The sequence below is a fragment of the Collinsella sp. AM33-4BH genome, from assembly GCF_003469205.1.
GTDB lineage: Bacteria > Actinomycetota > Coriobacteriia > Coriobacteriales > Coriobacteriaceae > Collinsella.
The window spans coordinates 61,635-118,341 of sequence record NZ_QSIN01000006.1; the positions used below are offsets into that span (position 1 = coordinate 61,635).

The window sequence follows — 56,707 nt, forward strand, 5'->3', positions numbered from 1 at the left end:
TTGATTCGGGCAAGGGGTCCGCGCTTGCCGATTATGGTTGTGCGCTGGGGATCTCACCTAACGAAATGATGGCGTTTGGCGATAACGAAAACGATCGCGACATGCTCAACGTGGTGGGCCATCCCTATCTGATGGAGAGCTGCAATCCCAGCATGCGCGGTGTCAATGACCGTGTCCGCTACGTGCGCACGGTCGAAGAAGAGCTGCGTTGTCTACTTGCTGAGTAGACATTTGGGACATGCCTAGAAATCTACTTTTTGCCGCCATCGGTGGAAAGGGAGATTTTAAGGCATGTCCCAAACATCTACCGACAGTCGGGGCAGAGACCCTCGAAGATGGTGTAGTGCGATGTGACGTGCCAGCCGATTTGCTCGGATGCCTTGGCGTCGAGCTGGGCATCGAAGGGGAGCGGTACGTCGATGACGCGACTGCACGAGGTGCAGATGATATGCGCATGCGGCTCGATCGTGCGATCGAAGCGGCTGCCGCCCGGCGTCTTGATGGAGAGGATCTCGCCGGCGTCGGCCAAGAGATTGAGATTGCGGTAGACCGTACCGCGGCTGATTTTGTCATCCTGCGCGCGCACGACGTTGTAGATTTCGTCGGCGGTGGGATGGTTATAGCTTTGGCGCACAGCGTCAAGAACCAGCTTTCGCTGCCTGGTATTCCTTCTTTGCACCGCCATGCGCCTTGCCTCTTTTCTATCAACGGTCGTAGGTAAATGATACCGTATTTAGCACACAATACTAATAACGAGGAATGAAACTGTCTTCATTGGCAAGTGGGGCTCGGCTCTGGGCGTCTACGAGGCGAAAACGCGTTCCCATGCGCTCGTAGGAGGCATGAAGCGCTTCGAGATGAGATAGGATATTTGCCGGAGCCCCCTGTATCTCCATCTCGACTGAGCCGTCTTCCATGTTACGCACCCAGCCGGTGAGTGCGCGTGCCTGCGCGAGGTTGGTATTGGTAAAGCGAAAACCAACGCCCTGGACTTGCCCCGCCCAGCGCAGGAAGTAGCGCAGGGGAGTGTCTTGAGTGGCCTCGTCGCTTGCGAGCACAGTAAGCCTGCGGCGCAGCTCGAGCTCGACGTTTGATGGTTTTTGAGGCTCTCGACTGCTGCCGGTGACGCTGGAGAAGAATGTATCGAAGAGGCCCATCGCTAGGCCTGCTTGCCTGCGTCGGCCGGGAAGGAAATGCCGGCCTGCTGGCGTACGGCATCCATGATGCGCAGTGAGACGAGCGTGACATCGCGGTAGTGTCCGAGCTCGTGGCGTCCCGCCGGGGTCTCCCAAATCTCTTCCTTTACGTCATCGATACCGCCGATGGCGCTGATAAAGTCTGTGAGTTCGTATTCCATAGTGTTGCTCGATTTGGGAAGGTCGAGCACGCGGCCGTTGTCGCCCTGTTCGCGCGGTGCCTCGGTCGCCGAGCCACGTACGACGTTGCCGCGATAGTCGATGCGGACGTTGCGGGGCGTGGACAGATGGTCGATCTGGATAGTGCCACGCTCGCCTTCGATCTGAGAGGGCAGCAGATCATTCGTAATTTTGGAGTGCGCAAGCTCGACGGAGATACGGCCACCGCCGTAGCTGGCGAGGATGGAACCGCAGCCGTCGATGGGGCCGTGCGTGAGCTGTCGCGTGGTGGGGTCGAGCAGAGTAGTCATGCTCGTAAGGCCAGAGGGCATACCGAAGATCTCGACCATGGGCTCGACGGTGTAGACGCCAATGTCCATGAGGGAACCCGATGCCATATTGCAGTCGAAGATATTGGTGGCGCGTCCCGCGAGAATCTCGTTGTAGCGCGAGGAATATTTGCCAAAGCGCAATGAGGCGCGGCGGATGGGGGCGATCTCGCCCAGGGCGTCCTCGATGGCGTGGAAGGCGGGGTCGTGGAGGGGACGCATGGCCTCGAGGGCCACGACACCTGCTGCCTCGGCAGCGCGGAAGACTTCCAGCGCCTGCGCTTCGGTGGCGCAGAAGGGCTTCTCGACGATGACGTGCTTGCCACCGGCGATGCAGACAAGGGCCTGCTCGTAGTGAAGTGCGTTAGGGCTGCCGATATAGACGGCGTCGACATCGGCAGCTGCCGCGAGCTCATCGAGTGAAGTAAAGTTTCGCTCGCCACCGCGCTCGGCGGTAAAGGCGGCACCGCGATTGGCATCGCGTGAAAGCGTGCCCACAAACGCGGCTTGGTCGTTGGCGTTGACGACTTGGATAAAGTCGTCGGTAATCATAGATGTGCCGATGGTCGCTATACGCAGCATGTATCCCCCTCGTGCCGTTCGGTTTACAGGATGAGTGTAGCGCGAGGGGGCAGGAAATAGCGTGCGAAAACGCCGTTACAGGTCGCTCTCGTTAAAGCCGGTATCGATATCGAGGTTGCTGCCGTCGGCCGCCGTGGTGGCGAGCTCATCGCAGCGCTCGTTGAGCTCATGGCCGGCGTGACCCTTAACCCAGATGAACTCAACCTTGTGCTTGCTTTTGGCGGCGAGTAGGCGCTCCCACAGGTCGCGGTTCTTGACGGGCTGCTTGTTGGCGGTTTTCCATCCGCGCTTTTTCCAGCCGTCAATCCAGTGCTTGTTGAAGGCGTTGACGACGTACTGCGAATCGGAATGGGCCTCGACCTCGCAGGGGCGGTTAAGTGCCTCGAGCGCCACGATAACGGCCATGAGTTCCATGCGGTTGTTGGTGGTCTTGGCGTAGCCGCGCGAAAGCTCGGAGGTAAAGGTCTTGCCGGCGGGGTTGGTGTATTTGAGCACGGCGCCGTAGCCGCCGCGTCCCGGATTTGATCGGGCCGAGCCGTCGGTATAGATGATGACCTTCACGGGCTTCCTTTCGTTGGGTACGTTTCGTGTGAGTGACCATTGTAGCGCCATGCCCGCCGGGGGCCAGCAATCTACGATTTCTACCCCGTCTTCGGACTGTTAGTTGGCATGGATGATGCGGTTGAGCTCGTCGAGGTATTGCTGCAAGAGGAGAGAGGGCTTGCGCTCGTCGTGCATGATGTAGCCAACGTGCATCGTTGGGGCGTCTGCTAGCGGGATCGATGCCATGCCCCATTGCATTTCATTGGAGAGGACACCGGTCGACAGGGTGTAACCGTTCGACGTGATAAGTAAGTTGGTAAGTGTTCCGCGGTCCGAGATTCGTATGTTGCGGTCGCAAGGGATATAGCTAAAAGGTTCCTCGGCGTAATAGAAGGAATTTGAGGTTCCCTGCTCAAAGCTGTAGCGCGTATAGGGCGTGAGGTCGGCAAGGGACAGCTGCGGGCGGCGTGCGAGCGGGTGGCGCTCGCTAACGAAGACGTGGACCGTCGCGTCGAAGAGGGGATGGAAGCTTGCGCGGGCATCGGCGAAGGCCTTCTGCAGAACGCGGGCGTTAAAGTCATCCAGATACAGAATGCCGATATCGCTGCGAAACGCACGGACGTCATCGATGATCTGCGATGTGGTGGTCTCGCGCATGATGAACTCGAACTTGCTGTCGCGGCAGCGCTCGACTACGTTGACAAAGGCCTCGACCGAAAAGGCGTAGTGCTGGGCGGAAATGGCGAGGCGGGCTTGCGGGGTGCCACCGTCCTCATAGCGTGCCTCGAGCATGTCGGCCTGCTCTACGACCTGGCGCGCATAGCCCAAAAGCTCGGTGCCGTCGTTGGTGAGCGTGACGCCGCGGCTGGAGCGCGTAAAGATCTCCAGATGGAGTTCTTGTTCTAGGCTTTTGACGGCGTTTGAGATGTTGGACTGAGCGGTATAGAGGCGCTGAGCTGCGGCGTTGATTGAGCCGGACTCTGCCACGGCGATAAGAAAACGAAGCTGCTGGAGGGTCATCGGTGCCCGTCCTTTCGATAGCTATCTAAAAAACCGATAACAGGTTAGCGCTTTTAAGTGATTGACCGAGCGAAACAATGCTCGTACTATTCAAAACACACAAAGGCGGTAGGTAATTAAGTCGACCACGGAACCGGGATGTCAAAAGGAGGACCGCATATGAACTGCTTACCAAGACGAATGCCGGGCTCCTGTTTGCGCCCGTCGGCGTGATCAGGAGACAGCGACTTACTTCTCTCTTATTTATTTACTTTCGTTCGATCAAGGAGATCATCATGAGCCAGTTCATCAACAACCCCGAGCACACCTTTGGTTTCGATACCCTGCAGCTTCATGTTGGCCAGGAGAGCGCCGACCCCGCATCCGACTCCCGCGCCGTGCCTATCTACCAGACCACGAGCTATGTGTTCCGCAACTCCCAGCACGCCGCCGATCGCTTTGGTCTTGCCGACACCGGTAACATCTACGGCCGTCTGACCAACTCCACCCAGGGCGTCTTTGAGGACCGTATCGCCGCGCTCGAGGGTGGCGTGGCCGGTCTTGCCGTCGCCTCCGGTGCCGCCGCCATCACCTATACCCTGCAGGCTCTTGCCCAGGCTGGTGACCACGTGGTGGCTCAGAAGACCATCTACGGCGGTTCCTACAACCTGCTCGAGCATACGCTCTCCCAGTTTGGCGTCGAGACCACGTTTGTCGATGCTCATAACCTGGAAGAGGTTGAGGGTGCCATCAAGGACAACACCACGGTCATCTACCTCGAGACGCTCGGCAACCCCAACTCCGACATCCCCAACATCGACGCCATCTCCGAGATCGCCAAGAAGCACGGTCTGCCGGTTGTCGTCGACAACACCTTCGGCACCCCGTATCTGTTCCGTCCGCTGGAGCATGGTGCCAACATCGTCGTCCACTCCGCAACCAAGTTCATCGGCGGCCACGGCACCTCGCTGGGCGGTGTGATTGTCGACGGCGGTAACTTCGATTGGAAGGCGAGTGGCAAGTACGCCCAGATCGCCGAGCCCAACCCCTCCTACCATGGTGTCTCGTTTGCCGAGGCTGCCGGCCCCGCCGCCTTCGCGACCTATGTCCGCGCTATCCTGCTGCGTGATGAGGGCGCCTGCATCAGCCCGTTCAACGCCTGGGTCCTGCTCCAGGGCACCGAGACTCTGTCGCTGCGCGTTGACCGTCATGTCGAGAACACCAAGAAGGTCGTTGAGTTCCTGACCGGTGACAGCCACGTCGCCAAGGTGAACCACCCGAGCCTGCCTGAGCACCCCGATCACGAGCTCTATCAGAAGTACTTCCCCAACGGCGGTGCCTCGATCTTTACCTTTGAGATTAAGGGTGGCCAGGAGGCAGCTTGGAAGTTCATCGATCATCTGCAGGTGTTCTCGCTGCTCGCCAACGTGGCCGACGTCAAGTCGCTCGTCGTGCACCCGGCTACTACCACGCACTCCCAGCTCTCTGCCGAGGAGCTCGCCGAGCAGAACATCACGCCCTCCACGATCCGTCTTTCCATCGGTACCGAGAACGCCGAGGATATCATTTGGGATCTGAAGCAGGCCTTCGCCGCGCTGGACGAGTAAGGCGACTTGTGCAAGGACCCCTTGCGACTCGATAGGTATAACTGCATAAATGCCTGCTCAAGGCGCCTGCGCAAGCAATGGTTGCGCAGGCGTCTTTTTTGCATAGGAAGGGCGCTATTACAGGGTTTTTGGCATGCTTTATGCATTTGAGTTGTGGAAAACTCCTGTTGAGAGGATGTGAGTTTTACGCAATTGACGTGCGCCTTTTGAGTAAAACCGCAGGTCGCGATTTGCTCGAGGTACTATGCAGCGCGATCGAATCACACGCAGCTCAAACGCAGCAAAAACGCACTACGGAGGTTTCCAGCTACATGAGGATCGATTCACGAAAACCGAAAGCCGCTGCCCTTTCTGCCGCTCTGACCGTGGCACTTTTGGCAGGCGCCGGCGCAACTGATGCCCACGCGGCAACACTGTCCGATACGGTTGGATCTACGCCGTCCGAGGCGACGCTGGTACAGCCCGTTGATTATCGCGGCGATGGTTATGGTTCCATGCAGGAGTGGAACGCCTCGATGGAGGCCAAGCGCGATTCCCTTGAGATGCGCGCTCAGATCATTATGAATATGTATGGCGACTATGCTACCGATGACGAGCGCGCTGTGCTGCAGGGTTGTATCGACGGTGCGGGTAGTCTGTTGACGATGGGGGAGGTCGACACGAAGTCGACCGAGCTCGATGAGCTGCGCACTGCGCTTGAGAATGCCAAGCGCGAAGCGCTCGAGGCCGCCGCAGCCGAGGCCGAGGCCGCCGAGGCCGCCCAGGCTTCGTATTACAACGCCGGCTCCGGCTTGTCTTACACGTCTGCTGCGTATTACGCGAACGGCTCGGGTCTGACGCGCTCGAGCGGCGTCAATAACTATAACGGCCGCCGCGAGACTTATTACAGCAGCAACGTGTTGTATCACCACCGCACGGGCGAATGGACGCAGGATTCCGAGGGCTTTTGGCGCGATTCCGATGGCTACTACGTCGTTGCCGCGGGCGATAAGGCCCAAGGCTCCACGTTTACCGGTTCCAAGGGCGAGTGCAAGGTCTATGACTCCGGCTGTGCTGCCGGAACCACCGACTACTATACCGGTTGGTAATCTGCCATCAGAGCAAAATAGGCACATGATGGGCGGGCGTCTTTACTGAGCTTTTAGGCAACGTAAAGCCGCCCTTTCTTTATGTGCGTTTGAGTTAACAGAGCCCTTACCGTGGCGGTACGCTGGGCGTATGCATGCGGGGCACACTGGTTCATGAGAAATAAGGTCTTTCTCGTGGAGGAAGTGGTCTCATGAACGCTCGAGATATCGCTATCGCCGCCGTCGCATTGGTACTTGGCTGTCTTGGCCCTACAGCTGCGTTTGTCGCAGGCATGCAGGGCTCGTGCGGGGCTGCTCCTATTGTGGTCGGCGCGCTCATCGCAGCAGCGCTGCTGGGAAGTGCGGGCGTGACCCTTTGCCGCGATGACGAGGACGAGACGCCGCAGGTGCGGCGCTAACCGTTGTGAAGCTGGTTTTGCCCATAGATGAAGAAGGAAGCCGCCGCAAGGGGAGTGCCCTTTGCGGCGGTTTTTGCTATTGAGACTGTTGGATGCGGTGCGGCGGCGTTACCAGCTGGCCTCGATTTCGCGGATGCGCGAATAGAGCCATTCGTTTTGCGGCACCTGGATACCGTGCTTGGCCGCGAGGCGGCAGATGGTACCCGCAAATTCCTCGACCTCGGTTCTGCGTTGAGCGATGCGGTCTTGCGCCATCGAGGGCATGCCGGCGGGATCGAGCCCTTTTATGAGACGCACCATCTGCGTTAGGTCTGCCTCGGTGAGCTCGATACCCTCGGCATTGGCGACTGCAAGCGTCTCGCGCATGGCGGAGACAAAACTGCGGAGCTGCTCGGAGCCCTGCTCCGTAGCGCTTCCGTAGGTGCCGCCGTAGGCCATACAGGTCTGGTTGATGCCGTCGTTGAGCATGAGTTTGGCCCACATGCGATGTGCGATGTCGTGCTCGACGGTATGGGCGATGCCGCAACGCGTGTAGAGCTCGTCGATGGCGATAACGGTTGCGGGGTCGGTGCCCGCTGCCGCACCAAAGCGGATCTCGCCGGCATTGGTATAGGTGAGCTCCCCGTTGAGGAATACGGCGTCCATGCCCTGGCAGATACCAAGGACGGTGTGCTCCCAGCCAAAGCGCTCGGCAATCTTCTGCTCGCTCGTGATGCCGTTGCACAGCGATGCGATCAGCGTGTCGGGTCCCACGACGCTTTCCAGGGTTTTGAGCGCCACATCGAGCCCGGTTGTCTTGACCGTGAGGATGACCAGGTCGACGGGCGTCGCCTCGCTCGCGCGGACGGACTTGAGCGCGCAGGGCTTGCCGTTGACGGTGAGCGCATCGTTCGCATGGCGCTCAAAGCGCGCGTCGTCCATAACGTATTCGACGGCGTCGTTGCCGAGCGCTTGGGCGATCATGCTGCCGTAGAGCAGGCCCACGCCGCCCTTGCCGATGAAGGCGACCTTGTTGATCTGCATGTGAATCATCTCCCCATAAAAAGGCGCCCGCGTATGGGGCGCCTGATGGATTGTATGCCGCCGGGCCATGTCGCGTGCACCGGATGGCCGTATTTAGAAGAACAAACGCATGGGAACTTATGACGCGGGGCAGACCGCAAAGACACGTGCGGGATATCCGACGCCATCACGCACCTTGGGGAAGGTGCAGAAGATGACGGCGCCCGTGGCGGGAAGCTCGTCTAGATGGTCCATGACCTCGATCTGATAGCGGTCGACCGAGAGGATGTACTGTTCGCCGGGGTAGGGGTAGGCGTCCTCACGCGTGGTCACGCTCGCCGGGTCGGTGTCAGCCGGCTCGTGGCCGATGGCGCCGATGTCGCGCTCTTCAACGAGCCACTTGATGGCGTCGAGGTCCCAGCCGGGGTAGTGGGGCTGGCCGTCCTCGTCCTTGTTCTCGAGGTCGGCGAGCTTGGACCAGTCGGAGCGGAAGGCGACGAAAGCGTCCTCGGGAATGCGACCGTGCTCATCCTCCCAGGCTTTGAGGTCCTCGATGGTCAGGATAAAGTCGGGATTCGCGGCGCACTCCTCGTGCTTGTCGATCACGCAGAGCGGATGCATAAACTCGATGGGTTCAATCTCTCCAAGGGAACGACCCTCGACATGGAAGTGGCGCGGCGCGTCGACGTGGGTGCCGTACTGCGAGGCGACCGAATACTGGAAGCAACGCATGGGGGCGAGCATGTCCTCGCGCGTGCCGGGCAGGTAGTCGAAGAGCTTGGTGGACTCAAATGGCTTAAAGCCAAACCAGTGCGGGGTGTCGCATGAGAGCGTGTGGGTGAGGTCGACCCAGCGATAATCGTTGCTTTTGAGCTGGGAGGCGAGGTTCCAAAGGTCGAGCGCGGGCATGGGCGGCTCCTTTCATCGGGCTTTTTGCTGATGTTAAAGCGGTGCCGTGACAGCTCGATTTCTGCTGCGTTACGATACGTTCTCGATTGCGATTCCACGATGTTTCGGCCGCGTGACCATTGTGTTTCGCCTTGCCGCGGCGCTGATGGCGAAGGGAGGGGCCGTGCAATACCGCGTTGACCCCAAAAGTGGTAACCGAATATCTGCTCTGGGTCTGGGCTGCATGAGATTTCCCGGTGCGCCGGGACGTCCGGATGCGAAGACAGCCGATGCCATCATTTCCCGTGCGGTGGAGCAGGGGATTAATTATCTGGATACCGCGTATCTCTATCCCGGTAACGAGGTGTGCGTGGGCGCCTCACTTGAGCGCCTGGGTCTGCGCGACCGCGTGTTGCTCGCGACTAAGTTGCCGCACGCTTCGTGCAAGTGCGCGGAGGATTTCGACCGGTTCTTCGACGAGCAACTGCGCCGCCTGCGGACCGACCATATCGACTATTACCTTATGCACAACATCACTTCGCCCGCCCAGTGGGAGCGCGTGGTGGCGTTGGGCATCGAAGACTGGATTGCGCACCAAAAGGCTGCGGGGCGTATTCGCCAGATAGGTTTTTCGTATCACGGCAGTGCGACGGACTTCCTGACGATGCTCGACGCGTATGACTGGGATTTTTGCCAGATTCAGTACAACTACGCTGGAGAGCGCTACCAAGCGGGAACGGCGGGACTTATAGCAGCCGCCGAGCGCGGGCTCGCGGTGTTTGTGATGGAACCGCTTTTGGGCGGACGCTTGGCGGGCAAGCTGCCTCCGCGGGCCCGCGCCGTGCTCGATGACGTACGCGATCCGTACCTGAAGACGCCGGCTGCTTGGGGCCTTTCGTGGGTGTGGAACCATCCTCAAGTCACGATGCTGCTTTCGGGCATGACCGATACCGCGCAGGTGGACGAGAACGCGGTGCTGGCCGATCGGGCCCTGCCGGATTCGATGACAGCCGCTCAGCTCGATACCATCGCACGCGTGCTGGCGGAGTTTGAAAAATCGAATCGCGTGCCCTGCACGGGATGCGGCTACTGCATGCCATGCCCCAAGGGTATTAACATTCCCGGCTGCTTTGCCGCTTACAACGCGAGCTATGCGCACAGCTGGTTTACGGGGCTGTCGCAATACTTTACGGCGAGCGCGGTGCGCACGAGCGAGCCCAAGCTCGTGAGCAATTGCGTCAAGTGCGGCAAATGTGCGCGTCACTGCCCGCAACACATCGATATCCCCGAGCGTCTCGACGACGCGCGCCGACGTTTCCAGCCTGGCCCCGTAACGGCCGCGCTTAAAGTCTTCAGCAAAACTCGCTCCTCATGACCCTTTTATATCTTGTGATGGAATAGTTCCTGTTTGCGGCAGAATAGGGCGATAGCAGGAACTATTTCGTCGCAACTGAAGGGGGCTGTCGTGGGCCATCGGGATTCATGTGATGATTTGCGTGAGGTTCGTTGGGGCGTTTTGGGCGCTGGGCACATTTCGCATCGATTTGCATCATCGCTCAAGAAGGTCGACGGGGCACGGCTGGTGGCTGCGGCCGGCCGCACCCCTTCGCATGTTGAGGGGTTTTGCAGGGCGTTTTCGATTGATGCCGCGCACAGTTATGCCACGGCTGACGGTAGCGGCGATGCGGCTTATGATGCGCTGATTGCCGATCCCGATGTCGACGCAATCTACTTGGCTCTTCCACATGGCATGCATGCGCATTGGGTCTGTCGGGCACTGCGCGCGGGAAAGGCCGTGCTGTGCGAAAAACCGGCCGTTTTGAGTGAGGAAGAGGCTCTATCGATTGCCTCCACCTCTCGCGAGTGCGGTGTGCCGTTTATGGAGGCGATGAAAAATCGGTTTTGTCCGATGCATACTCGCGTGAAGGGTTTGCTTGCGTCGGGCGAGCTCGGCTGTATCGTCTCGATCGAAAGCGTGCAAAAACTCGATTATGGTGAGTCCCCTTCGAGTTATCTGCTCGATCCGTTGCAGGGCGGCTGTCTATATGACATGGGCTGCTATGCGGTCGGGTGGTTTGAGGATCTGCTTGCGGGTGCGTGCGATGTTTCGTCTCGTGAAGTTCGCTGGCGTGACGTATTAGGCGGCCGCGTGGATTGGGCCGATGAGATCCATATGAGTGTCGGCGGTATACCCATTCATATGGTGTGCGACGGCAAAGCAGCATATGAAAGCCGCTTAACGATTGCCTGCGAACGGGGTTCGGTGGAAATCGAGCGCCTCCATCGCCCCGAGCTCGCCCATGTGAAGTACTCCGACGGACGAATGCTCGAAATTAATGCCCCGTTTGAGGTCGATGATTTCTACGGCGAAATTCAGCATGCGACGCAGCTCGTCCAGACGGGAGAGCTTGAAAGCCCCGTTATGCCTCTTGCCGCCACGCAGCGCTGCGCGCAGATTATCGATGCGATTCGCTTGACGCTCTAGGCTGCGGTGCTGGTGCTCAAGGGGGGGGGCTCGGCGGACCTTGCCCCTGATGCCCCTTTTATATCTTGCGGTGGAATACGGTCTGTTTGCGCCAAAATAAGGCACCAATAGACCGTATTTCACCGCAACTGATGAGGGGGAGCTGGAGATGCTGACGATTGGGTGCCATCTTTCGACGACGAAGGGCTATCGGGCAATGGGGGAGACGGCGTTGTCCATTGGTGCCAATACCTTTGCGTTCTTTACGCGCAACCCGCGCGGTGGCAAGGCAAAAGACCTTGACATGGATGACGTGGCGGCTCTGCGCGAGCTTATGGCGCAAAACGACTTTGGACCGCTGGTGGCGCATGCCCCGTATACCTATAACCCCTGCTCCGCTAAGGAGCGAGCGCGCGAGTTTGCCTTGGAGGCTATGGCGGAAGATTTGCAGCGTCTGGAAGCACTGCCCGGCAACTACTACAACTTCCATCCCGGTGCGCATGTGGGACAGGGGGCAGACGCCGGCATTCAGATGATTGTCGACACGCTGTGCCAGGTGATGTTTGAGGGACAGCAGACGACGGTATTGCTTGAGACCATGGCGGGCAAGGGCACCGAGGTGGGCCGTAGCTTTGAAGAGCTGGCGCGCATTATCGAGGGCGTTGCCGCCAAGTGTCCGGAGCTGTCCGATAAGCTGGGCGTTTGTTTGGACACCTGCCATGTGAGCGATGCTGGCTACGACATCATCCATGACCTGGACGGCGTACTCGACGAGTTCGACCGCGTGGTGGGTATCGAGCGCCTGCGCGCCGTGCACATCAATGACTCCAAGAATCCCTGCGGCGCCCATAAGGATCGCCACGAGTGCATCGGCAAGGGCTACCTGGGTAGTGAAGAGTTTGGCGGCGGTATGCAGGTTATACAGAATATTGTATCGAATGGCCGCTTGCGCGCATTGCCATTCATCTTGGAGACACCGAACGAACTTGCAGGTTATGCGGCTGAAATCAAACTGTTAAGGTCGTTGCAGCAGTAAAGGCTGCCATAAAGTGGAGTGCTCCATTCACGTTATGGGTTTGTTTCAATCAGTTTTCTAATTGCAGATTCTTCCAAGCGGGTGCATAATAACCCTCAGTTTTTGCAGACCTCTGAATCACGTGGGGTCATTGGAAGGAGACTGATTATGAAGCTGAAGAAGCTTGGCGCATTTGCCGCCACGGGTGCTATGGCGCTCGCCCTCGCTCTGACGGGCTGCGGCTCGTCCAACGCCACCTCTGGTTCTGATGCCGGTTCCAGCAGCTCTGACGACGCTAAGGTCGAGAAGGTCGACGGCTCCAAGGAGTACGCGCTCGTCAAGGACGGTACGCTGACCGTTGGCACCTCTGCCGAGTACGCTCCGTTTGAGTACAAGGATGACAACGGCGATTATCAGGGCTTTGACCTTGAGCTCATCAAGGCTATCGGCGACAAGCTGGGCCTGGATGTCGAGTATGTCAACAATGACTTTGACACGCTGGTTCCGGGCGTCGCTTCGGGCGCCAAATATGACGTTTCCATCGCGGCTATCACCGACACGCCCGAGCGTGAGAAGGAAGTCACTTTCTCCGATTCCTACTACATGGACGATCAGGCTATCGTGACCAAGGTCGATAACACCGACATCACGGCCGACAACTACAGCGAGAAGCTCAACAACGCCGATGCTACCATCATCGTCCAGTCTGGCTCGACCGCCGAGTCCTTTGCCCAGGAGAACTTCCCCAAGGCCAAGATTGTCCCCTACAAGGACGCCACCGAGTGCTTCAGCGCTCTGCAGTCCGATAAGGGCGACGCCGTAGTCACCAACCGCTCCGTTGCCAGCCAGCTGACCGCCGAGCAGTTCAACACCTGCCAGACCATTAAGCAGATTAGCACCGGCGAGGAGTACGCCATCGCCATCAACCAGGGCAACACCAAGCTCAAGGACGACATCAACCAGGCCATCAAGGACCTGACCGACGACGGTACCGTTGATGCCCTCATGGCTAAGTACAACATCAAGTAAAATAGCTACTTGATTGCTCGCGGGCCCTTTCCGCTTTGGCGGAGAGGGCCTTTGCGCTTCTCTTGACGGAGAGCATTTCCGTCTCGTTTTGCCGGCAACTTCTACGATAGGAGCCACCTTGTCTCGACTGAACAAAGGGGCCGCGGAGCAGCGTTTTCCACTGCCCGCCTTGCTCAAAAAGCTAGCCTGCGTCATGGCCGTGGCGCTCGCGCTGGTGTGCGCGGGGGCATATGCGCCCACGACCGCCCAGGCGCTTGAGACCGCAAAGATCACCGCCCGACCCAACACCGGTTCGGGCAGCGCTGTGGTCGGCGGCACCGAGACGCGAATTACCTGGGAAGTTCAGGCCGATGCCGACGAGGAGCTGAGCGGTCTTTCGCTGACGTTTGTCGACGGCACGACGTTTGGTGCCGATGACACGCGATTGACGATGCTCTCGGGCGATGACCTCATGGACCGTACGCCCATGAAGCCTACGTGCAAGGTCGACGGCCAGACGCTCAAGATCGATTTTGGCGAGACGGCTCCGGCCGGCGGCTATTTCCGTGTCGAGGTCTACGGCGTGACCTTCCCCGTCGAGGGCGGCGACGAGGCTTTTAGCGGCACCTACACGTTGGCTGACGGTTCAACCAAGAAGATCTCCAAGATTCCTTCCGTCGAGATTAAGGGCGTGACGGCATTCGATAACTTCCTGGCCGACCTTAAGGAGCAGCCGTGGGTCGAGGCATGGAATTCCAACATGTTCCTTCGCCTGTTCCTGAACCCGGTCATTTTGGTTCAGAGCCTGCCGATCGTCTTCAAAGGCTTCCTCATGTCGCTCTCGATCGTGCTCGTGGCATTTCCGTTGGCCATTCCCTTTGGCTTTGCCTTGTCACTCATGCGCATCTCCAAGTCGCGCATCCTGCGTTGCCTTGCCGGCATCTATGTGAATATCATCCGCGGTACGCCGGCGTTCCTGCAGATCTACATCGCGTTCTTTGGCCTGCCGCTGGCCGGCGTCAAGGTTGACGATTATGTGCTGGGCGTCATCGTCATGGCCATGAACTCGTCCGCCTACCTGTGCGAGATCTTCCGCGCCGGTATTCAGTCGATCCCCAAGGGCCAGAACGAGGCCGCGCGCTCGCTGGGCATGAACGCCTTCCAGACGCTGCTCTACGTTATGATTCCGCAGACGTTCCGCAATGTCCTGCCTACGCTGACCAGCGAGTTTATCCTGCTTTACAAGGATACGTCGCTGCTCGCGGCCGTGGGCGTGGTCGAGATCGTCATGAACGCCCGTACCATTGTGGCCACGACGGGTTCCATTACGCCATATGTGGTTGCCGCGCTGTTCTACCTGGTCATCACCCTGCCGCTTGCTCGCTTGGTGAGCGGTCTTGAGGCGAGGCTTCTGGGGACGGCCGAAACCAAGAAGAAGCGTCCCGCCAAGAGCGCTGGACAGGTCGTCGCGACGCCCGCCGACCACATCGCCGGTCTGTAAGGAGGTCCTATCATGAGCGAAACCAATAACTCGAACGAGGTCGTCGTCAGCATCAAGAACCTCCAGAAGGCCTTCGGCGATAACGTGGTCCTGCGCGACATCGATCTGGATGTGCACAAGGGCGAGGTCGTCGTAGTCCTGGGTCCTTCGGGCTCGGGCAAGTCGACGATGCTTCGCTGCATCAATCGTCTGGAGCATCCCACGAGCGGCTCGATCGTCGTTGAGGGCGTGGACGTTTGCGCCAAGGGCGTCGACCTTAACAAGGTACGTACGCATCTGGGTATGGTGTTCCAGCAGTTCAATTTGTTCCCGCACCTGTCAGTCAAAAAGAACGTCATGCTCGCACAGCAAAAGGTACTCAAGCGCAGCAAGGAAGAGGCCGAGAAAATCGCTATCGAGGAGCTGACCAAGGTCGGTCTTGCCGAGCGCATCGACTTTATGCCGAGCCAGCTCTCGGGTGGCCAGCAGCAGCGCGTTGCCATCGCCCGCGCCCTGTCGATGAACCCTCACGTCATGCTCTTTGACGAGGCCACGTCGGCGCTCGACCCCGAGCTGGTTCGCGACGTTCTTGGCGTTATGCGCGATCTTGCACGTGACGGTATGACCATGATCGTCGTGACGCATGAGATGGGCTTTGCCCGCGACGTCGCCGACCGCGTCGTCTTTATGGACGGCGGCGTTATCGTGGAAGAGGGTACGCCGAGCGAGGTCTTCGACCACCCCAAGAGCGAGCGCACCAAGGCGTTCTTGGGAAATATCTCGTAGCCGCTTTATATGACTGACATAACAGAAAACGGGAGCCGGATGTGATCCGGCTCCCGTTTTTGTTGGGATGCGAATGTGTTTTGGTGCAGAGCTCGTTATGGGCGGAGCTCATTGCCGCTAGGCGAGCTCGGCTCCAAGGGCGCGGCAGGCCGCCTCGCCCTCATCGTCGGGAGCGTCGTAGCAGATGACGGAATCGACGACGTTGACGCCCGCCTCGTCGGCGTCGGCCTTCCAGTTGTCCATCCACTCGCCCTCGGCCCACGAATAGGAGCCAAAGAGGACGACCTTCTTGTCGCCGAGAACCTCCTTGACCTCGTCCCACATCGGCTGGAACTCATCGTACTCGAGTTCCTCGGAGCCCATGGCGGGGCAGCCGAAGGCGAAGGCGTCGTAGTCGGCGGCCCTGTCGGCAGAGAAGTCGGCGCAGGGGATGACCTCAGTCTCGGCACCCGCGGACGTGGCGCCTTCGGCGACGAGGTTTGCCATGGCCTCGGTATTGCCCGTGCCACTCCAATAGACGACGGCGATCTTGCTCATATGTTTTCCTTTCGGTTGTGCGGCGTGCGGCCGCGTTTTGTATGCTCTATCGGGTTGCCTGGACAAGTTGTCCCAGGGTGCAGCCCTGTTGATAGATGTACGTAAGGTATTGCGTGCATGCGCGATAGGAATCGAAGGTCGTGAGCGCCTGCTCAACGTTTGTGTATACCTTCCATGCGCCAAAGACCTTATAGTTTTCGCCGTGCTGGACGATAAACTGATGGACATCTTCGTAGGGATAGCCCAAAAAATAGCCAATTTCGTGGGGGAACTCGCACATGCACCCCGTATCGCAGTGCCTATTTCGCGCGAGTGCGCAGACGCTGCTGTCATAGGCGCTTTCTGCGGCATTGCTGCTTGCCAGCGTGATGCGCGCGGCGAGATGCACCAGGGATGCGGGCAGGTTGTGGACATCGTAACCTTCGGCGGTAAGCGCCGTCGTGGCGCGGGGGTCGGAGAGGTATCGCATGAGGTCCGCAGGGCGGTACACATAGATGAGCGCTCCGCAGGGGCGCCAGACCAAAACGCTCATATGGATCCCGAGTGGCTGGAGCTCGCGGTTGCATTGGGCAATGACCGCGAGCAGGCGAGAGCGTCGCTCTTCGATATGGGCGGCGCCGGGTTTTCCGCCTTGGTTGGCGTAAACGCCGGGATAGGTAAAGAGCGAGGCCGGCTTGATACCTGCGAGCGTAGGGGAGCAGTTGCGCACGACAGCCGTTTGGTATGTTGGGATGTCAATGGTTCGAGTCACGATGCTCCTTTCGGGTCCTCAGTTGTTAGCCTAGGAAAACTTATACACGAAAGTAAGCCAAGGTCAACAAAAAAGTTTGAAGCGGGAAACTAATTGACCGAACCGACACGAGTTTGGAGTAAGATGGGAACACCCCATGGGGGTATAGGTATAAGAGTTTGGAGAAAGGGGATCGCATGGAAGACTTGCTAAACCCTGCAAATATCATCGTGCTTGCCGCGATTGTCGTCGGCATGTTCTTTGGCCTGCGGCGTATTGTCGCTTCGACACACGGAAAGAGCTGCTGCAGCGATGGCACGAGCGGTAAGAAGGCCAAGAAGGTAGTGGTTGCGGATACCGATCCGTCCCACTACCCCTATAGCGATGAGCTGCTCATCGGCGGCATGAGCTGCGATGGCTGCGCTCAGAATGTGGCCAATGCCCTCAATGCGCTGAATGGTGTGTGGGCAACGGTAACGTACGCGGACCACACGGCGCGCGTGCGCTCCAAGCGGCCAATCGATCGCGGTGCTCTCGTGGCGGCCGTGAAGGATGCGGGTTACTACGTCATGACGCTGTAAGCGCCGCCTTGGATGCACTTCCTTGTCTAGGCTCGTCCGCGCAGTTCGATGTCAAGAATGTCATCGAAATCGATGGCGATGTCTTTGAGCTTGAGGAGCTTGAAGGCAGGGAGTATCTCGTCGAGGATGCCGGTGCGGGAGCGATAGCCGTACGCATCGTAATAGGTGACGCGGACTAGGTCGCCACGTTTGAGGCCCTCGAGCTTTTTCGAAAGCTCGAGGGCTTTTTCTTCCGTGAGTTCACATTTTGGTTCGGCGGTGATCTCTTGCTTGCGCACGAGTTCGTAATATCCCGTGAGGGCGGCAAAGGGCATAAACTGCGCGGCACGGCCGGCACGGACGGCGCCGTTAGCGGTGAGCTTGGGGTCGGCGGAGCGACGTCTTCCCTCGGGGTCCGCTAGGCGTTCAAAAGGTGTCGGTGGCCGCATCGGCTGCTGTTGGGGCTTAGGCACGGTGCCCTCCTACCTGATCGTTGCGTTCGCGTGCGGTGGCACCGGCGGTAAAGCTCAGTCCCTTAACCAGCGCGTTCTTGCCGTATTTGCCTTTTACAGCCAGCACGGCACGGGCCAGCTCGCGCTCGCGCTCATCGGCCTCGACATCGCTAAATAGATCGATGGTGGCAAACTCCTCCGGCATGAGGTTGCCAAATCCCAGGTTGACGCGCTTGACTGGTCGTTTGGGATCGACAGTCTGCGCCCAGAGCTCATCGAAATAGCCCATGATCTTCTTAAACGAATTGGTGCGCTCGGGCAGCTTGCGCGAGGCGTTGGAGTGCGCTATGAGTGCGGCATAGCCACCGCGCGGTTTGCCGCCATGCTCTCCCACAAAGATGCCATCGATAGCCTGCGCCTCCCGCACCAGGCGGCGCCGTTCGTCATCGCGCTGGACGGGCTTGGGCGCACGGGGCGCGAGCTCAGGGCCGGCGGTTGCGGTGGGTTCGATGCTCGACGTGCTCGAGCGTAGGTGTCCGCATCCGTCCACATATTGCGCTGTACCGCTGGCGTCGAGGCGGCGTATGTCAGCTCGTTCGCTCGCATAACCCACAAAGAGCGAGATGCTGTCGCAGACCACGTGCTTATCGACTAGGTCCAACACGGCGTTGTCGACCATCTCGCGCAAGACGGTGTAGGCCTGCTCATAGGCATAGCCCTTCGAGAGCACCTGCCCTGTGGTGGTCGAGGTCGCTTGCGGGCGATAAGCTTGGATATCGGCGATGGTTGTCGGCTCACGCCCGAAGGCGTGGTCGATAAGATATTCGGCATTGACGCCGAGTTCGTCGTAGAGCAGGTTCTCGTCGAGCGCTGCGACCCCCATCAGGTCGTAGACACCGTATTTCTCGAGACGGGCCGCCACGCCGGGGCCGATGCCCCAGATGTCGGTGATGGGGCGATGGGGCCAGATCTCCTTGCGAAAGGTCTCGTCGTCGAGTGTGCCGATGCGACTGGGCACATGCTTGGCAGTGATGTCGAGTGCTACCTTGGCCTGGAATAGGTTGGGGCCGATGCCGACCGTCGCCGTGATGCCGGTGCGCGCGAGGACCTCGTCGCGCAACATGCAGGCGAAGCCTTCCGCATCGGTGTGATAGAGGTCCAGATATGGCGTCACGTCGATAAAACACTCGTCAATTGAGTAGACGTGAATGTCTTGCGGACTGACGTATTCCAGGTAGATACCGTAGATCCGCGCCGACACCTCCATGTAGTGCTGCATGCGCGGTACGGCCTTGATGTAGTCGATGCCATCGGGTATTTCGAACAGGCGACAGCGGTTGTGAATCCCTAGGTCCTTCATAGCCTGCGTGATAGCGAGACAGATAGTCGTGCGTCCGCGCGATTCGTCGGCAACGACCAGGTTGGTGGTGAGCGGATCGAGCCCACGATCGACGCACTCGACGCTGGCATAAAACGTCTTGAGGTCGATGCAGATGTAGGTGTGCTGCTCGTGCGCCATCCGAGCCCTCCCATCAAACACATGTTCTTATCGAATACCTGTTCGATAATACCTGCTCGACCGGACACCGTCAAAATCTGTCCCTTTTTGGCAGGTATGGTCGTGCGGTTGCATCGGGTTTTTAACGCAGCCCTAAAGAGCGCGAAACAGCTCGGAAAAGCTCGCTTCGTAGCATGAGGCTAACGATTGATGCCACCATAAAGCACGGAAGGGTTGTGGGGATAATGGTTGACTATGGGTTTGGTATGCCGACGCGCTTGGTTGCGGATGGGGACGTGGCTCGCTGGTGCGGGCGATTGGTTGCCCACTATGGCGGCACCAAGACACTGGTCGTGCTGGGAGGCGACAAGCACACGCGTGATGAGCTCGTTTCGGCGGCGCTGGGCTCGCTCGATCGCGCCCTGCTCGAACGCGTGCTCTTTCGTTGCGGCTTGGTCGGGGGCGACGGGGGAGACGATTTGGTCGATGAGGCCGTAGCCCTGGCGACCGATGAGGGCGTGGACTTTGTCCTGGCGATCGGCGATGCCGATACGGCGGGCTTTGCGCGCGAACTCGCTCGTCGCATGGCCGTGCTCGATGCCGGCGAGGACGGCTTTGTTCCCTACGGATGCATCGTCTCCGAGGGAAAAGTGCCCGCCGTTGTGGGTGCCGGCGAGGTTCCCGTTTTCGCCATCATCGCTCCCGAACTGCTGGAGGGTATCGGCTCGCCCTTGCGCGAGCTGCTCGGCAGTGTGTGCGCCGCGGCCTAATATTTACCATAAAGGGATAGGTTATTTTTGGTTGGTAAAGCGTTTGACCTGCCAAAATAAACCTGTCCCTTTTTGGTCGGTTGCCGTTGGGGGGCGGATTGGCAACGCTCGCTGATTGTAGTCTTGACCTGCGCTAGAATAGGACTATCTGATTATCCGGGCGCATGGAGGCTTGCGCCCGTATGCTGAGGAGGACTTTATGGCAACTGTTGCCGCACCTATCGACGCTACGTCGACCGCCGCTTGGAAGGCGCTCGAGGCTCATCAGGAGAAGCTCGAGGCCGAGGGTATCGACCTCAAGGCCTGGTTCGCCGCTGACGCCGACCGCGTGAACAAGCTGAGCTTTGACGCCGGCGACCTTCACTTCGATCTGTCCAAGAACCTGGTGACCGATGAGACCGTCAAGCTGCTGTGCGATCTTGCCCGCGAGGTGAAGCTCGAGGAGCGCCGCGACGCCATGTTCTCCGGCGAGCACATCAACACCACCGAGGACCGCGCCGTCCTGCACACCGCGCTGCGCCGTCCGGCAAGCGAGAAAGGCCAGCTTATCGTCGACGGCCAGGATGTCGTCGCCGACGTGCACGAGGTCCTCGATCGCATGTATGCCTTCGCCGAGTGCGTGCGCTCCGGTGAGTGGAAGGGCGTTACCGGCAAGAAGATTGAGCACCTGGTGTCCATCGGCATCGGCGGCTCCGATCTGGGCCCGGTCATGGCTTACGAGGCCCTGCGTCCCTATGCCGACGCCGGTATCGACTGCCGCTATATCTCCAACATCGACCCCAACGACCAGGCCGAGAAGCTCAAGGGTTTGGATCCCGAGACCACGCTCGTGATCATCGTCTCTAAGACCTTCACCACGCTCGAGACCCTCACCAACGCCCGCGAGGTCAAGACCTGGATGCTCGAGCAGCTCAAGGCTCAGGGCGCCATCGATGGCTCCGATGAGCAGAACGCCGAGGCTGTGGCAAAGCACTTCGTCGCCGTTTCCACCGCACTCGAGAAGGTCGAGGCTTTCGGTATCGACCCGGCTAACGCCTTTGGTTTCTGGAACTGGGTCGGCGGCCGCTACTCCGTCGACTCCGCCGTGGGCCTGTCGCTGATCGTCGTGCTCGGCCCCGAGCGTTTCCAGCAGTTCCTTGAGGGCTTCCACGCCATCGACGAGTACTTCTGCAACACGCCGCTCGAGAACAATGCCGTCGCGCTGATGGGTTTGTTCAACGTCTGGTACGTCAACTTCTTCGGTTCCAAGAGCCACGCCGTGCTTCCGTACTGCCAGTATCTGCACCGTTTCCCGGCCTACCTGCAGCAGCTCACCATGGAGTCCAACGGCAAGCATGTCCGCTGGGACGGCAGCGCTGTGACCTCCGATACCGGCGAGATCTTCTGGGGCGAGCCCGGCACCAACGGTCAGCACGCCTTCTACCAGCTGCTGCACCAGGGCACCGTGGTGGTCCCGGCCGATTTCATCGCCTTTGCCAATACCGCCAACCCTGCGACCGACAGCGGTCAGGACGTGCACGAGCTGTTCCTGGGCAACTTCCTGGCCCAGACCAAGGCGCTCGCCTTTGGTAAGACGGCCGATGAGGTGCGTGCCGAGGGCACGCCCGAGCAGATCGTCCCGGCCCGCTGCTTTGAGGGCAACCGTCCGACGACCTCGATTTTTGGCGACACGCTGACCCCGTTCGCGCTTGGTGAGCTCATCGCCCTGTACGAGCACATCACGTTTGTCGAGGGCACGGTCTGGGGCATCGACTCCTACGACCAGTGGGGCGTCGAGCTTGGCAAGCAGCTTGCCAAGCAGATCACCCCGGCCTTCCACGACGACGCCGCCAAGGCCGAACAGGACGCTTCGACCCAGGCGCTCATCGAGTTCTACCGAGCTCACCGCAAGTAGGATTCGCTGCGAAAACTAACGCATAGCCGACAAGGGCCCGTATCCGTTGGGATGCGGGCCCTTTGCTATTTGGATAGGATGGAATGTATCGGGAGGCGCCTCGACGGGCATCGCAATCGTCGAAGGCGCGCCGTTCATGTTTGGGACAATATGACATTTTTCCCGTTGCAAACAACGCCGCCGTGGGTGTTCTGTATGATGGCTCAGACAAGGTTGTTCAATGTCAGGGAGGCATATATGGCAATCAAAGCCATCGCAATGGATATCGACGGTACGCTCACCAACGACCAAAAGGTCATCAGCCCGCGTACGCGCGAGAAACTGCTCGCGGCGCAGGAGTCGGGCATTAAGCTTATCTTGGCTTCGGGTCGTCCCGCATGGGGGCTGCATGCCTTGGCGCAGGAGCTCGACCTTCAGAACCATGATGGTCTGCTAGTTGCCTTTAATGGCGCGCACGTCGTCGATGCTCAGACCGACGAGGTGCTGTTCGATCAGGCTATGCCTGCCGACGAATTGCATCGCCTGATTGATCACCTGCGTAATTTTGACGTGATCCCCATCATCTCGCTCGGTCGCGATTTGCACGTCGAGGACTCGTACCATTGCATGATCACGCTGCCTGACGGCTCGCAGAAAAACATCGTCAAATACGAGCGCGATGCGTGCGACCTTAAGATTCGCGAGGTCGAGAGCCTGCATGAGGTCGTGGACACTTATCCCGTGGACAAGCTGCTGACGGCGGGCGATCCGGCCTACCTGCAGGCGCATTACGAGGAGATGTATGCGCCCTTTAAGCAGACGCTTTCGGGCATGTTTACGGCCGACTGGTACTTTGAGTACACGGCGCCCGGTATCGATAAGGCCCGTGCGCTCGAGGGTGCCCTGCCCAAGCTCGGCATCGATGCCAGCGAGGTCGTATCGTTTGGCGACGGCCAGAACGACAAGTCTATGATCGAGTGGGCTGGTACCGGCGTCGCCATGGGTAACGCTGTCGATGAAGTCAAGGCCGTGGCCCAGATGGTGACCGCCAACAACAACGAAGACGGTATCGCGGTAGCACTTGACCAGCTGCTGGGTTAGAATCGCCGATAGTGCATGGTTCGGGCGTCCGCTTGCGGGCGCCCTTTTGTTAGGGAGGGTGCCGTGTCCGCATTTCCGTTCGACGCCGTTATCTTTGACATGGACGGCGTCATTGTCGATACCGAGTATTACTACCTGGGGGAGACTGCCGCGTTTGCCAAGGAGCTTGGGTTGAATCTGACCCAAGAGGAGTTGAACGGGCAGGTTGGTACCTCACATCAGTTCTTCCTGCATATGCTAGTCGATTGGTTTGAGCGCGCCGGTAAAGGGCACTTCACTGGCGAGGAGGCATTGGCCCGTTGGGACGAGTGGGCGCATAAGCGTCCGCGTGACTACCAGGCTTTGATTAACCCGGGCGCTGTGGATACGATTCGAGAGTTGCCGCGCCGCGGCGTTCGCGTGGCGCTGGCGAGCTCGTCTCCCATGGACAGCATCGAGGAAGTACTCGATGCATGTGGTCTGTCGGATGCCTTTGAGTACGTGGTGAGCGGCGAGCAGTTTAAGGAGAGCAAGCCCGAGCCCGACATCTACCTGCATGCGCTGGACCTGTTGGGGCTGCCTGCGGTCCGTTGCTGCTGCGTTGAGGATTCGGTGCCTGGCATCACTGCCGGCAAGCGAGCGGGTCTGACGGTAATCGCCAAGCGCGAGGAGCGGTTTGGCTTTAGCCAGGATGCTGCGGACAAGATCATCGACCAGCTGCCGGAACTGCTTGAGCTTTCTTAGGAGCGCGGTAGTTGCGCGTTTTTCGGGTCTGATGAGTAAATAGCCGACATTTTGGTGCGACACCTAGCATACTTTAAGCTAATGCGGGCTTAAGGACTTGTTGAATGCCCCTAAGTCCGTTTTAGGCTTAATTGTGCTTGGAGAGGGTATATGCCACCGACTGAAGGGCTAACTGACGGTAAAGCAGCGATACCGCTGTACCAACAGGTTATCGATATCATCAAAAACGAAATCAACTCCGGTGCCTACAAGGCAGGTGCGCGGATACCCAACGAATTCGAATTGGCTGAGAGCTATAAAGTTGGCCGCGTTACCGTGCGACGCGCTATTGAGGAGCTCGTCCAACAGGGCTATCTAACGAAGCGACAGGGGAAAGGCACGTTTGTCAATGCCCCCAAGCTCAAGCGCAAGATTCGCCAGAAGGATGACGTCCAGAGTTTTTCGGACGCATGCCGCGTTAACGGAATGGAACCGGGGGCGCGTGTCATTTCGAGAAAGATGCTGCCGGCGGATTCCACCGAAGCACAGTTCTTTGGTGTTCCCGTTGGAACTGACTTGATCTGCGTTGAGCGCGTGCGTACTGCCGATGGCGTCCCTGTCATGCTCGAGAACAACATATATGTTTACGAGGACAACGCCTATCTATCAACGGCACCTCTATCTAACCAATCCATTTTTGAGTTCGTGCGCAACCTGACGGGCCGCACGCCCGCGTTTACCGACCCATGCACGCTTGAGATCGCGTGTGCGTCGCCCGAGGTCGCTCGGTTGTTGGCAGTTCCCGTTGGCGAACCCTTGTTTTATATGGAAGCCTTCTTTTTCGATGAGCAGCGGCGGCCGTTTATCATCGGTCGTCAGCGGATCGTTGGGTCTCGCTACGTTTTTGACATCTAGGACATTGCGTATGAAAGCGCCCGGTGGATCATCTCACCGGGCGTTTCCATACCGTTCACGGCGCAAACGCAACCGTTCAACCGCGTTGCGGCAATCAGTTTGAAATTATCTTGATGGCGAGAAAAGCTGCTGGTAACCTATAGAACGTCATAGAACGTTTGCCTTGTGCAAACGTTGAAGCGAGATGCGATGCAGTCTCGAGTTCTTTGGAGGTATCTATGTCAGATACGAAGGCGAAGAAGACAAACAGACGTTTTAAGTTCAAATTACCGCATGTCTATACGATCATGTTCTTGCTGATCGTTGTCTTTGCGGTCTTGACTTGGATCGTTCCCTCTGGTCAGTATCAGCGCAAGACGATTTCGACAGCGGCGGGCGAGCGTGAAGTCGCCGTTGCTGGAACCTATGAACAGGTCGATAAGAACTACACCGATTCCGAGACCGGCGAGACCATCAATCTGGGGCAGGATATCTTCGCGGTCCTGCAAGCGCCCACTAAGGGCATCCAGGAGGCTGCCGACGTCGTTGCGTTCGTCTTATTGATTGGCGGGTCGTTCGCAATCATCACCAAGACCAACGCTTTGAATGCCGGCATGAGCCGCGTGATTAAAAAGCTCAAGAACAAGGACATCCTCATCATTCCCATCACGATGACGTTGCTGTCCATTTGCGGCACCACGTTTGGTATGTCTGAGGAAGCCCTGCCGTTCTATGCCATCTTCATTCCCATCATGATGGGTATCGGTTATGACTCGATGACGGCATTCATCATCTGCTTCCTTGGTCCTAACCTGGGATATTGCGCTTCGACCATCGATCCGTTTAATGTTTTGATCGCCCAGGGCATCATTGGCATCGAGGGCAATCCGCAACTGTGGCTGCGCGCCGTTTCTTGGGTCATCTTCACTGCCGTCGGTATCGCATGGGCCATGCGCTACGCCATGCGCGTCAAGAAAAACCCCGAGTCGTCCATTACGTACGAGGACGATAAGCTCAAGCGTATCGAGTTTTCCGTGACCGATGCCTCCATCGAGGAAGAGTTCACTACCCGTCAGAAGCTCGTGCTTATCGATTTTGCTTGCGGTATGGGCATTATCGTCTGGGGTCTTGTTACCCAGGGTTGGTACATGAATGAGATTTCCGCCGTGTTCCTTGGCATGGGCTTGCTTGCCGGTATCCTGGGCGGTCTTGACCAGCAGACGATTGCTGAGGAGTTCGTTAAAGGTCTCGCCGACTTTGCGTACGCCGCCATCGTTATCGGTATCGCTCGCGGTATTCTGGTCATCGCCGAGGGCGGCATGATCATCGACACCATCCTCCAGGCGCTCGCTACTGCGCTCGCCGGTGCGCCCGCCGCCGTCTACACCACGTTTATGTATATCGTCCTTGGCCTGCTCTCTTTGCTGGTTCCCTCGAGTTCTGGCCTGGCGGCACTCACCATGCCCGTTATGGGCCCCCTGACCGAGCTCATGGGCCTCAATCCCGAGGCGGCCGTTACCGCGCTCCAGTTTGCCAACCAGACCATCAACACCATCAGTCCCGTGGCGGGCATGACGGTTGCCGGCCTTGGCGTGGCTAAGATTTCGTTTGGCCAATGGTGGAAGACCATTTGGAAGTTCTTCATCTTCATGGTCGTCTTTGGCCTGATCGTAACGGCAATTTCTGGCATGCTTCCGGCGTAGGTGGTTGTGATGTCTGATCGTTTGACGGTCCTGACGTCTAAGAGCGTCTTTACCGGTACGGGGGACCTGCCGTTTGAAGGTTTCGTAGCGGTCCGTGGCAATCGAATTGAGGCTGTTGGCACCAAGTGTGAGCTAGCTTCGTATTTGACCCAGGCGGACGAGGTAGTTGACCTGGGCGACCGCACCGTCATGCCTGGCCTGATCGATGTGCATACCTTCTATACAGGCTGGGCGCTGCGGACGTTGGGGCCTGATCTGTCCGGCATCGCTGATGCCAAAGAGGCCGTGTCGCTCTTGCGTGCATGGAAAGAAGATCATCCGGATTGCGCGGCGGCTTTTGGCCACAACCTACCCGAAACGTTGGCATCGGATGCCGAGAACGCAAATACGGCGGCTGTGTTTGACGATTGTTTTGGCGATATCCCTGTCGTCTGCTTTACACCGGGTGCGGAGACCTGCGTTCTCAATGCTGCCGCCAGTGCGCGATACGGCTTCACACCCCAGGCGTGCTATGCCGAGAAGATCTGGCGCATGATGAGCGATTTCCTCGCGCTGCCCGAGGTACGTGCGGGGTATTCGGACTACATGAGCATGCTTAACGAGCGCGGCGTTACCGCCATCAAGGAGATGGCGTTTGATGACTACTACGGTTTTGCCGACGAAATGGCTCGCCGTGAAGAATCTGGTGAGCTGACGGTTCGCGTCTCTATGATGTCGCAGCCGGTGGGTGCCGGTGCAAATCTGTCGTATGCTCGCGAGGCACGAGAGCGCTTTCGGGGACCGTTCGTTCGTTTTTCTGGCTTCAACCGTATGACCGATCGCGGCGTATGGGCGGGGCTTGCCGAGATGATTGACCCCTATGAGGACACGGCCGATGCGGGAGCTGCCGGCAAGACGGTTGTCGAGGAGCCCGAGTGGGATCTGATTGAGAACGAGCTGCGCGCAATTGATGCTGACGGCTTCCGATATTCCTTGCATTGCCAGGGCGATGGCGCCGTTCGTCGCACCGTGGCGCTCTATGCCTCGCTGCCTCGAGACGAGCATGGACGGTTGCTTCGCCGCCATGCGATTACCGATCTCGAGAACTCTGATCCGACCGATCTTGTCGAGTTTGGCAAGTTAGGTGGAATTTGCGAGGTCTATCCGCAGATTTTGACGCTGGACCGGCGCGAGGATTGCCTGTCGATGATGCGTCGACAAATTGGCGAGACGCGACTTTTGCACAGCTGGAATCGCCGCGGCATGGAAGATTCCGGATGCACGGTGTGCTGTGGTACGGATTTGCCACTGCTGATTCCGAGCCTGGGCGAGTCAATCTACAGCGCGTGCGGTGGATACTTCGACGATGGGCTGCCCGTGAATGAGGCCAACGCGCTGACGCTTGTCGAGCTCTTGCGTGCTTGGACTGCCGGGGGCGCGTACGATCTGATGCGCGAAGACGAACTGGGTACGCTTGAGGTCGGCAAGCTTGCCGATATCTGCGTGCTCGATCGGGATGTGTTCGACCTCGATTATCGCGACGCACGCGATCTTTCGGTTGATATGACGATGTCGGACGGACAAATCGTGTTCGATCGAAATAAGGAGGCATAAGATGTCTGAATCCAAACCGACGCTGCGCCGCGAACAGATTGCGGGCATGAATATCCACTACATCATGTGGTCGCTCGATTACTTCCTTGATGTGCAGCAGCGTTTGGGCTTTGAGTCCATTGAGCTGTGGTGTGCGGAGCCGCATGTGACGCTCGACCACACGGGCTACTTTGAGGCTGAGGTCCTGGCGAAAAAGGCTGCAGACCGTGGGCTTAGGTATCGTACTCTGTGCCCCGAGAATGTTGTCTATCCTTGGCAGTACTGCGCACGCAAACCGCTGCATGAACAGCGCAGCCTGGCGTACTTTAAGCACGGCATTGAGCTTGCCGAGGTACTTGGGTGCGACCGTATGTCCGTCAACTCGGGCTGGGGCGACTGGGACGAGGACCGCGAGGAAGCCTGGAAGCGCAGCCGCGAGCACTTGTCCATTCTGGCGGAGTATGCCGGTGAGCACGGTCTGGTGCTTACGATGGAAAGCCTGCGTCCCGAGGAGAGCAACCTTGTAACGACGGTTTCCGATGCGAAGCGCATGATTGACGAGGTCGCGAGCCCGTACTTACAGCCCATGGTTGATACAACCGCGATGGGCGTTGCGGGCGAGACGCTCGAGGACTGGTTTGCCGCCTTTGGTGATGGGGCAATTCACGAGATGCACTTTATCGACGGTGACCCGTATGGCCATCTGGTGTGGGGCGATGGCAAGCACGATATGGACGCCTTCGTCGCTACGCTTAATGCCCATGGTTTCGATGGCATGCTGGGTCAGGAAATCACGGACGGGCGTTACTACGATGACCCGGCGGCGGCAGATGCCAAGAACATGGCCGCATTCGAGAAATATCTGATTGACTAAACCAACTATCGGCCACGCAGCCAACGTCATTGATTGCGGACCAAACAAGAAAGGAACTGGATATGAACGCACGCGATCTGATCAAAGAGGCAATTGCCGAGAAGGGCAAGTTCGACAGCGTCTACTGGATTGCTTGCGGTGGCTCCATGATCGATTTGATCCCGGCTCATGAGCTTCTGCAGCGCGAGGCAACCACCTTCACTTCGTATATCTATACGGCTCGCGAGTTTGATATCATGCGCCCGCGCCGCTTGGGTGAGAAATCCCTGGTCATTGCTTGCAGCCACAGTGGCAACACCCCCGAGGTCGTCGAGGGCTGTGAGATTGCCCTTGCTGCCGGCGCTACGGTGATCGCCCAGACCGACAACGCTGGATCCAAGATTGACTCCGGCAAGTGGACCACGTGGGTCTACCCGTGGGGCGAGGGCGTGCCGCAGGCCGAGGTCCCCGCTGGCATTTCGCTGTCGCTTGCGGCCGAGCTGCTCGATCAGCAGGAGGGCTACGCCGATCTTGCCGATATGTATGCCGGTATCGCCGAGATGGATAAGATTCTTCCCCCGGCACGTGAGAAGGTAAATGCCGAGCTAGGCGATCGTTTTGCCAAGCTTTGCCAGGAGCACGAGTTCTTCTACATTCTGGGCAGCGGTCCCAACTTTAGCCAGACCTACGGTTTCGCTATCTGCTCTCTTATGGAGATGCAGTGGCAGCACTGCAGCTACATCCACTCTGCCGAGTACTTCCACGGCCCCTTCGAGGCTACTCAGGATGGCGTTTTTTACTTCCTGCAGATGGGCTCCAGCGAGTGCCGTGCCATGGACGAGCGCGCCCTTGCGTTCCTTAAGACGCATACCGATACGCTGATGGTGCTCGATGCCAAGGAGTACGGTATGGAAGCCGTGCCGGCGAGCGTCCGTGCCTATCTGGACCCGGTGCTGTTCTACGCCATGAACTGCGAGCTGCGTGCTGCACGCGGCAAGGTGTTTGATCACGATCCCGATTTCCGTCGCTATATGGGTGTTGTCGAGTACTAGAAGGGGCAAAGGCCATGGCATTTAACGTTAACGCGCTCGGATTTGGCGACAACGTCGTCGATCGCTACGAGCATATCCACACCATGTATCCCGGCGGCAATGCGGTGAACTTCGCCGTTTATGCCAAGAAATGCGGTGCCGCACGCTCTGCATACATGGGCATTTTTGGCAATGACGCCGCTGCCGAGCATGTCATTACAAGCCTCGAGGATGAGGGTATCGAGCTTGACAAGTGCGAGCAGATGATTGGCGAGAACGGAGCGGCTCGCGTGACCGTCGTTGACGGTGACCGTGTCTTCCTCGGCTCCAACGAGGGCGGTATCCGTGGCGATGCGCGCTATGTTCTCGATCGCTTTGACCTTTCGTACATGAAGCAGTTCGATGTGGTTCATTCGGGCAACTATTGCTTCACCGAGCGCGAGCTGCCCAAGTTGAAGGCTGCGGGCGTCACGGTCTCTTTTGACTTTTCGGACGACTCCACCGACGAGTACTACGAGCAGATTGCGCCCTATGTCGATTTTGCTTTCTTTAGTGCGGCGGATGCCGCGAGTGAGGACGAGATTCGCGAGCGTCTGGCATGGGTGAAGGATCTGGGTCCGCGTTTTGTGTCGGCTACGGCGGGCGCCGAGGGCTGCATCGCTTACGACGGCGAGCGTTATTACCGCCAGCTGGCTAAACCGGTAACGGACATGAAGGACACCATGGGGGCGGGCGACTCGTTCCTCACCTCGTTTTTGATGTGCTATCTCGATTCCGCCAAGCGTGGTGAGGGTGGCGCCGAGGCCATCGAGCGCGCGCTCGACTTTGCTGCCGGGTTTGCCTCGACCGTGTGCGGCATGGAAGGTTCTTGGGGCCACGGAGCACCAATCGTCGAATAGCTTAAGAAAGCGTACGGCGGTCTGGCTATGAGGCCTTGGACAGCCGATGCAAAACAATAAGCGAAACGCGAAAAGGGGGCTCGCCATGTGGTGGGTCCCCTTTTGAACATTGGAGAAGACCATGGGTATTAAAGCGTGTGCGGCTGGTTTTTGCTGTGCGGACGTCTATCAAAACATCGGCGTGTTCTATCCGACTGGTAATGGCATTGACTGGGGTATCCATCTTGCACGAATGGGCGTTTCGGTATCCGCCGTGTCGGTTGTCGGCAAGGACGAGTACGGAGACAAGATGAGAGAGGCGCTGGCCGCCGAGGGGTTTGATATCTCTCATCTGCGGGTGGAGGATGGCGACACCTCGGTGATGCTCATGGCATTGAAAGACGGCGTCGATCGCGTGCATCTCGAGGCAATCGATGGCGTAATGGAGACATATCGTCCGAATGAAGATGACCGGGCGTTTATCCTAGAGCATGACATCATTCATACCGACCTGTTTGGCAATTGTTTGGACCTCCTGCCCGAGTGGCATGATGCGGGCAAGACGGTGGTTATGGACTTCTCGGTGTTCAGCCAGGATCCCGAATATGCCTGCGAGAATCATTTTCCCTACGTTGACTACGCATTTATGTCGTTTGAAGATGACACTCCGGAGCTGCGGGACTGGGTACGTCACGCGCAGGAATTGGGGCCGCGCGTTGCGGTTGCCACGCTTGGCGAGAAGGGAAGCATTGCCTATGACGGTGAGCGCTTCTATGAGTGCGGGATCGTGCCGGCGGAGAAGGTCGTTAATACCGTGGGTGCCGGCGACTCGTATATCGCCGGGTTTACCAAGGGCATGATCGATGGCCTTGATATTCCGGCGTGTATGAAGGCGGGCGCTGAGCTGTCGTCCCGAGTGATCGGTTCGTTTGAGCCGTACTAGGGTCAAATGCCTGGAAAGGAGTACGAAATGGTTATCGACATGTTGGTCCATCCTATGCTCTACGGCGAGATCTGTACGCCGGGTGATGAGCCTGATGGATTCGGTTTTTGGTCACGAGAATTTGGTATGGGGCATATGGGCCCCATGGATTGGGATGAGCTTCAAGTCGAGATGGACGTCTGCGATGTGCAGAAGAGCGTGCTCATGCCGCTCGATGTAACCACGGCATGCGGAGGGCACTTTGGCACCAATGACCAGATTGCCATGCTGGTTGCCGCACATCCCGATCGTCTGTGGGGATTTGCGAGCGTAGACCCGCAGGTGAGCGGTGCCGCAGACGAATTGGAGCGCGCCTTTACCGAGTTGGGGGCAAAGGGGCTTTGCCTGCATCCTGCAAAGCAGGGTTTTGCCCCCGATGATGCTGTGGCCGAGCCGCTTTACGAACTGTGCGAGCGCTATAACAAGCCGGTGGTTTTCCATGCCGGTATGTCTTGGGAGCCGGGCGCAGAGCTCTCGCGCAGTAACCCGCTTGCATTTGAGCACACAATCGCAACGCATCCAAATGTGCGTTTTAGTTTGACCCATTTTGGCTGGCCCTGGGTGCGCGAGACCGTGGCGATGCTGCTCAAGTATCCCAACTGCTACGCGGGCACCTCTATCACTTACATCGATTCGCCCGAGGAGATGATGCAGCGTCTTTTCACGGTCGATATGGGGCCGCTGTGGTATGAGCGCGCGCTATCGCACCAAGTGATGTTCGCCAGCAATACGCCGCGCTTCCGTGCATTCAAACTCAAGCGGGCGCTCGATACCGTGCCCATGCGCGATGATGCGCGAGAAAGGCTCTACTGGGGTAATGCCCTGCGTTTTCTTGAAGGGGATGAGTGAACATGGTGACGCTCGAGACATTGAGCTATCTATCGACTGCTCCGGACCAGTTCATCGATATTACCGAGGACGTGCACGCTGCCATCGAACGCAGCTCGGTGACCAATGGCTTGGCGGCGATTATTTTGTCGCATACGACCTGCGGAATCGTGGTAAACGAGGGGCTGCCCTGCGTGGAGACGGATCTTATGGAGACGCTTGATCGCATCGCCCCACTCGATGCCCCCTATGCGCATGCACACTTCCTGCCGAGCTATGGAGCCACCGGTAACAACTCCTGTGGGCATATCAAGAGCATGATTTGTGGAAACAGTTGCTTCTTTCCCGTCCAAGATGGCCACATCGTGTGCGGAAGTGCCCAGAACATCTATCTTGCGGAGTTTGACGGTCCGCAGAAGCGAAAAGTGTACGTCGAGGTGCTGGGGGAGTAACGTCCCTGCAATAACCCTATGAAGGAGCACGTTATGTCGTTTCTAACTTCGATGTTCAAGAACGAAAAGCCGGTTATCGGAATGCTGCACCTGCGTCCTCTGCCGGGCGATCCGCTGTATTACCCGGGCGGAAGCGTATCGCAGGTCGTGGAAGCCGCCAAGCGCGATCTCGAGGCGTTGCAGCAGGGCGGTGTCGATGGCATTTTGATTACCAATGAGCTCTCGATGCCCTATGAGCAGCATGTTTCTCCCTCAACCCTTGCATCGATGGGCTATGTAATCGGGGCTCTGTCCCATGATCTGTCGACTCCTTGGGGAGCTGAGGCAATTTACGATGGTGATGCCACAATCGAGCTGTGCGCTGCCGTCGACGCGCAGTTCACGCGCTGCAATTTTTGCGGTGCCTGGGCCGGTGATCTCGGGCTGATTAACCGAGATTTCGCTCACACCATGCGTCGCAAGGCGGCGCTGCGCTTGGACGACCTCAAGCTTTTTCACTTCATCACGAGCGAGGGCGAGGTTTATCTCAACGACCGCACGACCGCGGACATTGCCGATTCACTTCTCTTTAATTGCCTACCGGATGCGATAGTCATCGGCGGTTCGGCTGCCGGTCGTGGCGCTTCGGGCGAGCTTGCCGACGAGGTCCGCGAGCGTGTTGGCGAAGTGCCCGTGGTATGTGGCACCGGTTGTCGCGAAAATACCGTGGCTGACGTATTTGCTCACTACGATGGCGCGTTTGTCGGCACGTGCTTAAAGCGCGACGGAAAGCTGGATGCCCCGGTTGATGTTGAGCGGGTGGTTCGTTTTATGGCTGCCGCTCGTACGGCGCGAGGGGAGTAGGCACCTATGGCGCTCTATCTGGGTATTGATATTGGGACAAGCGCCTCTAAAGGCGTTTTAATCGATGATCGATGCAACATCGTTTGCCAAGCCTCTTGTGGACATGAGACGGACAACCCGTGTGATGGATGGTACCAGCATGATGCTGAGGCAGTTTGGTGGGGCGATTTTTGCCGCTTGTCGCGCGAGCTGGTGATGCGATCGGGGGTTAACGCGGCGCAGATCGGATGCGTGGGCCTTTCCGCATTGGGTTGCGACTGTGTGCCGGTCGATACCGAGTGCAACGCGCTGGCGCCCGCGATTTTGTATGGAGTCGATGCACGTTCGAAGCCGCAGATTGACGAGCTCCTTTCCGAATATGGGTCAGGTCGCGCACGCGAACTTTTCGGGCACGATCCCTGCTCATCAGATATTGCTCCCAAGATCTTATGGTTTAAGGAGAATATGCCCGAGGTGCACGAACGTGCCGCGAAGTTCCTGACGGCATCATCGTTTCTATGCGCAAAGTTGACGGGGCGTTTTACGGTGGACCGTTACTTGGCGGAGGATTTTCTTCCCCTATACGACCGCTACACTTGGAGGGTTGATGCTCGGGAATGTGCTCGTTTCTGCCGGCCTGACCAGATGACGGAGGTAATGTCGGCTACCGATATTGCCGGGGTGATTACGCAGCGCGCGGCTGAGGCGACAGGGCTCGCGGCAGGGACACCTGTCTTAGTGGGAACGGGCGACTCTGGTGCCGAGGCCATTTCGACGGGTGTATTTCGTCCCGGCGATATGATGGTTCAGTTGGGGAGCACGGCGTATTTCATCTACCTAGCTGATCATATGGTCGATGATGCCCGCCTGTGGCCAGGGACGTTTATCATTCCCGGAACTTACGGGATCTGTGCGGGGACCAATACGGCGGGTGCACTCACATCGTGGCTGCGCCAAGAGCTGTATCGCGACGCCGTGGAGGCCGAGGGCCACGGTGGCCCCGATGCATATTCGGTCATGGCGCATGATGCCGCCGATGTGGCGCCGGGTGCCGATGGGCTCCTGTGCCTGCCGTACTTTGCGGGGGAGCGTACTCCGCTCAACGATCCCGAGGCACGTGGCGTCTTCTTTGGCCTGACCGGAAGGCATACGCGAGCCCATATGGTTCGCGCCGCCTTGGAAGGCGTCGCGTATACCGTTGCATCCCATGTCGACATTATCGAGCGAGAGCATGGACTGCCAATTGGGCGCATTATGCTTGTCGGAGGTGGAACCAAGAATCCAGTTTGGATGCAGGCTATCGCCGACGTATGCGGGCGCGAGGTCTCGGTTGCCAAGGTTACGGTGGGCGCATGCTTCGGTGATGCCATCATGGCAGCTCTCGCAGGTGGCGCCTATGCATCATGGGATGAACTCGCCCAAGTCCTTGGCGTTGCACAAACAATCGTGCCCGATATGGCTGCCCACGAGCTATATGCGTCGCGTCGTCATATCTTTGACGAATTGTATGCACGCAACCGTGATCTCATGCACGAATTGGTGTAATGCTGCCGAATTGTACTGCCTTCCAAAATAGGGACTGCGTTGTGCGATTCGCATGTCCCTTGGCATTTTTGCCCACAGTGGTTAGCGAAGGTCAAAAACAGAGTGCGCATTTGCTAAAACTACCGACTCGATGCGCTTTGCGTCACAGTTTTTGAGTGAGGCAATGCGCATCGAGGTCCTTGCGAGCGATTTGATGAGCGACTGCGCGCTTGTTTCTGTGTTTGGCTCGGCCGGCGCATCGGTCTCGAGCAGTAGACGGTCGAGTGGAATCTGTCGTGCGTATTCGCGTCCTCGTTTGGACGCGAGCATGCGTTCGTTGACGGAAAAATAACAGCCCGCATTACGCGCGCGGGCGAGTTCGTCCGAAGTACCGCTAAACCAGTGGAAGATGATAACGGGGGAGTCGGAGTTTGGGATGAGTGGTCCATGCGATTCGAGGACGTTCAGTACGGTTCCTGCCGAACGAACAGCGTGAATTGATATCACGCGCCCGGCAAGAGGGTGCTGCGCGAGTGCATCGCAGAGCCGGTCAAATGCCTGTGCTTGTAGCGGCTCGCTTCCGGCAAAACGAGCGGAAAAGTCGAGCCCGACCTCGCCGATATAGCGCTCTTGGGCAGCAACTTCGCAAAGCAGATTGATTTCAGCGTTGCCACATCGTCCGTCGGCGAGCCACCAGGGATGGAGGCCGATGCCGGCAAAGATATTTGAACGGCCGCAGGCGCGCTTCTTGGCGCGTGCAAAGTCGTGCGGATCGACGCCGCAGTCAAATAGAATCAGGCCCAGCGCCGTTGCCTCATCGGCAACGGCGTCCGGGTGAGCCATTAGATCAAGATGGCAGTGTGCATCAAATAACCGGGGCTCCATCTCGGCGCGCTCCGCTAGTCTAGGCGCTGGCCATCGGCGCGCACGCGCTCGGTGCCGCGGCCACTGATCTGACGGATAACCTCGCCGGCGATCATCTGGCCCATGATGGGCGGCATAAAACTGGCAGTTCCCAGCTCGGTGCGCTCGTGGATGTTGAAAGGATCGCGGGGCTGTGTCTTAACCGATTCCTCGCAGCTAAACAGTACGTGTAGGCTCTTGATTCCGCGCTTCTTACATTCTTTGCGCATAATGCGGCTCATGGGGTCACGTACCGTATCGAAGATGTCGGCAAAGCGGAGGCACTCGGGATGGAGTTTGTTGGCCCCGCCCATGGAGCTAACCAAACGGATGTCATGGTCCTGAGCATATTTGGCAATGGTGAGCTTGGCCGAGATGGTGTCGATGGCGTCGACGACGTAGTCTAGCTTGCCACCCGTCTGCTCAGAAACGCTCGCGAAGAACTCGTCGATGTTGTCGCTCAGCAGGTATTCGGTGCGCTTGATAACGCTGGCGGCGGGATTGATGTCGTGGATCATGGCTTCCATCACGTCAACCTTGCGCTTGCCGACGGTGCTGTGAAAGGCGATGGCCTGTCGATTGATGTTGCTGGGCGCGACGATATCCTTGTCCAGAATCACAAAATGACCGATGCCGCCGCGGACAAGTGCCTCGCAGCAGTTAGAGCCCACGCCTCCGCAGCCGAGCACCAGCACCGTGGCGTTGGCGAGTCTATCGAGTGCCTCACGGCCCATGATGATCTCGAGTTTGGTGTCGCGTGTCTCGACGGGAGCTGCGGCTGCGGTTTCGGTCATAGATGTCCTCCGATGGGGAAGCGGATCGTGTTTGGGCTATCGCCATTATAGGGATTATCACGATTCCATTTGAGCCCTAGGGGCTTGTTGAAATGAGATCGGGATTCGCATAAGATGAAGCAGATGGCACCCGTTGCCGCGGGTTAGCCAACTCCGAAACACGTTTATGGCGTGAGAAGTGGCCGTCTTCGCATTACGCGGGGGCGGCTATTTTTTTGAGTACAAGATTAGACAGTTAGACAAACATCTAAATATCGAGTATAGTGTGCGCGTCATGAGAGATGATGAGAGGAGGTCTTATGCCGGGAGAGGGTTTTAAGGCGCTTGCCGATCCAACGCGACGGCGCATTTTGGAGTTGCTGCGCGAGGGCAATTGTACGGCCGGGGAGCTTGCCGAGCATTTTGACATCAGCAAGCCGTCATTGAGCCATCATTTGGCGACGCTCAAAAACGCCGGGCTGGTGACCGACGAGCGCCATGGCCAAAACATCGTTTACAGCTTAAACACCACCGTCATGCAGGACTTGATTGGCTGGTTTATGGGCTTTACAGACACTGAAGGTGATGAGGATGAATAACGAAAACAAGGGCATACACGCCACGGGGGTATCGCCGCGTGTATGGGCCATGCTTGTTGTGGTCTGCGCTATTAATGTCGCGGCGCACCTTATGGTGATGCCGAGCTTGCCTGCACAGATTCCTACGCACTGGGGAGCGAACGGCGCCGTCGACGGTTGGGGCCCTAGCTGGATGGCCTCCGCGCTCGGCGTGCTGCCTCTGGCACTTCTTGCAATGTTCTACGTGGTGCCACGCATTGACCCCAAAGGTGAGGCATATCGAACCTCGGGCAAGTTCTATCAGGGCTTCGTAATCGCCTTCACCTTGTTAATGTGTGCCATAAGCTGGTTGGGTGAGCTTACGGTCTGGGGCGTGGTGCCGGCGGTCGGTTCGGTCAACGTGCTGATTTCCGGTGCTATCGGTTTGCTGTTCATCGGCGTAGGCAACTACTTGCCGCGTGTGAAGCAGAACTATACGCTCGGTATCAAGACGCCTTGGGCGCTTGCCGATCCCGAGAACTGGCGCCGTACGCAGCGTTTTGGCGGCGCCTGCTTTATGGTGCTGGGTGTTGGTTTGATTGTGATGGGCGTGGCGGGTAGCGTGCTTTCGAGTGAAGTCGTCGCCGCGGTGATTGCGGTTCTGGCGTTTGGTTCAGCTGGAGCTGCCTACGTCTATTCGTATCTGCTGTGGCGCAAATCGCAGCGAGCCGCTCGTTAAGGTTGCGGAAAACTAGCGTACGCAGTTCATAGTGTGTTAAGGGGGACTTTTCCCAGGTAGTATTAGGGGGTGTGGGCAACCATGCCCCTTTTTCGTTAAGTTTCAGAGCTGGTTTCCTCATTTCGTTTCCACTAAAGCGAATCAAGAATAGGGAAACAGCAGGTAGAAAGGATAAAACAGGCAAATGGCAGAGTTTATCTACCAGATGTATCAGGCTCGCAAGGCCCATGGCGACAAGGTAATCCTTGACGACGTGACCCTGAGCTTCTACCCCGGTGCCAAGATCGGTGTCGTGGGCCCCAACGGCATGGGCAAGTCGACCCTGCTCAAGATTATGGCCGGCATTGAGGAGGTCTCCAACGGCGATGCCAGGCTCACCCCCGGCTACACCGTGGGTATCCTGCAGCAGGAGCCGCCGCTCGACGACGACAAGACCGTCATCGAGAACGTGCGCATGGCGTTTGGCGACATGATCGCCAAGGTCGATCGCTTCAACAAGATCGGCGAGGAGATGTGCGACCCGGACTGCGACATGGACGCCCTCATGGCCGAGATGGGCAAGCTTCAGGACGAGATCGATGCCGCCGATGGCTGGGATATCGATTCCAAGCTCGGCCAGGCCATGGACGCCCTGCAGCTGCCCGATTCCGACATGCCGGTCAACGTGCTTTCCGGCGGCGAGCGCCGTCGCGTGGCCCTGTGCAAGCTGCTGCTCGAGGCTCCCGACCTGCTGCTGCTTGACGAGCCCACAAACCACCTAGACGCTGAGTCGATCCTGTGGCTCGAGCACTTCCTTCACAACTACCAGGGCGCGGTGCTTGCCGTCACGCACGATCGCTACTTCCTGGATAACGTTGCCGAGTGGATCTGCGAGGTCGACCGCGGTCACCTTTATCCCTACAAGGGCAACTACTCCACGTATCTGGAGACCAAGGCCGCCCGTATCGAGGCGCAGGGCAACCGCGACGCCAAGCTCGCCAAGCGCATGGAGGCCGAGCTCGAGTGGGTACGCAGCTCGCCCAAGGCTCGCCAGGCCAAGAACAAGGCTCGTCTGGCTCGCTACGAGGAGATGGAGGCCGAGGCCCGCGCAAGCCAGAAGCTCGACTGGACCGATATCCGCATTCCCGTTGGACCGCGTTTGGGTAACAAGGTGCTCGAGGCCCATCACCTGCACAAGGAATTCGACGGTCGCGTGCTCATCGACGACCTTTCGTTCACCCTGCCGCGCAACGGCATCGTGGGCGTCATCGGCCCCAACGGTGTCGGTAAGACCACGCTGTTCAAGACCATCGTGGGCCTGGAGCCGCTGACTTCGGGCGAGCTCGAGGTGGGCGAGACCGTCAAGATCTCCTATGTCGATCAGAACCGTTCTGGCATCGACCCCGATAAGAACCTGTGGGAGGTCGTCTCGGACGGCCTGGACCACATGATGGTCGGCGAGACCGAGGTTCCGAGCCGTGCTTATGTGGCGAGCTTTGGCTTTAAGGGCCAGGACCAGCAGAAGCGCGCTGGCGTACTCTCCGGTGGCGAGCGCAACCGTCTGAACCTGGCGCTCACGCTCAAGCAGGGCGGCAACCTGCTGCTCCTCGACGAGCCCACGAACGATCTCGACGTCGAGACGCTGTCCTCACTCGAGGCGGCGCTGCTCGAGTTCCCGGGCTGCTCGGTGGTTATTAGCCACGACCGTATGTTCCTGGACCGCGTCGCCACGCACATTCTGGCGTGGGAGGGCACCGACGAGAATCCGGGCAACTGGTATTGGTTCGAGGGCAACTTCGAGGCCTATCAGGCCAACCGCATCGAGCGCCTGGGCGAGGACGCAGCCCAGCCGCATCGTATTCACCGCAAGCTGACGCGTGACTAGGTTTGTTACGCGGTTTTACCAAACCGCGTAACGAGATGATGCTGCGCGAGCCGCAAGCACCCCATCTTGTCGTTCAAACCGTCGCTCGCGTACCAAAGTACGCGTCGCTCCTCTTTCACGGCAACCTGGGGCACTTGCGGCTCGCTCGCTGTTGGTTACGATGCATCGACAAATGAGCAATTTAAACGAATGAGCAAAAACGGCTCAAATCCTGATTTGGATTTGAGCCGTTTGTCGTTACTGCTCGGGTTCTTCGACTTTATCGATGGTCCAGGCGGCTCCGAGACCGCCGGCGGTGTTGCGGCGGATGCGCACGGCAACCTCGCGGCGCTCGCCGGCCTGCGTGTAGTGCAGGGGGAAGCTTGCGCGGTTTCGCGCGGCCTCGATGGTACCGCGCTCGCGGGCGATCCAGTAGTACTCGCCGACGATGCCGAGCGTGTCGGCGCCGTAGGGGAGATAGGTCGACAGCTGGTGCAAAAGCGGGTCGGGGCAGAAGACCTCGGTTGTGAAATCGACGGGGAAGTCCTCGGGGATGGCGGGCGCTGCGGGTGCGGGGGCCGGTGCTGCAGCGGGGACCGGAGCCGGTGCGGGAATCTGGTCATAGACAGGTTCGGATGCGGACTCGATGACGGGTGCAGACTCAGGCACCGGTTCCGGCTTAACTGCGGAATCTGTCGGTTCCACGGAGACGGATGTGTCTTCAGTCTCGGTTTTGGCATCGGCTTGCGGGGCGTCCTCTGCCTCGACAGGCAGCTTTGCTTCGACCGGCGTGGATGCCATGGTGGTGATGCCGGCGTTGGCGTTCTCGGGGTCATAGACAACCGTGAGCGAGATGGCGGGCTGCGGCGTCTCGGGCTCCGGCGCCGACTCGGTAGCGCCTTGATCGGCGGGCTCGTCGGACTGATCGTCCTCGGCCTCGTTGCCAAAGACATCGCTGTTTTGGAACGCAGACGTCTCGGGTTGGTTAGCGGCTTCTTCGGTTGTCGACTTGGGGGCCTCGTTGAGCTCCACAGCGGCTTCCTGCTCTGACATGACTTCGGGATCGGTCATGGCGGCGATTTCGGTTTCGGCTTCTGCTGCTACCTCAATAGCGACTTCGATCTCTGTCTCGGGCTCGGGCTCCGGAGCGACTTCGGCCACGGGCTCGGGACGCTTAACGTGCTTGGGGCGTACAGCCTTGAGGTCTTTCTCGCCGCGCTTTTTCTTTTTGTAGGACTGCTTGGTACCCTTGGCAGCCTTGGGCTTGTCCTCGCCTTTGGCAAGGGCGGTATCCCAGGCCTCGTTGGCGATGACGGTGGCATACAGGCGACCGCCCTTAAAGACGGTCAGCTTAATGCAGTCGTCGAGCTCCTCGAGCAGCTCGCGCGTGGACTCAAAGCCTAGGTCATAAGCGGCCATATCGCCGGTGGCGAGCGCCTCCTCGACCTGCGTCATAAACGTTTGCTTGCCGCATCCGATTGCATCGCGCAGCAGACGATACAGATAGATGTGGTTGCCCAGCGATAGCGTGGGCTTAACTATTGTCTTGCTCATGGCAAATCTCCTCTTTACACACCAAAGCATCTTACCATCGCACGGGGCGTGCTACCTCGGCGCCCAAGGCAAACGGGCGCGACCGTTGCCGGTTCGCGCCCGTTATACAGGTTGGTTCTCTTTGAGAGGCAAACGTGCTTAGTTACCCGATGCCGTGCCTTGGCTCGAGCTGTCAGATGCCGTGCCGGACGCGGTTCCACTCGAGCTGTTGGTGTTGCCGTTGTCGGTAGATCCCGTACTCGATGTATTGCCGTTCGCCTGGTCGCCCGTGCTCGGTTGAGAGTCGTCAGTCGTTTGGCTTGAGTCGGTCGTGCCGGATTGCGTGCCGCTGTTGGCCGTAGAGGAATCGACGCCCTGCGATTGATCAGGGGTGTTCGAGGACGAGTCGGCGGATGCGGAGTTGCCCTGCGGGTCGTCCTGCTGGCCTTGCGATTGACCTGAGCTATCCACGTCGTGCTCGGTCGTGCGCGACGAAAGGATTGGCTCGGGGCGCTCGCCCAGGCCCTCACCGGCAGTGGTGATAAGGATGGCGCCGGCGCAAGCGATGACCGCAACGATGGCGATGGCGATCGAGAAGACGATGACCTTCTTTTGCGTCTGGCTGCGCTCTGCCGCCGCCTTGGCGCGCAGGCTGTTGGGGGCGACGCGCGCCGTGGTCGCGCGCCCCGCAATCTGGCGCATCTCCTGCGTAGTCGCGGCGCCGCCCAGGTGCTCCTCGGCATCAAACTCAACGGGCTCATAGGCGCCGGCGGGGTAGTCGACGGCGGTGTGCGTGCCTTTGAGGGCTTCGGCGCTGGCAGAGATAAAGTGGCGGTAGATCTGCGAGGACACAACGGTGATGACCGAGCTCACGGCAGCGCCGATCACCGATCCGGCGATACCGATCTTGGAGGCAAGCGCGACGCTCGTGGCGGCAGCTGCGGCGCCGGCGATGATTTGGGGAATGGAAATGTCGTCGAACAGGCCCTTTTTGGGCGCGATGGCCATGGTCTGTCCGATGGAATGGTTCTCGTGCACGCCGTTGTTGAGCGCGGCCGGTGTCATGACGCGCGTGCGCGGCGCGTCGGTGTACTTGGTTGTCATACGGGGTCCTCCCGGTGTAAATCTGCTTCGTTTCATGCAGCCATCAGGGTACCCACCAGATGTGAATCGTACGTGACATTTAGCAGATACCATCAACTCATCAATAGCTCACCAAGTTGGTGGGATGCGGTTGCGCCCGGCGGTTGAACTACAATAAGGCTTGCTAATTGTTATGAATGGCGTCTACGCACGGGAGCATTCTTATGGATCTTCACCTTTCTCAGTCTGACGGCTTTTTGCGTGTGGCGGCGGCGTCGCCGCGGATTCGCGTGGCCGATGTCGAGGGCAATGCCGAGGTGGCGTTGGCTGCCGTGCGTGAGGCTGCCGAGCGTGGCGTTCGCGCGCTGGTGCTGCCCGAGCTTAACCTGACCGGCTATACCGCGGCCGATCTGTTCCATAACCGCACACTGCTGCATGCCTGCGAGGCTGCTCTGGTGCATATCCTCGACGAGACTCGTGAGCTGCCGATTGTCTTTACCATTGGTCTTCCCGTTGCGGTTGCCGAGAATATCTACAACTGCGCCGCCGTGTGCTGCGCGGGCGAGCTTTTGGGCCTCACGGCCAAGAAGTATTTGCCCAACTATGGCGAGTTCTATGAGCGCCGTTGGTTTGCTCCGGCACCTACCGATCCCGTTTGGCTTGAATTTGCCGGTCAGGGTCCGGTCCCGCTGGGCTCGGGGCTTGTCTACCGTTGCTGTGATGAGGGCGCCGAGGACCTGGTGCTGGGCGTTGAGGTCTGCGAGGACCTGTGGGTGCCGGCGCCTCCTTCGACCGAGATGGCGCTTGCCGGTGCGACGGTGATTCTCAACCCGTCGGCTTCGGACGAGATTATCGGTAAGGCAGACTATCGCCGCAGCCTCATCTCCAATCAGAGCGCGCGCCTGTACTGTGCCTATGCGTATGCAGACGCGAGCGAGGGCGAGTCCACGACCGATATGGTCTTTGCGGGCGAGAACCTCGTCTACGAAAACGGCTCCAAGCTCGCCGCGACCAAACTGCTTACTTGCGATATGGCCATCGCCGACGTTGACCTTGACCGCCTGGTTGCCGAGCGCCGTCGTTCGACGACGTGGACGCGCGCGGACGATGCGCCGGAGGCCACGGCCGTTGAGTTTTCGTTTGAGGGCGTGTTGGCCGAAGAGCCTGTCCTGCGCGATGCCTGCGATATCGACCGCGTTTTCCCGCGCGCGCCCTTTGTACCGGCCGACCATGGTGACCTGGCCGAGCGCTGCGAGACCATCCTCGACCTGCAGACCGCCGGCCTCAAGACCCGCCTGGCCCATACGGGCACCAAGGCTGCAGTCATCGGTCTTTCGGGCGGCCTTGATTCTACACTGGCACTGCTCGTGACGGTGCGTGCCTTCGATGCACTGGGGCTGCCGCGCACGGGTATCACGGCGGTCTCCATGCCCGGCTTTGGCACGACGCATCGCACTAAGTCCAACGCCGAGTCGCTCGCGCGCGACCTGGGCGTGAGCTTCCGCGAGGTTTCGATCCACGCGGCTGTGGAGCAGCACTTCAAGGACATTGAGCACGATCCGACCGTGCAGGACGTGACCTACGAGAACAGCCAGGCCCGCGAGCGTACGCAGATTCTGATGGATCTGGCCAACCAGGCTGGCGGTTTTGTCATCGGCACGGGTGACCTGTCGGAGTTGGCACTCGGCTGGGCTACCTATAACGGCGACCACATGAGCATGTACGCCGTCAACGCGAGCGTGCCCAAGACACTCGTGCGTCACTTGGTGCGTTATGCGGCTGATGTCTTTGGCGGGCGTATTGCCGAGGTTTTGCTCGATATCCTCGACACGCCGGTGTCCCCCGAGCTTCTGCCGCCCACGGGCGACGGCGAGATTGCGCAGAAGACTGAGGATTTGGTGGGCCCGTACGAGTTGCACGACTACTTCCTCTACTACTTGCTGCGTTTTGGCTTTGAGCCGGGCAAGATCTACCGCATGGCGCTCAAGAGTTTCGAGGGTGTCTACGACGCCAAGACCGTCCACACGTGGCTGCGTACGTTCTATCGTCGCTTCTTTGCCCAGCAGTTTAAGCGCAGCTGCCTGCCCGATGGCCCCAAGGTTGGTTCGGTGACGCTCAGCCCGCGCGGCGATTGGCGTATGCCGAGTGACGCCAGCTCGCGTCTGTGGCTTGCGCAGATCGACGCGCTCAATCCAGTTGACTAAGGTTGGCTAAATTGAACCAATACGGGGGTTGCAAGCGTTACACTTTTGCAATCTGATGGCCCGTATCGCGCGGCGCTCTTGTCGGAGCGCCGCTTTTTTATATCGGAAGGTGGCACCATGCAGGTATCGCAGCGTCTCGACCGCTTTGGCGCGGAGGTCTTCGCCTCGCTCAACAACAAGCTGCTCGCGCTGAAGGCTCAGGGCAAGACCATTTACAACATGAGCGTGGGCACGCCCGACTTTAAGCCGTACGGCCACGTGGTCGAGGCGCTCACACAAGCAGCCCAGGATCCCGAGATGTGGAAGTACGCCTTGCGCGACCTGCCCGAACTCAAGCAGGCCGTATGCGATTACTATGAGCGTCGCTTTGGCGTTTCGGGCATTACACCGTCCATGGTGCAGTCGTGCAACGGCACGCAGGAGGGCGTGGGCCATTTGGGCCTGGCCCTGCTCGATCCGGGTGACACCATCCTGGTTCCCGATCCGTGCTACCCGGTCTTTGAGGCGGGTGCCAAGATTGCCGATGCCAAGCTCGAGTACTATCCGTTGGTCGCCGAGCATAATTACCTGCCCTATGTGGCGGGTATCGATCCCGAGGTGGCCGATCGTGCCAAGTATATGATCGTGTCGCTGCCCGCCAACCCGGTGGGCTCGGTGGGCACGCCCGAGGTCTACGAGGAGATCATCGCTTTTGCCCGCGAGCACGACCTGCTCATCGTTCACGACAATGCATACTCCGATATCGTGTTTGACGGTGAGCCGGGCGGCAGCTTCTTGCAGTATCCCGGTGCGCTCGAGGTGGGCGTGGAGTTTTTCTCGCTCTCCAAGTCGTTTAACGTCACTGGTGCCCGCATCGGCTTTTTGGTCGGCCGCGAGGATGTGGTCTCTGCCTTTGCCAAACTGCGCGGCCAGATCGACTTTGGCATGTTCTTCCCGATCCAGAAGGCTGCTATCGCCTGTCTGAACGGTCCGCGCGATGAGGTCGAGGCGCAGCGTCTGAAGTACCAGGAGCGCCGTGATGCCCTGTGCGACGGTCTTGAGAACTTGGGCTGGGAGCGTCCCAACGCGCATGGCTCTATGTTTGTGTGGGCCAAGCTTCCCGGTGGTCGCACCGATTCCATGGCGTTTTGCGAGGAGCTTATGGAGAAGGCCGGCGTTGTGGTGACGCCGGGCGCGAGCTTTGGTCCTTCGGGCGAGGGACACGTGCGCATGGCGCTGGTCCTGCCGCCCGATCAGATTGCTTTGGCTGTCGAGGCCATTCGCGAGGCGGGCCTGTATTAGAAAGCTATTTCGCCTCGTCAATAGCTCGAAACCGATTTCGTGCAGTTATTTTACGAATCCTGCAAACAATTTCGGTAAACGGTCGATTTTTGGCTGCGAATAGGAGCATAATCAAAGTCCCGATTGGATGTATTGGGATTACGGCAAGCCGCTCGGGTCGTTCCCGGGCGGCTTGCTTGTGGAGAGAGATGGGAGTTTCTAATGGTTAACGAGAAGAAGGTCGCTATTGTCGGCTGCGGTTTCGTCGGTTCGTCTTCGGCGTTCGCGCTGATGCAGAGCGGTCTGTTCTCCGAGATGGTCCTCATCGACGTGGACAAGAACCGCGCCGAGGGTGAGGCTCTGGATATCGCGCACGGCATGACGTTTGCCGAGCCGATGAAGATCTACGCCGGCGATTATTCCGATGTCGCCGACGCCGCCATGATCGTCGTCACCGCTGGCGCTGCCCAGAAGCCCGGTGAGACCCGCTTGGACCTGGTCAACAAGAACGTCAACATCTTTAAGTCCATTATCCCCGAGATTAAGAAGTCCGGCTTCGACGGCATTCTGCTCATCGTCTCCAACCCGGTCGATGTTCTGACCTATGCCGCCATCAAGATGTCCGGCCTGCCCGAGGGCCATGTCATCGGCTCCGGTACCGTGCTCGACACCGGTCGTCTGCAGCAGATGCTTGGTGCCCACGTTGAGGTCGACCCGCGCGATGTCCAGGCCTATGTCATGGGTGAGCACGGCGACTCCGAGTTCGTTGCTTGGTCCAGCGCCCAGGTTGCCGGCGTTCCGCTGAACACCTTCTGCGAGCTTCACGGTCATCTGGAGCATGAGGCTGCCGAGAAGCGCATCGCCGAGGACGTCAAGAACTCCGCCTACACCATCATCGAGAAGAAGCACGCCACCTACTATGGCGTCGCCATGGCCGTCAAGCGCATCTGCACCGCCGTCATGCGTGACGAGCAGACCGTTCTGCCCGTCTCCTCGCTCATGGTGGGCGAGTATGGCCTGTCCGATCTTGCCATCTCCATGCCGACCGTCGTTGGCCGCGACGGCGTTGTCTGCCGCGTCCCCGTGCCGCTGAACGATGACGAGCAGCATGAGCTCACCGCCTCTGCAAAGGCCCTCAAGGACATCATCGACAGCGTCGACTTCTCCTGCTAAATCGACTTCTCCTGCTAAATCAAGCTCGCTAGAGCGAAAAGCTACAATGAAGGCGTCCGGGTCCACGCGGCCCGGGCGCCTTTTTGATGCAAAGTAACCTGACCCCAATGCACCATAGTTGATGGGAGGGCCATGTCGGATTCCTCTAATTTTTTGACCTATGCCCAGACGACGTTTGATTCGTTTGAGGAGCAGCCGTTCTGTGCGGTGGATAGCCTGGTCTTTGCGTGGCTGTCCTATTTGCGTTTGCCGGGTGATATGGCGGAGCTGACGAACTGGCAGGGCCTAGACGTACGCGAGCTGCTGCGTGCCGAGTGCTACCGGGACATGATTGGCGACCTGTGGGATCCGGAGGGGAGCAGGGCCTTGTTGGAGGCCGTGGCAGCAAGCCCTCGCTACCGTGGCGTGCACGTTTGCGGTTATCGTGCCGTGAGCGATGTGGTAGCGACAGAGCAGTTTGCAGCCATGGCGTTCCGGTTTCCGGCGGGGTTTAGCTATCTTTCCTTCCGGGGGACCGACAGTACGATTGTGGGCTGGAAAGAGGACTTTAACATGGCGTTCCGGTGTCCTGTGCCGGCCCAGGAATCCGCGGCGCGTTATGTAGACGAGGCGGCGGACGCGATTGACGGGCCGCTTTTGTGCGGAGGTCATTCCAAGGGTGGAAACCTTGCGGTGTACGGTGCGGCGATGTGCTCCGATGTCGCCCGTGAGCGAATCGAACGGGTGTATTCCCATGATGGTCCTGGCTTCGTCGAGGAGTTCCTGAACGGCAACGCCTTTGCCGATCTTTCCGGCCGCATCGATAAGACGCTACCTCGGTCGTCGATCTTTGGCATGATGTTCGAGACACAGGAGGACTATGCCATCGTTGAGAGCACCGAGTTCAGCCTGCTGCAGCACAATCCCTTTAGCTGGGTGGTTGATGGTCGCGACTTCGTGTACTGTGAGCGCCTGTCCGCCGGTGCTCGATACGTTGATGGCTCCATTCGCGAGATGCTGCTTGCAGTGGGGCCTGCCGAGCGCGAGCGTTTTGTAGATGCATTGTTCTCCGTGTTTGAGGCTACGGGTGCTGAGCGGTTTGCGGATATCGCTGGGAATCTGCGCGAGAGCCTGCCCGTGATGCTCCAGGCTGCGCAAGGTTTCGACAAGGATACGCGACGCTTTGTCTCGCAGACCATCGTGGCAATCCTTAAATGCGCGCTGCTGCCCAAACGACCCCAGATCGACATGTCCACTGCCGGTAAGAGTCTGGCAGAACAGCTCGAGGCTTGGCAGTCCGAGCTTCTGCGCTAGCCATTGGTGCAAAGCAACCTGTCCCCGATGCACCAATCTTCGATGCGCTCGGGAGGGCTCGACCGCTATACTGGTTCGTGCCGAAATCGATCTAGAACGGAATGCCGTATATGAAAATCAATCACGCGATTCTGCATATCCTGGACTTTGACTCTGCCGTCAACGTTATGAGCCAGCGCGAGCTCGATATCGAGAGTCGTACCGTGCGCAACTTCGTGACCACGCATCTGCGCCGCGCACGTACCTCGGCCGACAATAAACGCGCCACGTTTGCCGAGAACTCTGCGTTTGGCGGCGAGCTCAAGGGCTATTTCTTTGGCGAGCGCGAGTTCGTGGACCTGTCGCAGCAGATTGCGGAGTTTATCTCCTCCGAGCTCACCAAAGCCGAGAAAGCCGAGTCCACCGACGTGCTCGTGGCCGATTTTGACGACGATGAGGATGCCCGCTGGTTTGCCGTGATGCTGCTGGGCTCCAAGCAGGCTTTTATGCACGAAGTGGGCCGCGAGGAGGGAGAGGTGCGCAACGACATCGCGCGCCACTACGCCATTCTGCCGAACCCCTCGCAAAAGGTGCCGAGCTATGCCATCGTGCGTGCGAGCACCATGGAGATCGGTTACGTGGACAAGAAGCGCAAGATTGCCGGTGAGGACCGTATGCTTATCCCCGATGGCCTGCTGCAGTGCGACACGGGCGTATCAGGCAAGGAGGTCATCGACACCGTGACGCGTGTGGTCGAGGAAGTCGCCGAGGAGCACGGTGCCAATACGGCCGTGGCGCTCGCCAAGGTTAAGGCTGCCGTCGCCGAGAAAGTCGAGGATGACGAGGAGCTGCCGCCCTGGGATATCGTCGATGAGGTCTTTGAGGACGAACCGGTTATCAAGGAGAGCGTGCGCGCGGCACTGACTGAGGAGAAGGTGCCTGAGCGTGTGCCCGTGGAGCGCAAGCAGGTCGAACGCGCGGCCGTGCGCAACCACAAGATTCGTACCGATACGGGCATCGAGATCAGCTTTCCGGCCGAGATGGGCTCGAACTCCGAGTACATCGAGTTCGTCAACGAACCCAACGGCCTCATCTCCATCGAGCTCAAGAATATCGGCAGCATCGAGAATCGATAGCGGCTCGAGTAGATTGACCGTAACGAAAAGGCCAAAGCCCTTTGGGGCTTCGGCCTTCTTGGTAAAACCGCGTAACTATTAAAGCTGACGTAGTCCCTCTTCGAGGCCGGTCTTGCTGTCGGTTTTCTCATCGCGCATCTTGATGACGCGGGCGGGGACACCGGCCACGACGGCGCCGGCGGGGACGTCCTCGACGCATACGGCGCCGGCGGCAACGACAGCACCCTTGCCCACGCGCACGCCCTCCAGGACCACGGCGTTGGCGCCAATCATGACATCATCTTCGATGATGACGGGCGTGGCGCTCGCAGGCTCAACGACGCCTGCCAGTACGGTGCCGGCGCCGATATGGCAGTTCTTGCCCACGGTTGCGCGGCCGCCCAGGACGGCGCCCATATCAATCATAGAGCCCTCGCCGATAACGGAGCCGATGTTGATGATGGTGCCCATCATGATGACGGCGCGGTCGCCGATCTCGACGCGGTCGCGGATGATTGCGCCCGGCTCGATGCGGGCATTGATGCCCTTAAGGTCGAGCATGGGGACGGCGGAGTTGCGGCAGTCATTCTCGACGTCGTAGTAGTCGATGGAGTCGGCATTGGCATCGAGGATGACCTTGAGCTCATCCCAGTCACCAAAGACGGTCTTGCCACGACGACCGCCGTAGACGTGCGCATTGCCCCACTGGACCTTCATGCCCGGCTTTTCGCGCACGTACAGTTTGACGGGCGTTTTCTTGGGCGCGGTGGCGATGTAGTCGATAATCTCCTGTGCATCCATCTCGGCTGCGTTGCTCATTTGCTATCTCTCCTTTGGGCGGATTCGGTTGATACCTGGTTAGGCAAACATGACCTGGTCGAACGTATAGAAGCCGGGTTCACGGGCGACGAGCTTCTGCGCGGCTGCCAGGGCGCCGTTGACAAAGATCTGACGGCTCGTGGCGCGGTGGGTGAGCGTGACTTCCTCGTCCTGGCCAAAGAAACCCACCTCGTGCACACCGGCTACGGTGCCGCCGCGCAGCGAGTGCATGCCGATTTCCTTGGGGTCGCGCGCTCCGCACATGCCCTCGCGGCCATAGACGGGGTGGTAGCCTGCCTCGGGCTCGGCTTCGACGACGGCGTCGAGCAGCAGCTTTGCGGTGCCGCTGGGGGCATCGACTTTTTGGTTATGGTGCGTCTCGACGATTTCGCAGTCAAAGCCGGGCAGCTCGCGCGTGGCCTGTGCTACCAGATGACGCAGGGCTGCGATGCCGATGGAGTAATTGCCCGAGTGCATAACGCGGGCGTTCTGGCCCAGCTCACGCAGGCGGTCCATCTGCTCGGGGGTGTAGCCTGTGGTGCCCGAGACTAACGCCGCGCCCGTGCGCTCGACATAGGCGACGACGGCATCGAAGGTCACGACGTTCGAGAAGTCGATGATGACGTCGGCTGCCGGGGTGCTCTCGAGCTCGGACAGGTCAAAACCGATCTGGGCCACGATATCAAAAACGGGCTCTCCAGCGGCGTTGACAATGCCCTCGGCGGTAGTGTGGATGAGCGAGCCCATGCGGCCCGTTCCCATAATGACGGTCTTAATCAAGCAGACCAGCTCCCTTCAGAGCATCGGTAAGTGCGGCGCGCGTGTTATCGGCCATGGGGCACAGCGGCATGCGGTAGTTGGCTTCGATCATGCCCATCTGGGCGAGTGCCTCCTTGACGGGGATGGGGTTGACCTCGCTAAAGAGGGCATTGATGAGCGGCTGGCCGGCAATTTGGATATCGCGGGCGCGCTCCACGTCGCCGTCCAGATAGGCGCGGCACATGTCGTGCACGAGCTGCGGCTGAACATCGGCCCACACGCTGATGGTGCCCGAGGCGCCCAGGCTCATGAGCGGCACGGTGAGCGTGTCTTCGCCCGAGTACATACGGAAGTCGTCGGACAGCAGGTGGGCGATCTTGGCCGCGTAGGCGACGTTGCCCGAGGCTTCCTTAATACCCATGATGTTGGGGTGCGCGGCCAAGCGCTCTACGTTGCGCTCGCTGATGCCGCAGCCGCAGCGGCCGGGGATGTTGTACAGGATGCAGGGGATATCTACGGCATCGGCAACGGTCTTAAAGTGCTGGTAGATGCCCTCTTCATTAGACTTGTTGTAGTAGGGGGTAATGAGCAGCAGGCCGTCGGCGCCCAGGCCCTGATAGGTGAGCGACTTGGTGAGCATGGTTTGCGTGGAGTTGGAGCCCGAGCCGGCGATGACGGGGACGCGGCCTGCAACCTGCTTGACCACGGCGGCGACGACGGAGTTGTCCTCGTCATCGGTCATCGTGGCGCTCTCGCCGGTGGTGCCCAGGGTGAGGATGGCGTCGGTGCCATTTTGCAGGTGGAAATCGATAAGGCGCTCGAGTGCGTCAAAGTCGACGCTGCCGTCCTTTTTAAACGGCGTAACAAGGGCGACGATCGAGCCCCCGAGGTTGCGGATATCCATGTTCTTCTCCTTCGCTTCCGCGATCTGGATGCGTTTGTTCCATTGGACGGCGACGGCCAGGCGCTCGTCCTGAGCGCGACGACGAGCGCTTTCGGCGCGCGACTTGGCCAGCAGCTCTCGGCCGCTCGGCAACACGTCGAGCGTGGCAAAATAATCGCCCGGGCGCTCGGCGCGGCGGATAAGGTCGGCCGAGCCGTCGGGGCGCAGCAGCACCTCGGCGGAGCGCAGACGGCCGTTGTAGTTGTAGCCCATGGAGTAACCATGCGCGCCGGTATCGTGGATCACGAGCACATCACCCATGTCGACCCGCGGTAGCTCGCGGTCGATGGCGAACTTGTCGTTGTTCTCGCACAGATTGCCCGTAATGTCGTACGTGTTTGTGACAGGCGCCGCGGTCTTGTCGGAGCCACCCGGCTGGCCCATCACCGTAATGTGGTGGTAGGCGCCATACATGGCAGGGCGGATCAGATCGACGGCGCTTGCGTCGACACCGATATAGTCCTTGTAGATTTGCTTCTCGTGGATGGCCTTGGTGACCAGGCAGCCGTAGGGGCCCATCATAAAGCGGCCCATCTCGGTGCAGATTGCCACATCGCCCATGCCGGCGGGAACCAGAATCTCGTCGTAGGCCGCATGCACTCCTTCGCCGATGGCATGGATATCGTTGGCCTGCTGCTCGGGCAGGTAGGGGATGCCGACGCCGCCGGACAGATTGATAAAGGCGACGTGTGCGCCGGTCTCGCGCTCCAGGCGCACGGCAAGCTCAAAGAGGATGCGCGCGAGCTTGGGGTAGTAGTCGTTGGTGACGGTGTTGCTGGCAAGGAATGCGTGGATGCCAAAGTTTTCGGCGCCCTTGGCCTTGAGCGTGCGAAAGGCCTCGAAGAGCTGCTCGGTGGTCATGCCGTATTTGGAGTCGCCGGGGTTGTCCATGATGCCGTTGGAGAGCTGGAACAGACCGCCCGGATTAAAGCGGCAGCTGACCGTCTTGGGGATGGGGCCTGCGACGCGCTCAAAGAACTCGATGTGGCTGATGTCGTCAAAGTTGACGATGGCGCCCAGCTTGTCGGCGAGCTCAAAGTCCGCTGCCGGCGTGTCGTTGGATGAGAACATGATGTCGTGTCCCGTGATACCCAGCGAGCGGGCGATCATGAGCTCGGTATAGCTCGAGCAATCGCAGCCGCAGCCGTATTCGTTGAGAATGGAGATGAGCGCCGGGTTGGGATTGGCCTTGACGGCAAAGTATTCCTTAAAGCCCGGGTTCCATGCGAAGGCGTCGCGCACCTCTTGCATGTTGCGTCGGATGCCCGCCTCGTCATATAGATGAAATGGCGTGGGGAACTGCTCGACGATATGCTCGAGCGTCTTCTTGTCCACAAACGGCTGCTTGGCCGCATATGCCTCGTTGGGGGTTAATGCCATGTCCCGTAAACCTCGCTATCCAGACGGCGCCATCTGCGCATCGAATCCGCATAGCGTGGACCCAATGTCCGGATAGCGCTCCCGCATTGCTGCAGACAGTCCTGCGGGTGTTTCCCGCAGGCCCACCAGGTTGTTCGTGCCCGAAAAGCCCAGTTCGGCGGGTTTCGCCTCCCCACGGGGTCAAAGCCTGCCGGCTCACCCGCGGTTCTTCGTGCCCGCGCCTCTATCAAGTGGTAACGACCCTACCACGTTGCACTTTACCAAACAAGAGTATTCGTATATAACGTTTAAAAAATGCAGGGATATGCTGGAAATAAGGGTGTAGCAATCTTGCGGCACAATAGATAGCAGCCGACGCGCACCTACGAAAGGAACCAATATGGCCGAGCTCCAAGAACTCCGTCGCTACCGCCGCGACTTGCACAGGATCCCGGAGCTCGACTTCGATCTTCCGCAGACGATCGCCTATATCGAGGGCGTGTTGGCACCGCTCACCTGCGAGGTGACCCATCCGTGCCCCGGCTGCGTCTGCGCTTTCTTCGACGCTGGCGTTGGCGCCGCGCATGCCACGGCGATTCGCGCCGATATGGATGCGCTGCCCATTGCCGAGGCAACGGGGGCAGCGTTCGCTTCGACCCATCCCGGCAAGATGCATGCTTGCGGGCACGATGGACACATGGCCATGGCGCTTTCGGCGGCAACCTTTGTCGACCGTACGATCCGTGAGCAGCCGGGCGCCATTAAGCGCAATGTGCTCTTTGTGTTTCAGCCGGCCGAGGAGACGACTGGTGGTGCCAAGACGGTGTGCGAGAGCGGCGTGTTCGAGCGCTACGGGGTGGATCGCATCTTCGGCTTCCACGTGTGGCCCGATCTGCCCGCCGGCACGTTGGCGAGCTGCTCCGGTCCGTTGCTGGCGCGTTCGAGTGAGACACACATTCATATCCATGGCACGAGCATCCATATCGCTAAGACCTATGGCGTTCCGGTCGAGGAGTCGCACGATGCGGCGCTGGCGGCTGCCAAGTTCTTGGTTTCCGAGCGCGAGCTCATGGACGAGTTGGGTGTCGACGAGCCCTGCATTGGTAAGTTCGGCCTGCTGCAGGCCGGCACCGTCTGCAATGCGGTGGCGGGGGAGGCCCATGTTGCCGGCAGCCTACGTGTGTTTACGGACGACATGTTCGACCGCGCGCGCGAGGGCGTGCGCCGCGTGCTGGACGATGCCTGCGTCGCAACGGGCTGCACATATGACCTCGATTTTGCCGAGGGCTATCCGCCGGTCGATAACGACCCCGTGCTGTTCGCCCACATTGCGCCTGTCTTGTCCGAGCTGCAACTCGTGGATGAGCCTTTGCTGATTGCCGAGGACTTCGCTTTCTATCAGCGCCATCTGCCAGGTGTGTTCTTCCTCCTGGGTACGGGCGTGCCGGAGGGACAAGATAATCCGATCGATTCGGATGGCTGTCCCGCCTATGCCACGAGCGCCCTTCACACTGATACCATGCTCTTTGACGAGGAAATCCTACTCAAAGGCCTCGATGTCTACAAACGATTGCTTGGCTTGGAGTGACGATGGAACGACGCCGACAGTCTGCCGTATATAGTCCGGGTGGATGCGGATGCGGTTTGCTGCTGCTTCCGGTCATCGCTGTGAGCATTGGCGTGATGTTTGTGTTTGCTGGGCTGGCTGCGGCGGCACTCGTACTGTTTATCACCGCCATCGGCGTGACGGTCTGGCTGTGCCGTTCTCGCGAGCAGCGCCGCGCCGACGGTAAGACCAATGTCGGCTGGGTCGTCTTCCTGATCATTGCGTACCTATTGAGCATCAGCTACCTGGTGTTCTTTGTCCTAATGATGATCAGTGCCTTTACCGGGAAATCCGTCACGGTGGGTTGATGCGCTGCCAGCAGACGGTCACGCAAAGTGCGTTTGCTCGGCGTCTGGATAGCTGCATTGGCCGTTTACCGCAACCTTAGCCCTCAGCTAATGAATTCAAGTTCAATCCTTTCTACGATGTGCTGTGTGCCGGCACGGTAGCCGGATCGTAGGAAGGATGAATAATGGCAAAAGAGGGAAAGAAGCCGATCGGCAAGATTGTCCTAGGCGTCATCGTGGTGCTGGTTATCGTCGGTGCCGTGGGCTCCATGGGTGGCAATTCAACCGATTCGTCTGCGAGCGATTCGGCAAAACCTGCCGAGGCGACACAGCAGGCTGAGGAGCAAAAAGAATCGCAAGAACCGTATACCATTGCTGACGAGGCTGAAGACACCTCCAGTCAGTTTGCCTATAAGATCACGGGCACGCTTACCAATAACACGGACAAGGAAAAGAGCTACATTCAGATTGAGTATGTTCTGTATGATGCCGATGGCAACCAGGTTGGAACGGCTCTTGCAAACACCAATCATCTGAAGGCGGGCGGCTCCTGGAAGTTCGAGGCGCTGGGTACGGTGTCTCCCGACCAGGTTGCTAGCTGGGAGCGTTCGGACGTAAGCGGTTTCTAGCATGTTGCATGCACTGGGGGAGGTGAAGTCGTATGCCCGATAAAAAGCTGACCGAGGAGCTGCTCAATGAGCTTCTCGATGCGCCGAACATCGATGGCTATATCAGGGAGCACGACTTTGCTGCCCCGTCGCTTTCGGACTACCTGAAGCAGCTGCTGCAGGAAAAGGGCTTGGAGCGCTCGCGCGTGGTTCGTATGGCCGATCTCAATGAGACCTTTGGCTATCAGATCTTTACCGGTGCGCGTCACCCGAGTCGCAATAAGGTGCTGCAGATTGCCTTTGCGATGGCGCTGACGCTCAAAGAGGCCAACCGTGCACTGACGGCTGCCGGGGTAAGCGTCCTCAACTGCAAGGATCGCCGTGATGCGATTATCATCTTTTGCATCGATCGCGGGTGCAGCCTCCAAAAGGTCAACGAGGAGCTGTATCGCTTTGGCGAGGAGACGGTGAGTTAGCGGCTGATATCTGAGCCGGCGGAGCTGCCGAACAACGATGCAAACGAACGGGGCGCGGATGCCATGGGGTGTCTGCGCCCTGCGCTATG

The 56,707-nt window shown here is 59.1% G+C and carries 56 protein-coding genes and 1 riboswitch (1 of these 57 running past the window's edge); of the genes, 38 read left to right on the plus strand and 18 right to left on the minus strand.

Going from position 1 to position 56,707, the window contains the following annotated elements:
* Positions 1–227, plus strand: partial view of an HAD-IIB family hydrolase gene (locus tag DW821_RS05810; protein ID WP_158567549.1) — the end only. 571 nt of this gene lie to the left of the window's left edge; 227 of the gene's 798 nt are visible here — the last part of the coding sequence; its start codon lies beyond the left edge, outside the window; the stop codon is at positions 225–227.
* Between the two features lie 77 nt (positions 228–304).
* On the opposite strand, the gene DW821_RS05815 is transcribed toward DW821_RS05810, so the two are convergent.
* The 5 genes from DW821_RS05815 to DW821_RS05835 all read right to left on the minus strand — a co-directional run bounded on the left by DW821_RS05815 (position 305) and on the right by DW821_RS05835 (position 3,829).
* Complete coding sequence (locus DW821_RS05815) at positions 305–685, minus strand: Fur family transcriptional regulator (protein ID WP_172677978.1); 381 nt, start codon at positions 683–685, stop codon at positions 305–307.
* Positions 686–746: 61 nt separating this feature from the next.
* Positions 747–1,157, minus strand: coding sequence for an acylphosphatase (locus DW821_RS05820; protein ID WP_118066027.1), 411 nt, complete (start codon positions 1,155–1,157; stop codon positions 747–749).
* A gap of 2 nt (positions 1,158–1,159) precedes the next feature.
* The gene (locus tag DW821_RS05825) at positions 1,160–2,266 is read right to left on the minus strand and encodes a Gfo/Idh/MocA family protein (protein WP_118066029.1); all 1,107 of its coding nucleotides are present in this window, start codon (positions 2,264–2,266) and stop codon (positions 1,160–1,162) included.
* A 75-nt stretch (positions 2,267–2,341) separates the two neighbouring features.
* On the minus strand, positions 2,342–2,878 hold the full coding sequence (gene rnhA / locus DW821_RS05830) for a ribonuclease HI (protein WP_118066031.1): 537 nt from the start codon (positions 2,876–2,878) through the stop codon (positions 2,342–2,344).
* 48 nt (positions 2,879–2,926) lie between these two features.
* Positions 2,927–3,829: a LysR family transcriptional regulator gene (locus tag DW821_RS05835; RefSeq protein ID WP_055251412.1), complete on the minus strand. Its 903-nt coding sequence runs from the start codon at positions 3,827–3,829 to the stop codon at positions 2,927–2,929.
* 275 nt (positions 3,830–4,104) lie between these two features.
* Between DW821_RS05835 and DW821_RS05840 the strand changes: the two genes are divergently transcribed.
* The 3 genes from DW821_RS05840 (at position 4,105) to DW821_RS05850 (ending at position 6,901) form a co-directional block, all read left to right on the plus strand.
* Positions 4,105–5,415 (plus strand): O-acetylhomoserine aminocarboxypropyltransferase/cysteine synthase family protein, encoded by a 1,311-nt coding sequence (locus DW821_RS05840; RefSeq protein ID WP_118066033.1) that lies wholly within the window; start codon positions 4,105–4,107, stop codon positions 5,413–5,415.
* A gap of 311 nt (positions 5,416–5,726) precedes the next feature.
* Positions 5,727–6,503, plus strand: a complete 777-nt coding sequence (locus tag DW821_RS05845) for a hypothetical protein (protein ID WP_118066035.1) — start codon at positions 5,727–5,729, stop codon at positions 6,501–6,503.
* A 191-nt stretch (positions 6,504–6,694) separates the two neighbouring features.
* Positions 6,695–6,901: a hypothetical protein gene (locus DW821_RS05850; RefSeq protein ID WP_117564436.1), complete on the plus strand. Its 207-nt coding sequence runs from the start codon at positions 6,695–6,697 to the stop codon at positions 6,899–6,901.
* Positions 6,902–7,009: 108 nt separating this feature from the next.
* Here DW821_RS05850 and DW821_RS05855 read toward each other — a convergent pair whose 3' ends face one another.
* Positions 7,010–7,924 (minus strand): ketopantoate reductase family protein, encoded by a 915-nt coding sequence (locus tag DW821_RS05855; RefSeq protein ID WP_233543598.1) that lies wholly within the window; start codon positions 7,922–7,924, stop codon positions 7,010–7,012.
* Between the two features lie 117 nt (positions 7,925–8,041).
* A complete protein-coding gene (locus tag DW821_RS05860) occupies positions 8,042–8,812 on the minus strand; it encodes a cyclase family protein (protein WP_118066037.1) in 771 nt (256 codons plus the stop codon).
* Positions 8,813–8,858: 46 nt separating this feature from the next.
* Between DW821_RS05860 and DW821_RS05865 the strand changes: the two genes are divergently transcribed.
* From DW821_RS05865 to DW821_RS05890, 6 genes are all read left to right on the plus strand, one after another.
* Entirely contained in the window at positions 8,859–10,166 is a 1,308-nt protein-coding gene (locus DW821_RS05865) for an aldo/keto reductase (protein ID WP_233553010.1), read from the plus strand.
* A 90-nt stretch (positions 10,167–10,256) separates the two neighbouring features.
* Positions 10,257–11,276: a Gfo/Idh/MocA family protein gene (locus DW821_RS05870; RefSeq protein WP_233553012.1), complete on the plus strand. Its 1,020-nt coding sequence runs from the start codon at positions 10,257–10,259 to the stop codon at positions 11,274–11,276.
* A 148-nt stretch (positions 11,277–11,424) separates the two neighbouring features.
* Entirely contained in the window at positions 11,425–12,291 is an 867-nt protein-coding gene (locus tag DW821_RS05875) for a deoxyribonuclease IV (protein WP_118066043.1), read from the plus strand.
* A 147-nt stretch (positions 12,292–12,438) separates the two neighbouring features.
* Positions 12,439–13,299: an ABC transporter substrate-binding protein gene (locus DW821_RS05880; RefSeq protein ID WP_035138867.1), complete on the plus strand. Its 861-nt coding sequence runs from the start codon at positions 12,439–12,441 to the stop codon at positions 13,297–13,299.
* 118 nt (positions 13,300–13,417) lie between these two features.
* Positions 13,418–14,779 carry an ABC transporter permease subunit gene (locus DW821_RS05885; protein WP_233553013.1) on the plus strand — a complete coding sequence of 454 codons (1,362 nt, stop codon included), beginning with the start codon at positions 13,418–13,420 and terminating at the stop codon, positions 14,777–14,779.
* 12 nt (positions 14,780–14,791) lie between these two features.
* Positions 14,792–15,544 (plus strand): amino acid ABC transporter ATP-binding protein, encoded by a 753-nt coding sequence (locus tag DW821_RS05890; protein WP_117629740.1) that lies wholly within the window; start codon positions 14,792–14,794, stop codon positions 15,542–15,544.
* Between the two features lie 117 nt (positions 15,545–15,661).
* Here the strand turns inward: DW821_RS05890 and DW821_RS05895 are convergent, their stop codons facing one another.
* Complete coding sequence (locus DW821_RS05895; protein ID WP_117637467.1) at positions 15,662–16,081, minus strand: flavodoxin; 420 nt, start codon at positions 16,079–16,081, stop codon at positions 15,662–15,664.
* 46 nt (positions 16,082–16,127) lie between these two features.
* Positions 16,128–16,832 (minus strand): DUF3793 family protein, encoded by a 705-nt coding sequence (locus DW821_RS05900; protein ID WP_158551283.1) that lies wholly within the window; start codon positions 16,830–16,832, stop codon positions 16,128–16,130.
* Between the two features lie 176 nt (positions 16,833–17,008).
* Between DW821_RS05900 and DW821_RS05905 the strand changes: the two genes are divergently transcribed.
* The gene (locus DW821_RS05905) at positions 17,009–17,392 is read left to right on the plus strand and encodes a heavy-metal-associated domain-containing protein (protein WP_117637468.1); all 384 of its coding nucleotides are present in this window, start codon (positions 17,009–17,011) and stop codon (positions 17,390–17,392) included.
* Between the two features lie 26 nt (positions 17,393–17,418).
* Here DW821_RS05905 and DW821_RS05910 read toward each other — a convergent pair whose 3' ends face one another.
* Together DW821_RS05910 and DW821_RS05915 are read right to left on the minus strand one after the other, a co-directional pair.
* Positions 17,419–17,844 carry a YolD-like family protein gene (locus tag DW821_RS05910; RefSeq protein WP_233553014.1) on the minus strand — a complete coding sequence of 142 codons (426 nt, stop codon included), beginning with the start codon at positions 17,842–17,844 and terminating at the stop codon, positions 17,419–17,421.
* Positions 17,837–19,342 (minus strand): DNA repair protein, encoded by a 1,506-nt coding sequence (locus DW821_RS05915; protein WP_118066047.1) that lies wholly within the window; start codon positions 19,340–19,342, stop codon positions 17,837–17,839. Before DW821_RS05915 ends, DW821_RS05910 begins: the two co-directional genes overlap by 8 nt.
* 224 nt (positions 19,343–19,566) lie before the next feature.
* On the opposite strand from DW821_RS05915, the gene DW821_RS05920 reads away from it, so the two are divergent.
* The 15 genes from DW821_RS05920 to DW821_RS05990 all read left to right on the plus strand — a co-directional run bounded on the left by DW821_RS05920 (position 19,567) and on the right by DW821_RS05990 (position 35,327).
* Positions 19,567–20,091, plus strand: coding sequence for an iron-containing alcohol dehydrogenase (locus tag DW821_RS05920; protein ID WP_158567550.1), 525 nt, complete (start codon positions 19,567–19,569; stop codon positions 20,089–20,091).
* 199 nt (positions 20,092–20,290) lie between these two features.
* Positions 20,291–21,985 carry a glucose-6-phosphate isomerase gene (pgi, locus tag DW821_RS05925; protein WP_118066051.1) on the plus strand — a complete coding sequence of 565 codons (1,695 nt, stop codon included), beginning with the start codon at positions 20,291–20,293 and terminating at the stop codon, positions 21,983–21,985.
* Between the two features lie 237 nt (positions 21,986–22,222).
* Positions 22,223–23,065 carry a Cof-type HAD-IIB family hydrolase gene (locus tag DW821_RS05930; protein ID WP_187361818.1) on the plus strand — a complete coding sequence of 281 codons (843 nt, stop codon included), beginning with the start codon at positions 22,223–22,225 and terminating at the stop codon, positions 23,063–23,065.
* A gap of 63 nt (positions 23,066–23,128) precedes the next feature.
* Positions 23,129–23,788 carry an HAD family phosphatase gene (locus DW821_RS05935; RefSeq protein ID WP_316242585.1) on the plus strand — a complete coding sequence of 220 codons (660 nt, stop codon included), beginning with the start codon at positions 23,129–23,131 and terminating at the stop codon, positions 23,786–23,788.
* Between the two features lie 150 nt (positions 23,789–23,938).
* Positions 23,939–24,682, plus strand: coding sequence for a GntR family transcriptional regulator (locus DW821_RS05940; RefSeq protein ID WP_117716558.1), 744 nt, complete (start codon positions 23,939–23,941; stop codon positions 24,680–24,682).
* A gap of 218 nt (positions 24,683–24,900) precedes the next feature.
* Positions 24,901–26,364, plus strand: a complete 1,464-nt coding sequence (locus DW821_RS05945) for a YfcC family protein (protein ID WP_117716559.1) — start codon at positions 24,901–24,903, stop codon at positions 26,362–26,364.
* A 9-nt stretch (positions 26,365–26,373) separates the two neighbouring features.
* A complete protein-coding gene (locus DW821_RS05950; protein WP_117716560.1) occupies positions 26,374–27,957 on the plus strand; it encodes an amidohydrolase in 1,584 nt (527 codons plus the stop codon).
* Between the two features lies 1 nt (position 27,958).
* On the plus strand, positions 27,959–28,810 hold the full coding sequence (locus DW821_RS05955) for a sugar phosphate isomerase/epimerase (protein ID WP_117629752.1): 852 nt from the start codon (positions 27,959–27,961) through the stop codon (positions 28,808–28,810).
* A gap of 62 nt (positions 28,811–28,872) precedes the next feature.
* Complete coding sequence (locus tag DW821_RS05960) at positions 28,873–29,841, plus strand: SIS domain-containing protein (RefSeq protein ID WP_118066053.1); 969 nt, start codon at positions 28,873–28,875, stop codon at positions 29,839–29,841.
* A gap of 14 nt (positions 29,842–29,855) precedes the next feature.
* A complete protein-coding gene (locus DW821_RS05965; protein WP_117716562.1) occupies positions 29,856–30,719 on the plus strand; it encodes a PfkB family carbohydrate kinase in 864 nt (287 codons plus the stop codon).
* Between the two features lie 121 nt (positions 30,720–30,840).
* Complete coding sequence (gene frlD / locus DW821_RS05970) at positions 30,841–31,641, plus strand: fructoselysine 6-kinase (protein ID WP_118066089.1); 801 nt, start codon at positions 30,841–30,843, stop codon at positions 31,639–31,641.
* 27 nt (positions 31,642–31,668) lie between these two features.
* Positions 31,669–32,529 (plus strand): amidohydrolase family protein, encoded by an 861-nt coding sequence (locus tag DW821_RS05975; protein WP_233553015.1) that lies wholly within the window; start codon positions 31,669–31,671, stop codon positions 32,527–32,529.
* Positions 32,530–32,531: 2 nt separating this feature from the next.
* Complete coding sequence (locus DW821_RS05980; protein WP_006234356.1) at positions 32,532–32,960, plus strand: secondary thiamine-phosphate synthase enzyme YjbQ; 429 nt, start codon at positions 32,532–32,534, stop codon at positions 32,958–32,960.
* A gap of 33 nt (positions 32,961–32,993) precedes the next feature.
* Complete coding sequence (locus DW821_RS05985) at positions 32,994–33,803, plus strand: BtpA/SgcQ family protein (protein ID WP_233504093.1); 810 nt, start codon at positions 32,994–32,996, stop codon at positions 33,801–33,803.
* Between the two features lie 6 nt (positions 33,804–33,809).
* On the plus strand, positions 33,810–35,327 hold the full coding sequence (locus DW821_RS05990; protein WP_117716565.1) for an FGGY-family carbohydrate kinase: 1,518 nt from the start codon (positions 33,810–33,812) through the stop codon (positions 35,325–35,327).
* 81 nt (positions 35,328–35,408) lie between these two features.
* On the opposite strand, the gene DW821_RS05995 is transcribed toward DW821_RS05990, so the two are convergent.
* Positions 35,409–36,191 (minus strand): TatD family hydrolase, encoded by a 783-nt coding sequence (locus tag DW821_RS05995; RefSeq protein WP_117716566.1) that lies wholly within the window; start codon positions 36,189–36,191, stop codon positions 35,409–35,411.
* 14 nt (positions 36,192–36,205) lie between these two features.
* A complete protein-coding gene (locus DW821_RS06000; RefSeq protein ID WP_118066057.1) occupies positions 36,206–37,003 on the minus strand; it encodes a ThiF family adenylyltransferase in 798 nt (265 codons plus the stop codon).
* A gap of 299 nt (positions 37,004–37,302) precedes the next feature.
* Here DW821_RS06000 and DW821_RS06005 point away from each other — a divergent pair, with 299 nt between their 5' ends.
* From DW821_RS06005 to ettA, 3 genes are all read left to right on the plus strand, one after another.
* A complete protein-coding gene (locus DW821_RS06005) occupies positions 37,303–37,581 on the plus strand; it encodes an autorepressor SdpR family transcription factor (protein WP_117776433.1) in 279 nt (92 codons plus the stop codon).
* The gene (locus DW821_RS06010) at positions 37,574–38,278 is read left to right on the plus strand and encodes an SdpI family protein (RefSeq protein ID WP_117716569.1); all 705 of its coding nucleotides are present in this window, start codon (positions 37,574–37,576) and stop codon (positions 38,276–38,278) included. The genes DW821_RS06005 and DW821_RS06010 overlap by 8 nt, the downstream gene beginning before the upstream one ends.
* 184 nt (positions 38,279–38,462) lie before the next feature.
* The gene (gene ettA, locus DW821_RS06015; RefSeq protein WP_055251458.1) at positions 38,463–40,142 is read left to right on the plus strand and encodes an energy-dependent translational throttle protein EttA; all 1,680 of its coding nucleotides are present in this window, start codon (positions 38,463–38,465) and stop codon (positions 40,140–40,142) included.
* Positions 40,143–40,379: 237 nt separating this feature from the next.
* Here the strand turns inward: ettA and DW821_RS06020 are convergent, their stop codons facing one another.
* Positions 40,380–41,675, minus strand: coding sequence for a hypothetical protein (locus DW821_RS06020; protein WP_118066059.1), 1,296 nt, complete (start codon positions 41,673–41,675; stop codon positions 40,380–40,382).
* A gap of 138 nt (positions 41,676–41,813) precedes the next feature.
* Positions 41,814–42,758, minus strand: a complete 945-nt coding sequence (locus tag DW821_RS06025; protein WP_118066061.1) for a hypothetical protein — start codon at positions 42,756–42,758, stop codon at positions 41,814–41,816.
* 203 nt (positions 42,759–42,961) lie between these two features.
* Between DW821_RS06025 and DW821_RS06030 the strand changes: the two genes are divergently transcribed.
* From DW821_RS06030 to DW821_RS06050, 5 genes are all read left to right on the plus strand, one after another.
* Positions 42,962–44,941, plus strand: coding sequence for an NAD(+) synthase (locus tag DW821_RS06030; protein ID WP_233553016.1), 1,980 nt, complete (start codon positions 42,962–42,964; stop codon positions 44,939–44,941).
* A gap of 117 nt (positions 44,942–45,058) precedes the next feature.
* Positions 45,059–46,222, plus strand: coding sequence for a pyridoxal phosphate-dependent aminotransferase (locus DW821_RS06035; protein WP_118066065.1), 1,164 nt, complete (start codon positions 45,059–45,061; stop codon positions 46,220–46,222).
* A 201-nt stretch (positions 46,223–46,423) separates the two neighbouring features.
* Positions 46,424–47,374 carry an L-lactate dehydrogenase gene (locus DW821_RS06040; RefSeq protein ID WP_006234343.1) on the plus strand — a complete coding sequence of 317 codons (951 nt, stop codon included), beginning with the start codon at positions 46,424–46,426 and terminating at the stop codon, positions 47,372–47,374.
* 132 nt (positions 47,375–47,506) lie between these two features.
* Positions 47,507–48,667, plus strand: coding sequence for an Mbeg1-like protein (locus DW821_RS06045; protein ID WP_117633805.1), 1,161 nt, complete (start codon positions 47,507–47,509; stop codon positions 48,665–48,667).
* A 110-nt stretch (positions 48,668–48,777) separates the two neighbouring features.
* Positions 48,778–49,782 (plus strand): nucleoid-associated protein, encoded by a 1,005-nt coding sequence (locus DW821_RS06050; RefSeq protein WP_022094136.1) that lies wholly within the window; start codon positions 48,778–48,780, stop codon positions 49,780–49,782.
* A gap of 78 nt (positions 49,783–49,860) precedes the next feature.
* Here DW821_RS06050 and dapD read toward each other — a convergent pair whose 3' ends face one another.
* The 3 genes from dapD to dapA are packed head-to-tail and all read right to left on the minus strand — an operon-like array spanning position 49,861 to position 53,662.
* Positions 49,861–50,580 (minus strand): 2,3,4,5-tetrahydropyridine-2,6-dicarboxylate N-acetyltransferase, encoded by a 720-nt coding sequence (gene dapD / locus DW821_RS06055; protein WP_118066067.1) that lies wholly within the window; start codon positions 50,578–50,580, stop codon positions 49,861–49,863.
* Between the two features lie 39 nt (positions 50,581–50,619).
* Positions 50,620–51,360: a 4-hydroxy-tetrahydrodipicolinate reductase gene (gene dapB / locus DW821_RS06060; RefSeq protein WP_233545886.1), complete on the minus strand. Its 741-nt coding sequence runs from the start codon at positions 51,358–51,360 to the stop codon at positions 50,620–50,622.
* Positions 51,353–53,662, minus strand: coding sequence for a 4-hydroxy-tetrahydrodipicolinate synthase (dapA, locus tag DW821_RS10310; RefSeq protein ID WP_118066069.1), 2,310 nt, complete (start codon positions 53,660–53,662; stop codon positions 51,353–51,355). Before dapA ends, dapB begins: the two co-directional genes overlap by 8 nt.
* Positions 53,663–53,727: 65 nt before the next feature.
* A riboswitch (Lysine riboswitch) is annotated at positions 53,728–53,896 on the minus strand.
* 145 nt (positions 53,897–54,041) lie between these two features.
* On the opposite strand from dapA, the gene DW821_RS06070 reads away from it, so the two are divergent.
* The 4 genes from DW821_RS06070 (at position 54,042) to DW821_RS06085 (ending at position 56,618) form a co-directional block, all read left to right on the plus strand.
* Positions 54,042–55,229, plus strand: coding sequence for an N-acetyldiaminopimelate deacetylase (locus tag DW821_RS06070; RefSeq protein WP_118066071.1), 1,188 nt, complete (start codon positions 54,042–54,044; stop codon positions 55,227–55,229).
* 2 nt (positions 55,230–55,231) lie between these two features.
* Positions 55,232–55,555, plus strand: a complete 324-nt coding sequence (locus DW821_RS06075) for a hypothetical protein (protein WP_143759215.1) — start codon at positions 55,232–55,234, stop codon at positions 55,553–55,555.
* Between the two features lie 164 nt (positions 55,556–55,719).
* Entirely contained in the window at positions 55,720–56,163 is a 444-nt protein-coding gene (locus DW821_RS06080; protein WP_117637493.1) for an FxLYD domain-containing protein, read from the plus strand.
* Positions 56,164–56,195: 32 nt separating this feature from the next.
* Positions 56,196–56,618 carry an XRE family transcriptional regulator gene (locus DW821_RS06085; protein ID WP_117637494.1) on the plus strand — a complete coding sequence of 141 codons (423 nt, stop codon included), beginning with the start codon at positions 56,196–56,198 and terminating at the stop codon, positions 56,616–56,618.
* Positions 56,619–56,707 lie beyond the last annotated feature (89 nt).

Excerpts from the sequence above, each read along its gene's own strand:
- DW821_RS05835 (WP_055251412.1), bottom strand. The coding sequence starts at position 3,829 with ATGACCCTCCAGCAGCTTCGTTTTCTTATCGCCGTGGCAGAGTCCGGC.
- DW821_RS05860 (WP_118066037.1), bottom strand. The coding sequence starts at position 8,812 with ATGCCCGCGCTCGACCTTTGGAACCTCGCCTCCCAGCTCAAAAGCAAC.
- DW821_RS05985 (WP_233504093.1), top strand. The coding sequence starts at position 32,994 with ATGTCGTTTCTAACTTCGATGTTCAAGAACGAAAAGCCGGTTATCGGA.
- DW821_RS06045 (WP_117633805.1), top strand. The coding sequence starts at position 47,507 with ATGTCGGATTCCTCTAATTTTTTGACCTATGCCCAGACGACGTTTGAT.
- DW821_RS05840 (WP_118066033.1), top strand. The coding sequence starts at position 4,105 with ATGAGCCAGTTCATCAACAACCCCGAGCACACCTTTGGTTTCGATACC.
- DW821_RS05965 (WP_117716562.1), top strand. The coding sequence starts at position 29,856 with ATGGCATTTAACGTTAACGCGCTCGGATTTGGCGACAACGTCGTCGAT.
- DW821_RS05950 (WP_117716560.1), top strand. The coding sequence starts at position 26,374 with ATGTCTGATCGTTTGACGGTCCTGACGTCTAAGAGCGTCTTTACCGGT.
- DW821_RS05980 (WP_006234356.1), top strand. The coding sequence starts at position 32,532 with ATGGTGACGCTCGAGACATTGAGCTATCTATCGACTGCTCCGGACCAG.
- DW821_RS05855 (WP_233543598.1), bottom strand. The coding sequence starts at position 7,924 with ATGCAGATCAACAAGGTCGCCTTCATCGGCAAGGGCGGCGTGGGCCTG.
- DW821_RS05975 (WP_233553015.1), top strand. The coding sequence starts at position 31,669 with ATGGTTATCGACATGTTGGTCCATCCTATGCTCTACGGCGAGATCTGT.
- DW821_RS06075 (WP_143759215.1), top strand. The coding sequence starts at position 55,232 with ATGGAACGACGCCGACAGTCTGCCGTATATAGTCCGGGTGGATGCGGA.
- DW821_RS06080 (WP_117637493.1), top strand. The coding sequence starts at position 55,720 with ATGGCAAAAGAGGGAAAGAAGCCGATCGGCAAGATTGTCCTAGGCGTC.
- DW821_RS06040 (WP_006234343.1), top strand. The coding sequence starts at position 46,424 with ATGGTTAACGAGAAGAAGGTCGCTATTGTCGGCTGCGGTTTCGTCGGT.
- DW821_RS06050 (WP_022094136.1), top strand. The coding sequence starts at position 48,778 with ATGAAAATCAATCACGCGATTCTGCATATCCTGGACTTTGACTCTGCC.
- rnhA (WP_118066031.1), bottom strand. The coding sequence starts at position 2,878 with ATGGCGCTACAATGGTCACTCACACGAAACGTACCCAACGAAAGGAAG.
- DW821_RS05875 (WP_118066043.1), top strand. The coding sequence starts at position 11,425 with ATGCTGACGATTGGGTGCCATCTTTCGACGACGAAGGGCTATCGGGCA.
- DW821_RS06005 (WP_117776433.1), top strand. The coding sequence starts at position 37,303 with ATGCCGGGAGAGGGTTTTAAGGCGCTTGCCGATCCAACGCGACGGCGC.
- dapD (WP_118066067.1), bottom strand. The coding sequence starts at position 50,580 with ATGAGCAACGCAGCCGAGATGGATGCACAGGAGATTATCGACTACATC.
- DW821_RS05815 (WP_172677978.1), bottom strand. The coding sequence starts at position 685 with ATGGCGGTGCAAAGAAGGAATACCAGGCAGCGAAAGCTGGTTCTTGAC.
- DW821_RS05820 (WP_118066027.1), bottom strand. The coding sequence starts at position 1,157 with ATGGGCCTCTTCGATACATTCTTCTCCAGCGTCACCGGCAGCAGTCGA.
- DW821_RS05845 (WP_118066035.1), top strand. The coding sequence starts at position 5,727 with ATGAGGATCGATTCACGAAAACCGAAAGCCGCTGCCCTTTCTGCCGCT.
- DW821_RS06030 (WP_233553016.1), top strand. The coding sequence starts at position 42,962 with ATGGATCTTCACCTTTCTCAGTCTGACGGCTTTTTGCGTGTGGCGGCG.
- pgi (WP_118066051.1), top strand. The coding sequence starts at position 20,291 with ATGGCAACTGTTGCCGCACCTATCGACGCTACGTCGACCGCCGCTTGG.
- DW821_RS05945 (WP_117716559.1), top strand. The coding sequence starts at position 24,901 with ATGTCAGATACGAAGGCGAAGAAGACAAACAGACGTTTTAAGTTCAAA.
- frlD (WP_118066089.1), top strand. The coding sequence starts at position 30,841 with ATGGGTATTAAAGCGTGTGCGGCTGGTTTTTGCTGTGCGGACGTCTAT.
- DW821_RS05960 (WP_118066053.1), top strand. The coding sequence starts at position 28,873 with ATGAACGCACGCGATCTGATCAAAGAGGCAATTGCCGAGAAGGGCAAG.
- DW821_RS05920 (WP_158567550.1), top strand. The coding sequence starts at position 19,567 with ATGGTTGACTATGGGTTTGGTATGCCGACGCGCTTGGTTGCGGATGGG.
- DW821_RS05880 (WP_035138867.1), top strand. The coding sequence starts at position 12,439 with ATGAAGCTGAAGAAGCTTGGCGCATTTGCCGCCACGGGTGCTATGGCG.
- DW821_RS05890 (WP_117629740.1), top strand. The coding sequence starts at position 14,792 with ATGAGCGAAACCAATAACTCGAACGAGGTCGTCGTCAGCATCAAGAAC.
- DW821_RS06010 (WP_117716569.1), top strand. The coding sequence starts at position 37,574 with ATGAATAACGAAAACAAGGGCATACACGCCACGGGGGTATCGCCGCGT.
- DW821_RS05895 (WP_117637467.1), bottom strand. The coding sequence starts at position 16,081 with ATGAGCAAGATCGCCGTCGTCTATTGGAGTGGCACGGGCAATACCGAG.
- DW821_RS05825 (WP_118066029.1), bottom strand. The coding sequence starts at position 2,266 with ATGCTGCGTATAGCGACCATCGGCACATCTATGATTACCGACGACTTT.
- DW821_RS06085 (WP_117637494.1), top strand. The coding sequence starts at position 56,196 with ATGCCCGATAAAAAGCTGACCGAGGAGCTGCTCAATGAGCTTCTCGAT.
- DW821_RS05905 (WP_117637468.1), top strand. The coding sequence starts at position 17,009 with ATGGAAGACTTGCTAAACCCTGCAAATATCATCGTGCTTGCCGCGATT.
- DW821_RS05995 (WP_117716566.1), bottom strand. The coding sequence starts at position 36,191 with ATGGAGCCCCGGTTATTTGATGCACACTGCCATCTTGATCTAATGGCT.
- DW821_RS06025 (WP_118066061.1), bottom strand. The coding sequence starts at position 42,758 with ATGACAACCAAGTACACCGACGCGCCGCGCACGCGCGTCATGACACCG.
- ettA (WP_055251458.1), top strand. The coding sequence starts at position 38,463 with ATGGCAGAGTTTATCTACCAGATGTATCAGGCTCGCAAGGCCCATGGC.
- DW821_RS05930 (WP_187361818.1), top strand. The coding sequence starts at position 22,223 with ATGGCAATCAAAGCCATCGCAATGGATATCGACGGTACGCTCACCAAC.
- DW821_RS05850 (WP_117564436.1), top strand. The coding sequence starts at position 6,695 with ATGAACGCTCGAGATATCGCTATCGCCGCCGTCGCATTGGTACTTGGC.
- DW821_RS06020 (WP_118066059.1), bottom strand. The coding sequence starts at position 41,675 with ATGAGCAAGACAATAGTTAAGCCCACGCTATCGCTGGGCAACCACATC.
- DW821_RS05955 (WP_117629752.1), top strand. The coding sequence starts at position 27,959 with ATGTCTGAATCCAAACCGACGCTGCGCCGCGAACAGATTGCGGGCATG.
- DW821_RS05990 (WP_117716565.1), top strand. The coding sequence starts at position 33,810 with ATGGCGCTCTATCTGGGTATTGATATTGGGACAAGCGCCTCTAAAGGC.
- dapA (WP_118066069.1), bottom strand. The coding sequence starts at position 53,662 with ATGGCATTAACCCCCAACGAGGCATATGCGGCCAAGCAGCCGTTTGTG.
- DW821_RS06035 (WP_118066065.1), top strand. The coding sequence starts at position 45,059 with ATGCAGGTATCGCAGCGTCTCGACCGCTTTGGCGCGGAGGTCTTCGCC.
- DW821_RS05915 (WP_118066047.1), bottom strand. The coding sequence starts at position 19,342 with ATGGCGCACGAGCAGCACACCTACATCTGCATCGACCTCAAGACGTTT.
- DW821_RS06070 (WP_118066071.1), top strand. The coding sequence starts at position 54,042 with ATGGCCGAGCTCCAAGAACTCCGTCGCTACCGCCGCGACTTGCACAGG.
- DW821_RS05940 (WP_117716558.1), top strand. The coding sequence starts at position 23,939 with ATGCCACCGACTGAAGGGCTAACTGACGGTAAAGCAGCGATACCGCTG.
- DW821_RS06000 (WP_118066057.1), bottom strand. The coding sequence starts at position 37,003 with ATGACCGAAACCGCAGCCGCAGCTCCCGTCGAGACACGCGACACCAAA.